The organism is Bradyrhizobium sp. SBR1B, assembly GCF_014198205.1.
Taxonomy (GTDB): Bacteria; Pseudomonadota; Alphaproteobacteria; order Rhizobiales; family Xanthobacteraceae; genus Bradyrhizobium.
Genome location: NZ_JACIHC010000015.1, coordinates 57,051 through 112,912, shown reverse-complemented (window position 1 = coordinate 112,912; position 55,862 = coordinate 57,051). Strand labels below are relative to the sequence as shown.

General features: G+C 64.6%; 52 protein-coding genes and 4 tRNA genes (1 of these 56 only partly in view). 36 read left to right on the top strand and 20 right to left on the bottom strand.

Going from position 1 to position 55,862, the window contains the following annotated elements; genetic code table 11:
• Positions 1 to 98: 98 nt before the first annotated feature.
• Positions 99 to 1,598, top strand: coding sequence for a bifunctional ADP-dependent NAD(P)H-hydrate dehydratase/NAD(P)H-hydrate epimerase (locus GGD61_RS29760; protein ID WP_018320111.1), 1,500 nt, complete (start codon positions 99 to 101; stop codon positions 1,596 to 1,598).
• A gap of 195 nt (positions 1,599 to 1,793) precedes the next feature.
• Here GGD61_RS29760 and GGD61_RS29755 read toward each other — a convergent pair whose 3' ends face one another.
• Positions 1,794 to 3,122 carry a multicopper oxidase family protein gene (locus tag GGD61_RS29755; protein ID WP_183231724.1) on the bottom strand — a complete coding sequence of 443 codons (1,329 nt, stop codon included), beginning with the start codon at positions 3,120 to 3,122 and terminating at the stop codon, positions 1,794 to 1,796.
• A 154-nt stretch (positions 3,123 to 3,276) separates the two neighbouring features.
• On the opposite strand from GGD61_RS29755, the gene GGD61_RS29750 reads away from it, so the two are divergent.
• From GGD61_RS29750 to GGD61_RS29740, 3 genes are all read left to right on the top strand, one after another.
• A tRNA-Leu gene (locus GGD61_RS29750) sits at positions 3,277 to 3,361 on the top strand.
• Positions 3,362 to 3,533: 172 nt separating this feature from the next.
• Positions 3,534 to 4,895, top strand: a complete 1,362-nt coding sequence (gene tig, locus GGD61_RS29745; protein ID WP_092257370.1) for a trigger factor — start codon at positions 3,534 to 3,536, stop codon at positions 4,893 to 4,895.
• 305 nt (positions 4,896 to 5,200) lie between these two features.
• On the top strand, positions 5,201 to 5,836 hold the full coding sequence (locus GGD61_RS29740; RefSeq protein WP_018320117.1) for an ATP-dependent Clp protease proteolytic subunit: 636 nt from the start codon (positions 5,201 to 5,203) through the stop codon (positions 5,834 to 5,836).
• 68 nt (positions 5,837 to 5,904) lie between these two features.
• Here the strand turns inward: GGD61_RS29740 and GGD61_RS29735 are convergent, their stop codons facing one another.
• Positions 5,905 to 6,126, bottom strand: coding sequence for a hypothetical protein (locus GGD61_RS29735; protein ID WP_143109056.1), 222 nt, complete (start codon positions 6,124 to 6,126; stop codon positions 5,905 to 5,907).
• Positions 6,127 to 6,304: 178 nt separating this feature from the next.
• Between GGD61_RS29735 and clpX the strand changes: the two genes are divergently transcribed.
• The 3 genes from clpX to GGD61_RS29720 all read left to right on the top strand — a co-directional run bounded on the left by clpX (position 6,305) and on the right by GGD61_RS29720 (position 10,803).
• Positions 6,305 to 7,576, top strand: a complete 1,272-nt coding sequence (gene clpX, locus GGD61_RS29730; RefSeq protein WP_018320118.1) for an ATP-dependent Clp protease ATP-binding subunit ClpX — start codon at positions 6,305 to 6,307, stop codon at positions 7,574 to 7,576.
• 326 nt (positions 7,577 to 7,902) lie between these two features.
• Positions 7,903 to 10,326, top strand: coding sequence for an endopeptidase La (gene lon / locus GGD61_RS29725; protein ID WP_018320119.1), 2,424 nt, complete (start codon positions 7,903 to 7,905; stop codon positions 10,324 to 10,326).
• A 72-nt stretch (positions 10,327 to 10,398) separates the two neighbouring features.
• A complete protein-coding gene (locus GGD61_RS29720) occupies positions 10,399 to 10,803 on the top strand; it encodes a GFA family protein (protein WP_092257367.1) in 405 nt (134 codons plus the stop codon).
• Positions 10,804 to 10,924: 121 nt separating this feature from the next.
• On the opposite strand, the gene GGD61_RS29715 is transcribed toward GGD61_RS29720, so the two are convergent.
• Positions 10,925 to 11,001 (bottom strand) — tRNA-Val (locus GGD61_RS29715).
• 118 nt (positions 11,002 to 11,119) lie between these two features.
• The gene (locus tag GGD61_RS29710; protein WP_092257364.1) at positions 11,120 to 11,482 is read right to left on the bottom strand and encodes a hypothetical protein; all 363 of its coding nucleotides are present in this window, start codon (positions 11,480 to 11,482) and stop codon (positions 11,120 to 11,122) included.
• 122 nt (positions 11,483 to 11,604) lie between these two features.
• Here GGD61_RS29710 and GGD61_RS29705 point away from each other — a divergent pair.
• Positions 11,605 to 11,684 (top strand) — tRNA-Val (locus GGD61_RS29705).
• Positions 11,685 to 12,048: 364 nt separating this feature from the next.
• Here the strand turns inward: GGD61_RS29705 and GGD61_RS29700 are convergent.
• Complete coding sequence (locus GGD61_RS29700; protein ID WP_183231723.1) at positions 12,049 to 13,890, bottom strand: caspase family protein; 1,842 nt, start codon at positions 13,888 to 13,890, stop codon at positions 12,049 to 12,051.
• 371 nt (positions 13,891 to 14,261) lie between these two features.
• On the opposite strand from GGD61_RS29700, the gene GGD61_RS29695 reads away from it, so the two are divergent.
• Entirely contained in the window at positions 14,262 to 15,122 is an 861-nt protein-coding gene (locus GGD61_RS29695) for a class I SAM-dependent methyltransferase (RefSeq protein ID WP_092257771.1), read from the top strand.
• A gap of 208 nt (positions 15,123 to 15,330) precedes the next feature.
• Here the strand turns inward: GGD61_RS29695 and GGD61_RS29690 are convergent, their stop codons facing one another.
• From GGD61_RS29690 to GGD61_RS29665, 6 genes are all read right to left on the bottom strand, one after another.
• A complete protein-coding gene (locus GGD61_RS29690) occupies positions 15,331 to 16,281 on the bottom strand; it encodes a cation diffusion facilitator family transporter (protein WP_183231722.1) in 951 nt (316 codons plus the stop codon).
• A 2-nt stretch (positions 16,282 to 16,283) separates the two neighbouring features.
• Complete coding sequence (locus GGD61_RS29685) at positions 16,284 to 19,502, bottom strand: efflux RND transporter permease subunit (RefSeq protein WP_183231721.1); 3,219 nt, start codon at positions 19,500 to 19,502, stop codon at positions 16,284 to 16,286.
• A complete protein-coding gene (gene ihpB / locus GGD61_RS29680; RefSeq protein ID WP_183231720.1) occupies positions 19,495 to 20,469 on the bottom strand; it encodes a divalent metal ion exporter adaptor subunit IhpB in 975 nt (324 codons plus the stop codon). The genes GGD61_RS29685 and ihpB overlap by 8 nt, the downstream gene beginning before the upstream one ends.
• Positions 20,466 to 21,740 carry a divalent metal ion exporter subunit IhpA gene (gene ihpA, locus GGD61_RS29675; RefSeq protein ID WP_092257350.1) on the bottom strand — a complete coding sequence of 425 codons (1,275 nt, stop codon included), beginning with the start codon at positions 21,738 to 21,740 and terminating at the stop codon, positions 20,466 to 20,468. Before ihpA ends, ihpB begins: the two co-directional genes overlap by 4 nt.
• 54 nt (positions 21,741 to 21,794) lie before the next feature.
• Positions 21,795 to 22,157 (bottom strand): hypothetical protein, encoded by a 363-nt coding sequence (locus GGD61_RS29670; RefSeq protein WP_183231719.1) that lies wholly within the window; start codon positions 22,155 to 22,157, stop codon positions 21,795 to 21,797.
• 121 nt (positions 22,158 to 22,278) lie between these two features.
• A complete protein-coding gene (locus GGD61_RS29665) occupies positions 22,279 to 22,500 on the bottom strand; it encodes a hypothetical protein (RefSeq protein WP_018320129.1) in 222 nt (73 codons plus the stop codon).
• A 350-nt stretch (positions 22,501 to 22,850) separates the two neighbouring features.
• Between GGD61_RS29665 and GGD61_RS29660 the strand changes: the two genes are divergently transcribed.
• Complete coding sequence (locus GGD61_RS29660) at positions 22,851 to 23,738, top strand: hypothetical protein (RefSeq protein WP_018320131.1); 888 nt, start codon at positions 22,851 to 22,853, stop codon at positions 23,736 to 23,738.
• Positions 23,739 to 23,799: 61 nt separating this feature from the next.
• Here GGD61_RS29660 and pepT read toward each other — a convergent pair whose 3' ends face one another.
• From pepT to GGD61_RS29630, 6 genes are all read right to left on the bottom strand, one after another.
• The gene (gene pepT, locus GGD61_RS29655; RefSeq protein WP_092257337.1) at positions 23,800 to 25,050 is read right to left on the bottom strand and encodes a peptidase T; all 1,251 of its coding nucleotides are present in this window, start codon (positions 25,048 to 25,050) and stop codon (positions 23,800 to 23,802) included.
• A gap of 102 nt (positions 25,051 to 25,152) precedes the next feature.
• Positions 25,153 to 25,482 carry an HU family DNA-binding protein gene (locus GGD61_RS29650; RefSeq protein ID WP_018320133.1) on the bottom strand — a complete coding sequence of 110 codons (330 nt, stop codon included), beginning with the start codon at positions 25,480 to 25,482 and terminating at the stop codon, positions 25,153 to 25,155.
• Positions 25,483 to 25,685: 203 nt separating this feature from the next.
• Positions 25,686 to 25,762: transfer RNA gene (locus tag GGD61_RS29645), tRNA-Asp, on the bottom strand.
• A 159-nt stretch (positions 25,763 to 25,921) separates the two neighbouring features.
• On the bottom strand, positions 25,922 to 26,125 hold the full coding sequence (locus tag GGD61_RS29640; RefSeq protein ID WP_183231718.1) for a hypothetical protein: 204 nt from the start codon (positions 26,123 to 26,125) through the stop codon (positions 25,922 to 25,924).
• 142 nt (positions 26,126 to 26,267) lie between these two features.
• Complete coding sequence (locus GGD61_RS29635) at positions 26,268 to 27,563, bottom strand: MFS transporter (protein WP_018320135.1); 1,296 nt, start codon at positions 27,561 to 27,563, stop codon at positions 26,268 to 26,270.
• A gap of 62 nt (positions 27,564 to 27,625) precedes the next feature.
• Complete coding sequence (locus GGD61_RS29630; protein WP_092257334.1) at positions 27,626 to 28,816, bottom strand: aromatic ring-hydroxylating dioxygenase subunit alpha; 1,191 nt, start codon at positions 28,814 to 28,816, stop codon at positions 27,626 to 27,628.
• Between the two features lie 230 nt (positions 28,817 to 29,046).
• Between GGD61_RS29630 and GGD61_RS29625 the strand changes: the two genes are divergently transcribed.
• From GGD61_RS29625 to GGD61_RS29515, 23 genes are all read left to right on the top strand, one after another.
• Positions 29,047 to 29,562, top strand: a complete 516-nt coding sequence (locus GGD61_RS29625; RefSeq protein ID WP_092257331.1) for a MarR family winged helix-turn-helix transcriptional regulator — start codon at positions 29,047 to 29,049, stop codon at positions 29,560 to 29,562.
• A gap of 177 nt (positions 29,563 to 29,739) precedes the next feature.
• A complete protein-coding gene (locus GGD61_RS29620) occupies positions 29,740 to 31,995 on the top strand; it encodes a TonB-dependent siderophore receptor (protein WP_177237144.1) in 2,256 nt (751 codons plus the stop codon).
• A gap of 568 nt (positions 31,996 to 32,563) precedes the next feature.
• Positions 32,564 to 32,929 carry an NADH-quinone oxidoreductase subunit A gene (locus GGD61_RS29615; protein WP_018320139.1) on the top strand — a complete coding sequence of 122 codons (366 nt, stop codon included), beginning with the start codon at positions 32,564 to 32,566 and terminating at the stop codon, positions 32,927 to 32,929.
• Positions 32,920 to 33,507, top strand: a complete 588-nt coding sequence (locus tag GGD61_RS29610) for an NADH-quinone oxidoreductase subunit B family protein (RefSeq protein ID WP_026202310.1) — start codon at positions 32,920 to 32,922, stop codon at positions 33,505 to 33,507. The genes GGD61_RS29615 and GGD61_RS29610 overlap by 10 nt, the downstream gene beginning before the upstream one ends.
• Before the next feature lie 11 nt (positions 33,508 to 33,518).
• Positions 33,519 to 34,133: an NADH-quinone oxidoreductase subunit C gene (locus tag GGD61_RS29605; protein ID WP_183231717.1), complete on the top strand. Its 615-nt coding sequence runs from the start codon at positions 33,519 to 33,521 to the stop codon at positions 34,131 to 34,133.
• Between the two features lie 2 nt (positions 34,134 to 34,135).
• On the top strand, positions 34,136 to 35,332 hold the full coding sequence (locus GGD61_RS29600) for an NADH-quinone oxidoreductase subunit D (RefSeq protein ID WP_018320142.1): 1,197 nt from the start codon (positions 34,136 to 34,138) through the stop codon (positions 35,330 to 35,332).
• A complete protein-coding gene (locus GGD61_RS29595) occupies positions 35,332 to 36,297 on the top strand; it encodes an FkbM family methyltransferase (RefSeq protein ID WP_092257325.1) in 966 nt (321 codons plus the stop codon). Before GGD61_RS29600 ends, GGD61_RS29595 begins: the two co-directional genes overlap by 1 nt.
• A gap of 12 nt (positions 36,298 to 36,309) precedes the next feature.
• Positions 36,310 to 36,921 carry an NADH-quinone oxidoreductase subunit NuoE gene (gene nuoE / locus GGD61_RS29590; protein ID WP_018320144.1) on the top strand — a complete coding sequence of 204 codons (612 nt, stop codon included), beginning with the start codon at positions 36,310 to 36,312 and terminating at the stop codon, positions 36,919 to 36,921.
• Positions 36,921 to 37,127 (top strand): hypothetical protein, encoded by a 207-nt coding sequence (locus GGD61_RS29585; RefSeq protein ID WP_092257322.1) that lies wholly within the window; start codon positions 36,921 to 36,923, stop codon positions 37,125 to 37,127. Before nuoE ends, GGD61_RS29585 begins: the two co-directional genes overlap by 1 nt.
• A gap of 15 nt (positions 37,128 to 37,142) precedes the next feature.
• Positions 37,143 to 38,468, top strand: coding sequence for an NADH-quinone oxidoreductase subunit NuoF (gene nuoF, locus GGD61_RS29580; RefSeq protein ID WP_018320146.1), 1,326 nt, complete (start codon positions 37,143 to 37,145; stop codon positions 38,466 to 38,468).
• A gap of 5 nt (positions 38,469 to 38,473) precedes the next feature.
• Positions 38,474 to 40,549, top strand: coding sequence for an NADH-quinone oxidoreductase subunit NuoG (nuoG, locus tag GGD61_RS29575; RefSeq protein WP_183231716.1), 2,076 nt, complete (start codon positions 38,474 to 38,476; stop codon positions 40,547 to 40,549).
• 10 nt (positions 40,550 to 40,559) lie between these two features.
• Entirely contained in the window at positions 40,560 to 41,627 is a 1,068-nt protein-coding gene (nuoH, locus tag GGD61_RS29570; protein WP_183231715.1) for an NADH-quinone oxidoreductase subunit NuoH, read from the top strand.
• An 8-nt stretch (positions 41,628 to 41,635) separates the two neighbouring features.
• Positions 41,636 to 42,130 carry an NADH-quinone oxidoreductase subunit NuoI gene (gene nuoI, locus GGD61_RS29565; protein ID WP_191093171.1) on the top strand — a complete coding sequence of 165 codons (495 nt, stop codon included), beginning with the start codon at positions 41,636 to 41,638 and terminating at the stop codon, positions 42,128 to 42,130.
• A 9-nt stretch (positions 42,131 to 42,139) separates the two neighbouring features.
• Complete coding sequence (locus GGD61_RS29560; protein WP_018320150.1) at positions 42,140 to 42,778, top strand: NADH-quinone oxidoreductase subunit J; 639 nt, start codon at positions 42,140 to 42,142, stop codon at positions 42,776 to 42,778.
• The gene (nuoK, locus tag GGD61_RS29555; RefSeq protein WP_008547737.1) at positions 42,775 to 43,083 is read left to right on the top strand and encodes an NADH-quinone oxidoreductase subunit NuoK; all 309 of its coding nucleotides are present in this window, start codon (positions 42,775 to 42,777) and stop codon (positions 43,081 to 43,083) included. Before GGD61_RS29560 ends, nuoK begins: the two co-directional genes overlap by 4 nt.
• 8 nt (positions 43,084 to 43,091) lie before the next feature.
• Positions 43,092 to 45,188, top strand: a complete 2,097-nt coding sequence (gene nuoL / locus GGD61_RS29550) for an NADH-quinone oxidoreductase subunit L (protein WP_183231714.1) — start codon at positions 43,092 to 43,094, stop codon at positions 45,186 to 45,188.
• Positions 45,189 to 46,697 (top strand): NADH-quinone oxidoreductase subunit M, encoded by a 1,509-nt coding sequence (locus GGD61_RS29545; protein WP_183231713.1) that lies wholly within the window; start codon positions 45,189 to 45,191, stop codon positions 46,695 to 46,697.
• 22 nt (positions 46,698 to 46,719) lie between these two features.
• On the top strand, positions 46,720 to 48,156 hold the full coding sequence (gene nuoN, locus GGD61_RS29540) for an NADH-quinone oxidoreductase subunit NuoN (RefSeq protein WP_092257304.1): 1,437 nt from the start codon (positions 46,720 to 46,722) through the stop codon (positions 48,154 to 48,156).
• Position 48,157: 1 nt separating this feature from the next.
• A complete protein-coding gene (locus GGD61_RS29535) occupies positions 48,158 to 48,964 on the top strand; it encodes a biotin--[acetyl-CoA-carboxylase] ligase (protein ID WP_092257301.1) in 807 nt (268 codons plus the stop codon).
• A complete protein-coding gene (locus GGD61_RS29530) occupies positions 48,964 to 50,634 on the top strand; it encodes a ribonuclease J (protein ID WP_018320155.1) in 1,671 nt (556 codons plus the stop codon). The genes GGD61_RS29535 and GGD61_RS29530 overlap by 1 nt, the downstream gene beginning before the upstream one ends.
• Before the next feature lie 13 nt (positions 50,635 to 50,647).
• Positions 50,648 to 51,052, top strand: a complete 405-nt coding sequence (mce, locus tag GGD61_RS29525; protein WP_018320156.1) for a methylmalonyl-CoA epimerase — start codon at positions 50,648 to 50,650, stop codon at positions 51,050 to 51,052.
• A 9-nt stretch (positions 51,053 to 51,061) separates the two neighbouring features.
• The gene (locus GGD61_RS29520) at positions 51,062 to 51,337 is read left to right on the top strand and encodes a DUF1467 family protein (RefSeq protein WP_018320157.1); all 276 of its coding nucleotides are present in this window, start codon (positions 51,062 to 51,064) and stop codon (positions 51,335 to 51,337) included.
• Between the two features lie 47 nt (positions 51,338 to 51,384).
• Positions 51,385 to 51,732: a hypothetical protein gene (locus GGD61_RS29515; RefSeq protein ID WP_028141470.1), complete on the top strand. Its 348-nt coding sequence runs from the start codon at positions 51,385 to 51,387 to the stop codon at positions 51,730 to 51,732.
• A 90-nt stretch (positions 51,733 to 51,822) separates the two neighbouring features.
• Here GGD61_RS29515 and GGD61_RS29510 read toward each other — a convergent pair whose 3' ends face one another.
• Positions 51,823 to 52,086: a GlsB/YeaQ/YmgE family stress response membrane protein gene (locus GGD61_RS29510; protein ID WP_183231712.1), complete on the bottom strand. Its 264-nt coding sequence runs from the start codon at positions 52,084 to 52,086 to the stop codon at positions 51,823 to 51,825.
• A 32-nt stretch (positions 52,087 to 52,118) separates the two neighbouring features.
• A complete protein-coding gene (locus GGD61_RS29505) occupies positions 52,119 to 52,568 on the bottom strand; it encodes a YidB family protein (protein ID WP_018320159.1) in 450 nt (149 codons plus the stop codon).
• Between GGD61_RS29505 and GGD61_RS29500 the strand changes: the two genes are divergently transcribed.
• Positions 52,546 to 52,803 carry a hypothetical protein gene (locus GGD61_RS29500; RefSeq protein ID WP_183231739.1) on the top strand — a complete coding sequence of 86 codons (258 nt, stop codon included), beginning with the start codon at positions 52,546 to 52,548 and terminating at the stop codon, positions 52,801 to 52,803. The genes GGD61_RS29505 and GGD61_RS29500 overlap by 23 nt on opposite strands.
• A gap of 35 nt (positions 52,804 to 52,838) precedes the next feature.
• Positions 52,839 to 54,128, top strand: coding sequence for an S-methyl-5-thioribose kinase (gene mtnK / locus GGD61_RS29495; RefSeq protein ID WP_183231711.1), 1,290 nt, complete (start codon positions 52,839 to 52,841; stop codon positions 54,126 to 54,128).
• Between the two features lie 223 nt (positions 54,129 to 54,351).
• Here the strand turns inward: mtnK and GGD61_RS29490 are convergent, their stop codons facing one another.
• Positions 54,352 to 55,230: a hypothetical protein gene (locus GGD61_RS29490; RefSeq protein WP_183231710.1), complete on the bottom strand. Its 879-nt coding sequence runs from the start codon at positions 55,228 to 55,230 to the stop codon at positions 54,352 to 54,354.
• Between the two features lie 281 nt (positions 55,231 to 55,511).
• Here GGD61_RS29490 and GGD61_RS29485 point away from each other — a divergent pair, with 281 nt between their 5' ends.
• Positions 55,512 to 55,862, top strand: partial view of an ABC transporter substrate-binding protein gene (locus tag GGD61_RS29485; RefSeq protein ID WP_179738782.1) — the beginning only. It continues 1,239 nt past the right edge of the window; the window shows 351 of its 1,590 coding nt (coding positions 1–351); its start codon is at positions 55,512 to 55,514; its stop codon lies beyond the right edge, outside the window.

Sequence of the window (55,862 nt, the reverse complement as noted above, 5' to 3'; positions counted from 1 at the left end):
ATAGGCAAACGGTTCAATATGTGTGCAGATCGATGTTCCCGAGGGTGGGGCGGCACGGAACGTGCCTGTTGAAAAGGCGTTTGGACCAGGGAAGTGGCATGGAAGTTCTGACCACCGCTGAAATGCAGCGCGCCGACCAGCTCACCATCGCGGCCGGCACGCCCGGTTTCAAGTTGATGCTGAGCGCGGGCCAGGCCGTCACCGATGCCGCCCAGGCGCTGGTGGAGGAGGGGCCGATCCTGATCGTGGCCGGCCCCGGCAACAATGGCGGTGATGGTTTTGTCGCAGCCGCCGAGCTCGCCGCGCAGGGGCGGGAGGTCTCAGTCATCCTGATGTGCGAGCGCGACCAGCTCCAGGGCGACGCGGCCTCCGCCGCGCGCGGCTGGAAGCACCCGGTACTTCCGTTCAATCCGCAGGCGATCGGACGGCCGGCGCTGATCATCGATGCGCTGTTCGGCGCGGGCCTCAGCCGTCCCGTCGATGGCGAGGCGCGCGCGATGATCGAGGCGATCAACGCCAACGGCGCCCCCGTGCTCGCGGTCGACCTGCCGAGCGGCATCAACGGCACCAGTGCGGCGGTGATGGGCGCGGCGGTGAACGCCACCGAGACCGTCACCTTCTTCCGCAAGAAGCCGGCGCATCTCTTGCTCCCCGGCCGGATGCATTGCGGCCGCGTGCGCGTCGCCGACATCGGCATCGACGCGCAGGTGCTCGACGAGATCGCGCCGCAGACGTTCGAGGACGATCCGGATGTCTGGGGCGCCGCTTTTCCGGTGCCGCGTATCGACGGCCACAAATACGCGCGGGGGCATGTGTTGGCGGTCTCCGGCGATGCGGCGGCGACCGGCGCTGCGCGGCTGGCCGCGCGCGGTGCACTGCGGGCAGGGGCGGGCCTGGTAACGCTGGCGAGCCCGCGCGATGCGCTCGCGATCAATGCGGCCGCGCTCACGGCCGTCATGGTTCGCCCCGTCGATACCGTCGTCGAGTTCGGCGAGCTGCTCGGCGACAAGCGCTACAACACCTGCATGATCGGCCCCGGCGCGGGCATCGGCGAGCGCACCTGCGATCTCGTTCACACCGCGCTCGGTGCGCAGCGTCGTCTGGTGCTCGATGCCGATGCCCTGACGAGCTTTGCCGCAACCCCCGAGCGCCTGTTCGAATCGATCAAGTCCTCGCAAGACATTGCGGTGGTGCTGACCCCGCACGAGGGCGAATTTCCGCGCCTGTTCTCCGACCTCAGCAACAAATTTCCGGGCCGCTCCAAGCTGGAGCGCGTGCGAGATGCCGCCGAGCGCTCCGGCGCCGTCGTGCTCCTGAAGGGACCCGACACCACGATCGCCGCCCCCGACGGCCGCGCGACCATCGCCGCCAACGCGCCGCCCTGGCTCGCCACCGCGGGCGCCGGCGACGTGCTCGCCGGCATCATCGCAGGGCTGCTGGCGCAAGGCGTGCCGGCGTTCGAGGCCGCCAGCATCGGCGTCTGGATGCATGGCGAGGCGGGACGCGAAGCCGGGCCAGGCCTGATCGCAGAGGACCTGACCGAGACGCTGCCGGCCGTGCACCGGCGGATTTATGATGCGCTGGGGGTGGAGTACTAAGCTGTTCGCTACGGCGGGTAGGATGGGTAGAGCGCAGCGAGACCGATCCTACAAGAGACTTACCACCGCAGCAGTCCCGTAGGGTGGGCAAAGCGAAGCGTGCCCACGTGCCTCCCGAAAAATTAAAAATGGTGGGCACGGCGCGAAGAGCGCCTTTGCCCACCCTACCGGAGCCGAGCGCTGAGCGCGCTTAGCTCACTCCACCCCATACCAGCGCACCAGCCGCGGCGCGGCCCAGTCCGTGACGACGGATTCGATCAGCCATTGTCCGGATGCGGTCGCCGCGAAGGCGATGCGCTGGGTCTGGCCGGGCTCGACCGCGAGCGTGTCGAGCCAGTAGGGCTTCCAGCCGTCGTCGAGCTTGTCGAGCAGGCGGAAGTGGTGGCCGTGCAGATGGAAGACGGTCGACATTGGGCCGGGGTTCTTGAGGGCCAGCACGACGGTGCGGCCGGGCTTAGCGCGGAAGGCCGGGGCGGAGGATCTGGAGAAGTCGGCACACCGTGCCCACCCAGCATCGGCCGCGCCGAGCGCGACATCGAACCGCAGGGCGCCTCTGAGATCGAGCTTGTCGGGCAGGTCGTTGGAAGGAAGCGGCTGCGGCGGCAACAGCGGCGCGCGGCGCTCCAGCCTGCCGGAGACGGCAAGCGAGCCGATCGGATGCGCCTCCTTGCCGTCATGGAGCAGAATCGGGGCCGAGCTGGCCGCATCCACGATGGCATCGGCACGCCCGCCCGGGGCCAGGACCAGAGCGCCATTGCGCGCCGGAAACGGTTCGGCTGGTTGTCCGTCCAGGGCCATCACCCGGACGTCGTGGTTTTCTAATCTGATCGCCAGAACAGTGCGTTGGGAGCCGTTGATAAAGCGCAGCCGCAAACGCTCGCCAGCTGCAGCTGAGAGTTCAAATGAAGTCTGCCCGTTAAGCGTATAGAGCGGCGTCGCGTCCTTTGGAGCGCGTCCCGGGGGGAGTGCCGTGCCGTCCGGCCGCAGCCGCCACTCCTCGATCAGCAGGACCTCGTCGCGATCGACGGCGCTAGCGTTTGCCTCCTGCGCGATGACCGGAAGCGGGCGCGCTGGCCGCGCCAGGACGTCCTCGAACAGGCGGAAGTCTGCCAGCAGGGTTCCCGCGTTTAGTACTGAAATAATTGAAGTTTCGGTCGTCCCCGGCGGGGCGGGCGCGCGCCCGCGCAGCGGGTCGGCCGCGGCTGGGCCATTGAGGCCGTACCAGGTTGGGGCAAGCGGGACAGGCAGGTCGTTGCGAAACACCACCTCGCAGCGATCGCCGCGCTTGAGACGGACGTTCCCGAGGTGGCTTACGGCGGCCAGCTCCCAGATTGGTGTAGCGGGCTGACCCGGCCTGAGAGCCAGGGTTTGCGGCCTTGCCTGAAGGGAAAGCTGGGCGGTCAGGGCCGGCGCGGCACTGCTGGCGACCAACCCGGCCGCCGAGGCGCCAAGCCCGGTGCCAAGCCCGGCGGCAAGGCCGGCCAAAAGCTCACGTCGGGTCGGGTCAAAGAACCGCGTTTTCATGGGCCGATCCGGACCACGCCACGCTGGATAAGTCCAGCCATCGTGCCTACGTAAAGCCTGCCTCCATCGGGCCATTTTTTTGCTGCGAACAGTCAGGCACATGTTATAAGCCCGGCCGCCCGCGGCATCGCGGCCGGTTTGGATGCAAATTCACGCGGGCGTGGCGGAACTGGTAGACGCGCTGGATTTAGGTTCCAGTGACGAAAGTTGTGGGGGTTCGAGTCCCTCCGCCCGCACCAAGCGCTTATCGCGTTTGCACGGATTACGAGACCTGCTTTCGCGCGGAGTTTGTCCGCCGGGAGCCGGTTCGATGAAGCACCGGCGTTGAGGCGTTTGCCTCGCGCCGGATCGATTGATGACAGCGTCCCGATGCATGCGCGCCGGGACCGAACGAGAAGAAGATTGGACGCCATGCAGGTCACAGAGACCCTCTCGGAAGGTTTGAAGCACGAGTTCAAGATCAGCGTTCCCGCGTCTGATCTCGACGCCAAGGCTGGTGCCAAGCTCGTTGACCTCAAGGACAAGGTCCGCATCAACGGCTTCCGTCCCGGCAAGGTGCCGGTTGCTCACCTGAAGAAGGTCTACGGCCGCTCGGTGATGGCCGAGACCATCGACCAGACCATCCGCGACACCAACACGCAGCTGTTCTCCGAGCGCGGCTTCCGCCTTGCGACCGAGCCCAAGATCACCATGCCGAGCGAGCAGGCCGAGGTCGAGGAGCTCCTGAGCGGCAAGACCGATCTCACCTACACGGTTGCGATCGAGGTGGTGCCGGCAATCGCGCTCGCCGACTTCAAGTCCTTCCAGGTCGAGAAGCCCGTCGCTGATGTCACCGACGCCGATGTCGACGAGGCGATCAAGCGCATCGCCGACACCAACCGCGGCTATGCCGCGAAGGCCGAGGGCGAAAAGGCCGCCTCCGGCGACCGCGTCACCATCAACTTCAAGGGCTCCATCAACGGCGAAGTCTTCGAGGGCGGCACCGGCGAAGGCATCCAGGTCGTGATCGGCTCCAACACCTTCATTCCCGGCTTCGAGGAGCAACTGATCGGCATCGGCGCGGGCGAGACCCGCACGCTGAAGGTGTCGTTCCCGAAGAACTACATGAACGACAAGCTCGCCGGCCAGCCGGCCGAGTTCGAGACCACCGCGACCTCGATCGAGGCGCCGCAGGACATCGCGATCGACGACGAGTTCGCCAAGACGCTTGGCCTGGAATCGCTGGACAAGCTCAAGGAAGCCGCGCGCGAGCGTCTGAACGTCGAGTTCGCCGGCGCGACGCGCCAGCGCGTCAAGCGCGCGCTGCTCGACCGCCTCGACGAAGCCCATCGCTTCGAGGCGCCGCCCTCGCTGGTCGACGAGGAGTTCAATCTGATGTGGAACTCGGTCAAGGCCGAGATGGACTCCGCCGGCAAGACCTTTGCCGACGAGGACACCACTGAAGACAAGGCCAAGGAGGAGTACCGCAAGATCGCCGACCGCCGCGTGCGGCTCGGTCTCGTGCTCTCCGAGATCGGCGAGAAGAACAAGATCACCGTGACCGACGACGAGGTCGGCCGCGCCGTGATCGAGCGCGCCCGCTCGATGCCCGGCCGCGAGAAGGAGGTCTGGGACTATTACCGCAGCAACGCCCAGGCGTTGGCCCAGCTCCGTGCACCGATCTATGAGGACAAGGTCGTCGACTTCATCCTCGAGCTCGCCAACGTGACCGAGAAGAAGGTCTCGCGCGAGGACCTCTACAAGGACGACGAAGCGGAAAAGACCGCGGCCTGAGGCCCGTTCCGATACCATCGGAATGGGGCTCTGAGGCAGCCATCCATTAAGGATGATCAGCGAAGAGGCCCAGCTAGCCAGATGGCCGGCTGGGCCTCTTTGTGCGAATCAGCTTCAACTGCCCGACGGATTAAGCCTTAATGCGCTCCGCACTTGTCAGGCGCGAATTGGGCTATATCTGTCGGTACGCCTTCTACCTCTACCAAGTTCCTGCATCACGGGACGTCCATCGGCCTTCAGCAGATCCAGCTCAAACTGGCAGTCAAGCCTGGCGATGTCCGCCTCTTAAAAACCCTAGGTGACTCATGCGCGATCCGGTTGAAACCTACATGAACCTCGTGCCCATGGTGGTCGAGCAGACCAACCGTGGCGAGCGCGCCTACGACATCTTCTCGCGCCTCTTGAAGGAGCGCATCATCTTCCTGACCGGTCCGGTCGAGGATGGCATGTCGACGCTGGTCGTCGCACAGCTGTTGTTCCTCGAGGCGGAAAATCCGAAGAAGGAAATCTCGATGTACATCAACTCGCCGGGCGGCGTGGTGACGTCGGGCCTTGCGATCTACGACACCATGCAGTTCATCCGCCCGCCGGTCTCGACGCTGTGCACGGGGCAGGCGGCCTCGATGGGTTCGCTGCTGCTCGCCGCCGGCGAGAAGGACATGCGCTTCTCCCTGCCGAACGCGCGCATCATGGTGCATCAACCCTCCGGCGGCTTCCAGGGCCAGGCCACCGACATCATGCTGCACGCGCAGGAAATCCTGAACCTGAAGAAGCGGCTCAACGAGATCTACGTGAAGCACACCGGCCAGACCTACAAGGCGATCGAGGACGCGCTGGAACGCGACAAGTTCCTGACCGCGAACGACGCCAAGGAGTTCGGCCTGGTCGACAAGGTCATCGACAAGCGTGCCGAGGAACCGGCGGCGGCGAAGACCCCGTAGCACTACTGGGGCTCTTCGGCGATCCCTTGTCAGGCCCTTGGGCAACTCCTTGGGATCGCCTCATACCGTCAGTTGGCGTTCACGCTATGGACGCGTGCGCGCGTCGCAAAACGGTATTTGCGCCCTGCGACAAGCAGAAAGTTCCGCTTTCGTGCTTGTTTTTCGTGGTAATCCAGCAACGCCGGGGTGATTTCGATCACTTCGCCCGTGCCAAGACCGGAAATCACGGTATTGTCACGGGTAGCCGGCGACCCCCGATTAGCGAATTCTTGATAGTCGGGTGACAGCATGGTTGGCTACGATTGATCGGCTATGATCGCGGAGAATCGAGTGACCGTGATTCGCACGGGATGTAACGCGTAGGGTCTTTTTTGGTACGGAATTTGCTCTACTTAAGCTTCATGCCGACCATCGTGTCGGAATGGAGCGATCGAGCGGAACGGGATCGAACCGCGGACGGAGACATGAATGAGTAAGGTCGGCACGAGCGACTCCAAGAACACGCTATATTGCTCGTTCTGCGGCAAGAGCCAGCACGAAGTCCGCAAACTGATCGCGGGTCCCACGGTCTTCATCTGCGACGAGTGCGTCGAGCTCTGCATGGACATCATCCGCGAGGAAAACAAATCCTCGCTGGTCAAGTCGCGCGACGGCATTCCGACGCCGAAGGAAATCTGCAAGGTCCTGGACGACTACGTGATCGGCCAGAGCCATGCGAAGAAGGTCCTGTCGGTCGCGGTGCACAACCACTACAAGCGCCTCAACCACCAGACCAAGCACAACGACGTCGAGCTCGCGAAGTCGAACATCCTGCTGATCGGTCCGACCGGCTCGGGCAAGACGCTGCTCGCGCAGACGCTCGCCCGCATCCTGGACGTGCCGTTCACCATGGCCGATGCGACGACGCTGACCGAGGCCGGCTATGTCGGCGAGGACGTCGAGAACATCATCCTGAAGCTGCTCCAGGCCGCCGACTACAACGTCGAGCGCGCCCAGCGCGGCATCGTCTACATCGACGAAATCGACAAGATCAGCCGCAAGTCCGACAACCCCTCGATCACGCGCGACGTGTCGGGTGAGGGCGTGCAGCAGGCGCTGCTCAAGATCATGGAAGGTACGGTGGCTTCGGTCCCGCCGCAGGGCGGCCGCAAGCATCCGCAGCAGGAATTCCTGCAGGTGGATACCACCAACATCCTGTTCATCTGCGGCGGTGCCTTCGCCGGCCTCGAGAAGATCATCTCGGCGCGCGGACGGTCGACCTCGATCGGCTTCGCAGCCCAGGTAATGGCGCCGGAAGACCGCCGGACTGGCGAGATCTTCCGCCACGTCGAGCCTGAGGATCTCCTGAAGTACGGCCTCATCCCCGAGTTCGTCGGGCGTCTGCCGGTCGTGGCGACGCTCGAGGACCTCGATGAGACCTCGCTGAAGAAGATCCTCACCGAGCCGAAGAACGCGCTGGTGAAACAGTACCAGCGGCTGTTCGAGATGGAGAACATCGAGCTGACCTTCGCCGACGAGGCGCTTGGCGCGGTTGCCCGCAAGGCGATCGAGCGCAAGACCGGTGCGCGGGGCCTTCGTTCGATCCTCGAGGCGATCCTGCTCGAGACCATGTTCGATCTGCCGGGCCTGGAAGGTGTGGAAGAGGTCGTGATTTCGCGCGAAGTCGTGGAAGGAACGGCGCGTCCGCTCTACATCTACGCCGATCGGTCCGATCGCGCCGTCGAGAACGCCAGCGCCTGATCTTTCGGCGCTGGAACGCTCCAATTGTATCCTCAAACTGGGCTGCGGAAATGTATCTCCGCAGCCGGTGTTGCGTCGCTTACCGCGTTGCGTAAGCGCCTGATGGCGCGCGTTTTTCAATGACTTGACACCCCCCGGGTCGATAGCCACCTAATGTCGGCGGCGAGCGAAAATTCTCTTCCAGATTCGCCTCAGTTCCGATCCGGCGAGCCGGTCCAACGCGATAAACGGACCGATCGGTTTTGCGGATCACCTCGGCACCTTGTGGCGGTTGCGCATGAGCATGGCGGGCTGCGTGCAAGGGGGCAAAGCAAAAGGAAAAGGCCATGACTAATCCAAAACCCAGGCCAACCATCGTTCATGGCGAAACGCACGCCTATCCCGTGCTGCCGCTGCGCGACATCGTCGTCTTCCCGCACATGATCGTTCCGCTCTTCGTCGGTCGCGAGAAGTCGATCCGCGCGCTCGAAGAGGTGATGAAGAACGACGCGCTGATCATGCTCGCGACGCAGAAGAACGCGTCCGACGATGATCCGGCGCCCGACGCCATTTACGAGACCGGTACGCTTGCCAGCGTGCTGCAGCTCTTGAAGCTTCCCGACGGCACCGTGAAGGTGCTGGTCGAAGGGCTCGAGCGTGCGCGCGTGCAGAAATACACCGATCGCGCCGACTATTACGAAGCGACCGCCATTGCGCTGGCCGATACCGATGCGAAGTCGGTCGAGGCGGAAGCGCTGGCGCGCTCGGTCGTGTCCGACTTCGAGAGCTATGTGAAGCTCAACAAGAAGATCTCGGCCGAGGTCGTCGGCGTCGTGCAGGCGATCACCGATTTCGCCAAGCTCGCCGACACCGTTGCCTCGCATCTCGCGGTCAAGATCGCCGATCGCCAGGGTATCCTGGAGACTCTGTCCGTCACCACGCGCCTGGAGAAGGTGCTGGGCCTGATGGAGAGCGAGATCTCGGTGCTGCAGGTCGAGAAGCGCATCCGCTCACGCGTCAAGCGCCAGATGGAGAAGACCCAGCGCGAGTATTATCTCAACGAGCAGATGAAGGCGATCCAGAAGGAACTCGGCGACGACGACGGTCGCGACGAGCTCGCCGATCTCGAAGAGAAGATCGCCAAGACCAAGCTCTCCAAGGAAGCGCGCGAGAAGGCGCAGCATGAATTGAAGAAGCTGCGCCAGATGTCGCCGATGTCCGCGGAAGCGACCGTCGTGCGCAACTATCTGGATTGGCTGCTGTCGATCCCGTGGAACAAGAAGTCCAAGGTGAAGAAGGATCTGGAAGCGGCGCAAGCCATACTGGACTCCGATCACTACGGGCTGGAGAAGGTCAAGGAACGTATCGTCGAGTACCTGGCGGTGCAGTCGCGCGCCAACAAGCTCACGGGCCCGATCCTGTGCCTCGTCGGTCCTCCCGGCGTCGGCAAGACCTCGCTCGGCAAGTCGATCGCGAAGGCGACGGGGCGTGAGTTCGTGCGCGTCTCGCTTGGCGGCGTGCGTGACGAGGCCGAGATCCGCGGTCACCGCCGCACCTATATCGGCTCGATGCCCGGCAAGATCATCCAGTCGATGCGCAAGGCGAAGTCGTCCAATCCGCTGTTCCTGCTGGACGAGATCGACAAGATGGGCGCCGATTTCCGCGGCGATCCGTCCTCGGCTCTGCTCGAGGTCCTCGACCCCGAGCAGAACGGGACCTTCAACGACCACTATCTCGAGGTCGACTACGATCTGTCCAACGTGATGTTCATCACGACCGCGAATACGCTCAATATTCCGGGCCCGCTGATGGACCGCATGGAGATCATCCGGATCGCCGGCTACACCGAAAACGAGAAGGTCGAGATCGCGCGCAAGCATCTGATCCCGAACGCCGTGTCCAAGCACGGCCTGGACTCCAAGGAGTTCTCGATCGACGACGACGCGCTGCTGCTTCTGATCCGCCGCTACACCCGCGAGGCGGGCGTGCGTAACCTGGAGCGTGAGCTCTCCACACTCGCCCGCAAGGCGGTGAAGGAGCTGATGATCTCCAAGAAGAAGTCGGTCAAGGTCACCGAGAAGACTCTGGAAGAGTTGCTCGGCGTGCCGAAGTACCGCTTCGGCGAGATCGAGAGCGAGCCGCAGGTCGGCATCGTCACCGGCCTTGCCTGGACCGATGTCGGCGGCGAGTTGCTGACCATCGAAGGCGTCATGATGCCCGGCAAGGGCAAGATGACGGTCACGGGCAATCTGCGTGACGTGATGAAGGAGTCGATCTCGGCGGCGGCGTCCTACGTCCGCTCGCGCGCGATCAACTACGGCATCGAGCCGCCGATGTTCGATCGCCGCGACATCCACGTGCACGTGCCGGAGGGCGCGACGCCGAAGGACGGTCCGTCCGCGGGCGTCGCCATGGCCACCGCGATCATCTCGGTCATGACCGGCATCCCGGTCCGCCACGATGTCGCGATGACCGGCGAGATCACGCTGCGCGGCCGGGTGCTGCCGATCGGCGGCCTCAAGGAGAAGCTGCTGGCTGCGGCCCGCGGCGGCATCAAGACGGTGCTGATCCCCGAGGACAACGCCAAGGATCTCACGGAGATTTCCGATGCGATCAAGGGCGGCATGGAGATCATCCCGGTCTCGCGCCTCGACGACGTCGTCGCCAAGGCGCTGGTGAAGAAGCCGGTGCCGATCGTCTGGGAAGAGGACACCAAGGTGACGGTGAAGCCGGACGGCGACGAAGCCGCCGGCGGCCTGACCGCTCACTGAGGCTCAGCGAAAAGATGATAGAACGGCGCCTTCGGGCGCCGTTTTTGTTTTGGGGGCAGGGGGAGGAGGCCGATGCAGGTCGACGGGCAATGCCATTGCGGGACGATCACCTTCGAGGCCGAGGTCGATCCGGAGGCCGTCTCGGTCTGTCACTGCACCGATTGCCAGACGCTGACCGGCTCGCCGTTCCGGGTGACCGCCGTCTGTGCCGGCGCTGATGTCCGCCTGACCGGCGGCACACCCAAGATCTACGGCAAGCGCGGCGACAACGGCCGGATGCGCTTCCAGCACTTCTGCGCCGATTGCGGTTCCCCGCTGTTCACCAGCGGCGAGGGCGACCAGGCTGATGATTGGGGCATCCGCTGGGGCTCTATCCGCCAGCGCGACAAATTGCGCCCCGTCCGGCAGATCTGGTGCCAGTCTGCGGCGGTGTGGATCGACGCGGTGCCGCTGCTGCCAGGGAGGCCGCAGGATTGAGGTTGGCTTGCGACAGGCCCGCCTTCGCCCGTTGGGCTTCAGCGCGGCAGCCTTCGCTCGCTTCGCGCCACGAGCACGAATGCCGGCCTGCCGAGCCGTAGCTCGCGAAGCGAGCGAAGGCTGGTGGGCGGTCACGGATTCGAACCGCGGACCCTCTCGGTGTAAACGAGATGCTCTAACCAGCTGAGCTAACCGCCCCACGGCGCCTCTTTAGCGCCTCGGCGGGTGTCGGAGCAAGGGCCGAGCGCGCCCGAGGAGGCGGCGATCGTGCTCGCCGCCGCTGCGCAACGCCTCGGCCTGGAACCCCGCCTGATTGTCAGGCTGTCTTGGTGAACATCGTCAGGACACCGTCGGCGATATTGATCGCGACGACTTGCGACGAGCTCAAGCCCTTGGCCTTGAGCACGGAGGCCGCCTGTGGTGTGGCGTCGATGGACTGCCGGAGCGACTGGATGTCCTTGTCGCTTGTGTGCGCCACGAGTTCATCGACCTTCGCGCGGACGGCCGGCTGCAATTCCTTGACGTCGACAACCTGGATGCTGCGGATCTCCGTGCTGGACTGAGTGGACGGCTGTTCCGCGCCGGGTTGCGACGATGCGCCCTGTGCCTGCACGAGAGCCGGTGTTCCGAGGGAGAGAGCCGCAACGATGACGGACGCGGTGAATCTGCGCATGGGCATGCCTTTTCCAGTTTGAGGAACGGCGAAAGCTATCGACGAAATCTGGTTGGCATCTGATTCCGATGTGGCCGTTCGGTGAAACCAATGCGGCCGTAATGCGCGCGGATGAGACCGGCTGCGCAGGCTTCGGTGATGTCTACGGCAAGGGGGTAGCATCTCGTTTACACCGAGAGGGTCCGCGGTTCGAATCCGTGACCGCCCACCCGCCTTTGCTCGAAAGCGAGGCAACACTTCAACGTCGACGCCAAAAGGTCGAACAGCAATCAAACCACTCGACGAGGACAGGTGTTCCAGTTTGCAAGACTCGCCTTCGCCGCGCTGCGCCCGCGGCGTTCACTTCGACAGGCACGATGCGACCGGGAGCGACGTGCACCGCAGGCATATCCACCTCCGCAACAGGCGGTGGCCCAATGAAATGCACGCGGGGGGCGGCCTTGAGCGAGATCGGCAACGATTAGAGAGGGAGCGGAATGCTGGCACCAGGAAAGTGAAGAACAGCCAACTCTGGGGCCGGACGGGCCGGCACCAAAATTCGACCCGGCTAAACTCCTGAAGCTGCCGAAGAGTTAGGGACACACTTCCCTGTATCCGACCGATCCCGCACCCGACGAGCTCCCACTCTCGACCCGGCATCCCGATTTGACCGGACGACAGCCTCCGTTGCCGCATATAAGCTGCCCGCTTGCCTGAGGCTTGGATGGTTTGGCTTCCGTTTGCTTGCGCTCAGTATCCCGCTTCTTGGCGTCCTCGCGCGTCGCAACCGGTTTCTTGTCCTGCACCTTCTCGCATTCATTGTCGTCATTGACGCGGTAGCCGGCGCGGCAGGCGATCTTGGTGCATGTGTCGCCGTCTGCCTTGAAGCCGCGATCGCAGATCAGCGGGCAGACGCGGCCGGGCTTGGCCTTGATCGCGTCCAGCGCATCGAAGCTCGCGAGCTTGGCATCGAATTTGGTGCCGGCATATTTGTTGAACAGCGCCAGCGAACGTTGTGACGAGGCATTCCAATCGCCGTCTGCGGAAGCTGTCAGACAGCCGACACGGCGGAGCTCCGACTGCACCAGCTTTGTCGTTTCCTGCGGCGACATCGCCGGCAGAGTCGAAGAGGGCGCAACCGCTGCCACTTTCTGCTCCGTGTTGGCGGAGGCCTGTTTCTCGGCGGCCTGCTTGGCGGCGAGCTCAGCTGCGGCCTTGTCGCTCGCGAGTTTCTCGGCCAGCGCCTTCTCGGCAGCCTGCTTCTCGGCCATTGCCTTCGCGACTGCCGCCTCGGCTTCTTTCCGGCGTTGCTCGGCTGCGGCCGCCTTGGCTTCCTCGACCTGCTTGGCCTTCTCGGCGGCGAGACGCTTGTCCTCGGCCGCCTTGGCCGCGGCCGCCGCCTTCTCCTGCTCGGTCTTGGTGGCGCGCTCGGCTGCGAGCCGGGCCTTCTCCTCTTCCGCCTGCCGGGCCTTGTCCGCCGTGGTCGCGCGGGTTTCCTCGGCGGCGATCTTGTTCAACTGGCCTTTGGCGAGATCGGTATAGAAGCCGCTCGGAAAGCGGTTGAGGAAGGCGGTCCATCCGTCGCGCGTCCCAAGCTGAAGCGCCAGTTCGTAGTCGCGCCGGATCTCACTGTCGGGGTTGGCCTGGGGGCCGGCGACGACCGGTTTCGTCGCAACCAGCGGCACGTCGTCGCCGCCCAGCGAGCCATAGACATAAGGCTCCTGCTTGTAGCCGGTGTTCTTGAGGATATCGTCGCGAACGAAACCGAAGGCCTTGCGCAGGTCGAGCCCCGGCGTCGGCAGCCGTTCGACCAGCGCTGCGGCAAACGGGCTGTTTTTGGAGTTGCCGTCTGAGGCCGTCGAGCCCGCCTTCGCCGCGAAGGCGACCATGGTGTTCGGGCTGGTCGGCTCGACCTTAGCGAGACCGCGGCCGATGGCGCGCGCGGCGATCGTGCGTTTCATGGTCTTGGCAAAGGGATTGTCGCGGCAGGCATCGAGGATGACGAGGCGGAGCTGCTTGGCCGGCTCGACCGCGAACAAAGCGCGGTCCAGCGGCAGCGTCTCGTCGAGGACGTCGCTGTCGGTCTCGAGCGTTGCGTCGGTGGGGATCAGATAGTTGGTGCCGTCAAGCTCGATGCCGTGGCCGGCATAATAGACGACGGCGACGTCGGCCTCACGCGCTTTGCCACCGAAGTCGCGCAGCGCCCGCCGCATCTCGGCGGCATTGAGATCGAGCTTGATGTCGACGAGGTCGAACCCGGCCTTCTTCAACATGCCGCCGACCGCCGAGGCGTCGTTCACCGGGTTGGTCAGCCGAGGCGCGCTCTTGTAGGCGGAATTGCCCATCACCAAGGCGACGCGCTTTTCAGCGTGCGCTGATCCGCAGCCCAGGCAGAATATCGTCAGAAAAAATAGAAAAATCCGAATCGCGCCCATTGCAGCCCCAAATCGCAATGTGATCAGAGTAGTCGCAGTGTGCCCTGGAGGCAAAGGCGCCTAATGTGACGAACATCACAGGCGCCCCTTCCGGCATCGGCCAATGTCCGCCCGCAAGTCACAACGGAGGGTTGGCCAATGTGTGCTCTGCTCGATCTCATCTACCGACATGTCTGCCGGGCTTGTCTGCGGCAAGCGCGACGCATCAGCCAGGACCGTTCGACCAGCGTAATCTCGTAGTTCCGGGCCCCGGAGCGCGACCAGCCTTAACTCCTTGAAGGGTGCGCCCGCCATCCCGACGTGGTATCGCCCCTGTGCGGTTGCAAAACCGCGACGGGTGGGCATCGCGAATGGGAATGACCGGGAACACCATGCAGCAGCCAAGCGGACACGAGCAAAACGCTGACCAGATCGCCTATTGGAACGGCCCGAGCGGCCAGCGCTGGGCCGATCGCCACACGGCCCAGGAGAGCCTGCTCGGACCGATTGCCGAGGCGCTGATCGACCGCGCCAAGCCAAGGCCCGGTGAGCGCGTTCTCGATGTCGGCTGCGGCTCCGGCGCGACGACGTTCGCGTTCGCCAAGGCGGTGGCGCCCGATGGGTTCGCGCTCGGCCTCGACGTGTCCGAGCCGATGCTGTCACAGGCGCGCGCGTTTGCGCCAAAGGGCCTGCCGCTCGATTTCGTGCTGGCCGACGCCACCGTGCATCCGTTCGAGCCGGCGAGCTTCGATCTCTTGGCCTCGCGCTTCGGCGTGATGTTCTTTGCCGATCCCATTGCCTCCTTCACCAATCTGCGGCGCGCGCTGAAGCCGACCGGGCGGCTCGCCTTCGTATGCTGGCGCGAGCCGAAGGAAAATCCGTGGATGATGGCGCCGCTGATGGCGGTCTACAAACACGTGCCGAAGATGCCGCCGGTCGGGCCGGAGGAGCCGGGCCCGTTCGCTTTCGCCTCGGAAGAGCGCGTGATGCGCATCCTGAAAGGAGCGGGTTTCGTCGACATGGCGATGGAGCCGCGCAATCTGGCGATGGATGTGGCGATCGGCGGCGGCCTCGATGCCGCGGTTGATGGCGCCTTGCAGATCGGCCCCGCCAGCCGCGCACTGCAGGGACATCCGCCGGAGACGTACGCGGCTGCAAAAGCCTCGATCCGTGAGATGCTGGCGCCGTTCCTGAAGGGGCAGAGCGTCGCGTTGCAGGGCGCGATCTGGATCGTGACCGCGAAGGCGGGGTAGGATTCGCTGCCTCGCGACGTAGTGTGCCGTACTGCCCCACACTCCGTGTCGTTCCCGCGCGCGCAGGGACCCATAACCACAGGGAGAACTTTGGCGCGAAGCTGGTCACTCCGAGTCTTCGCCAAACCACGCACTGTGGTTATGGATCCCGGATTGCGCTTCGTTTGTCCAGGACGACAGCGGAGACTGGAGCGGCTACGCACCCCTCTCACACCACATCATCCGGCGCCAGCGCGCAGCCATTGTCCGGATGGGTCTCGATCTGAAGCGTGGTGTGGCCGATGCGATGGGTCGCCTTCAGGAGCTGCGCCGTCTCCATCAGGAAGGCATCGCCGGCGCCAGTGGGCATGACGAGGTGGCAGGTCAGTGCCGTCTCGGTGGTCGAGATCGGCCAGACGTGGAGATCATGGATCGCCGACACGCCGGGACGCGCGAGCAGGAAGGCTCTGATCGCGGCGAGGTCGGTGCCTTTGGGCGCGGCCGCCATCGACATGTCGATGGAGCCGCGCAAGAGGCTGGTCGTGCTCCACAGGATGGTGGCGCAGATGACGAGGCTGGTGACGGGGTCGAGCCAGAGCCAGCCGGTCCAGATGATCAGCGCGGCCGAGACGACGACGCCGAGCGAGACCGCAGCGTCGGCGGCCATGTGCAGATAGGCGCCTTCGATGTTGATGTCGTCCTTGCGTCCGCTTGCGAACAGCAGGGCGGTGAAACCGTTGATGAGGATGCCGATGCCGGCGACCACCATCACGGTCACGCCCGCGACCGGCTGCGGCTCGCGCAGGCGCAGGATCGCCTCCCAGCCGATTGCGCCGCTCGCGACCAGCAGGAACACCGCGTTGGCCAGCGCCGCCAGGATGGTGGAGGCCCGAAAGCCGTAGGTGAAGCGGCCGCTCGGCGCGCGCCGTGCCGCGATCGAGGCGCCCCAGGCCACGACCAGACCGAGGACGTCGGACAGATTATGGCCGGCGTCCGCGAGCAGGGCGGTGGAGTTGCCGAGATAGCCGTAGACCGCCTCGGCCACGACCAGGGCGGTGTTAAGCGTGATACCGAGCGCGAACGCCTTGCCGAAATTGGCGGGGGCATGGACATGGTCGTGACCATGACCATGGTCGCCATGATCATGGTGGTGATGACCGTGATGGTCGTGGCTGCCCAATTCTAGCGCTCCCCGGACGTCGCCAAATCAGGCGCCATTGTAGGCGTTTCGTTTGCGGCGTCACGGCGGAACAGCACGTAGAGCGCGGGCAGCACCAGCAATGTCAGCACGGTCGAGGAGATGATGCCGCCGATCACCACGGTCGCCAGCGGCCGCTGCACCTCGGCGCCGGCACCGGTCGCAAGCGCCATCGGCACGAAGCCGAGCGAGGCGACCAGCGCCGTCATCAGCACCGGGCGCAGCCGCGTCAGCGCGCCTTCGCGCACGGCCTCCACGAGGGGTCGCCCCTCGCTGCGCAGCCGCTCGATGAAGGCGATGATGACGAGGCCGTTGAGGACGGCGACGCCCGACAGCGCGATGAAGCCGACACCGGCGCTGATGGACAGGGGAATGCCGCGCAGCAAGAGCGCGGCGACGCCGCCGGTCAGCGCCAGCGGCACGCCGGAAAACACCAGCGCCGCGTCCGCCGCCGATCCCATGCCCATGAACAGCAGCAGGAACACCAGCAGAAGCGCCACCGGCACCACGATCATCAGTCGTTTTGTCGCGGAGACCAATTGCTCGAATTGGCCGCCCCAGCCGATCCAGTAGCCCGGAGGTAGCTTGACCTTCTCGGCGACGGCCGTCTCGGCTTCGGTGACGAAGGAGCCGAGGTCGCGCGCGCGGACATTGGCGGTGACGACGATGCGCCGCTTGCCGTTCTCGCGGCTGATCTGGTTCGGGCCGGGCGTCGCATCGACGGTTGCGACCGACGACAGCGGCACATAGCGCATCTGGGTGAGCGGGGAGGCGGACAGCGCGGTGCGAACGGCCGTGCCGGTTGCTGCGTCCTCGCCGGGCGGCAGCGGGATCGGGATCGCCCGGATCGCCTCGAGATTGCCACGCAAATGCTCCGGCAGGCGAACCACGATGTCGAAGCGGCGATCGCCCTCGAACAGCTTGCCGGCCGATTTGCCGCCGACCGCGATCTCGACGATGCCCTGCACCTCACCGACGCTGAGGCCGTAGCGGGCGAGCGCCTGGCGATCGAGACGGACGGTGAGGATCGGAAGCCCTGCGACCTGCTCGATCTTGACGTCGCTGGCGCCCCGGATGCCGCGGATCGCGGCCTCGACCTGCTTGGCTGCGCCCTGCAGGATGTCGAGGTCGTCGCCGAAGATCTTGACGCCGACGTCGCTGCGCACTCCCGAGATCAGCTCGTTGACGCGGAACTGGATCGGCTGGGAGATCTCATAGGCGCTGCCGGGAATGTCGTCGGCGGCCTTGTCGATGGCTTCGATCACCTCCGATTTCGATTTCTCCGGGTCGGGCCATTCGCTGCGCGGCTTCAGCATGATGTAGCCGTCGGTCTGCGCCGGTGACATCGGGTCGGTGGCAATCTCGGCGGTGCCGATGCGGGTGAAGAACTCCTTCACCTCCGGAATCTGCGTGATGCGCTTTTCCAGCGCCTTCTGCAGGTCCAGCGATTGCGTCAGACTGGTGCCGGGAATCCGGATCGAGGCCAGCGCCACGTCGCCTTCGTCCAGGCTTGGAATGAACTCGCCGCCCATCCGCGAAGCGGCGATGCCGCTTGCCACCACGATGAATGCAGCCATGACGGCGACCGCGAGCCGGTTGTCGACGGCAAAGCGTAGCAGGGGGAGATAGGCGCGCTTGGCGATCCGCATGAACAGGTTTTCGTGCTCGGACACCTTGCCGGTGACGAAGATGGCTACGGCCGCCGGCACGAAGGTGATCGAGAACAGCACGGCTGCGCCCAGCGCCATCAGCACGGTCAACGCCATCGGCGTGAACATCTTGCCCTCGACGCCCGTCAGCGTCAGCACGGGCAGATAGACCACGGCGATGATCAGCGTTCCGAACAGGCTCGGCTTGATCACCTCGCTCGACCCGCGCAGGATCGCGCGCAGCCGCTCGGAGGTCGTGAGCAGGCCGCCTTTCTCGCGTTGGGCCGCGGCCAGCATGCGCAGGCAATTCTCGACGATGATCACGGCACCGTCGACGATGATGCCGAAGTCGATCGCCCCGAGGCTCATCAGGTTCGCGCTGACCTTTGTCTCGACCATGCCGGTGATCGTCATCGCCATGGACAGTGGAATGACGCAGGCTACCACGAGCGCGGCGCGGATGTTACCGAGGATCAGGAACAGCACGGCGACCACCAGCGCCGCGCCCTCGAGGAGGTTGTTCTTGACCGTGCGGATGGTGGCTTCGACCAGATCGGTGCGGTCGTAGACGGTTCGCGTCACGACGCCATCGGGCAGCGATTTGGCGATGTCCCCCAGACGGGCCGCGACGCGGCGGGCCACGGTGCGGCTGTTCTCGCCGATCAGCAGCATGGCGGTGCCGAGCACGGTCTCCTCGCCATCGCGCGTCGCGGCGCCCGTGCGCAGATCGCGGCCTTCCGTGACGGTCGCGACGTCCCTGATCCGGACGGGATTGCCGCCGCGCGAGCCGATGACGATGTCCTGAATTTCGCTGATATTGCCGACCTGGCCCGGCGAACGAACCAGATATTGCTCGCCGTTGCGCTCGATATAGCCGGCGCCGACATTGGCGTTATTTGCGGCGAGCGCCGTCATGACGTCGCGAAAGCCGAGCCGGTAGGCCATCAGCTTGCCCGGGTCCGGCAGCACGTGGAATTGCCGCTCGAAGCCGCCGATGGTGTTGACCTCGATCACTCCTGGCACGTTGCGAAGCTGCGGCTTGATGATCCAGTCCTGCACCGTGCGCAAATCGGTCAGCGAATAGTCGTGACCGCCTTGCGTCTTCGCGCCCGTCTTGGCTTCGACGGTGTACATGAAGATCTCGCCGAGCCCGGTCGAGACCGGACCCATCGCGACCTCGACGCCAGCGGGAAGCTGGTCCTTGACCTGCTGGATGCGTTCGCCGACGAGCTGGCGGGCGAAAAAGATGTCGGTGCCGTCCTTGAAGACGACCGTCACCTGGCTGAGGCCGTAGCGCGACAGCGAGCGGGTGTAGTCGAGCTTGGGCAGGCCGCCCATCGCGGTCTCGACCGGGAAGGTGATGCGCTGCTCGGTTTCGAGCGGCGAATAGCCGGGCGCGCGGGTGTTGATCTGGACCTGGACGTTGGTGATGTCAGGCACCGCGTCGATCGGGAGGCGCTGGAAATTCCAGGTCCCGAAAGCGATGGCGCCGAGCGCGAACAGCAGGATCAGCCAGCGCTGATGCAGCGAGACGGCGATCAGGCGCTCAATCATGTTCGGCCTCACCCTTGCCCATCTCCGCCTTCACGACGAAGCTGTTCTCGGCAACGTAGTGCTCGCCGGCCGACAGACCCGCCTTGATCTCGACATGGCGCGGATCGGAATCGCCTGTTTCGACCGGGCGTGCCTCGATCTTGTCGCCGTCCTCGCGAACGAACACGATGGTCCGGTTCTCCAGCGTCTGGATCGCGCTCCTGCGCACGGCGACCGCGACGTTGCGTGCGGCGAGGATCAGCCGCGCCGTGACGAACAGGCCGGGGCGCAAGCGGCCGTCCGGATTTTGCAGCACCACGCGTGCAAGCGCGGTCTGGGTCTCGCTGGAGCCGATCGGCGCCATGTAGGAGATCGTGCCCTTGATTTCGCCGCGGCCATCGTCGGGATCGATCAGCACCTCGTCGTTGAGGTGGACGCGCCGGAGGTCCTGCCGGTAGATCGACAGGTCGACCCAGATGGTGGAGAGGTCGGCGACGACGAAGGCCGGCTTCTGCTCGGAGGCGTATTCGCCGAGCGAGATCTGCCGCTCGATGATGGTTCCGGCTATAGGCGCCTTCAGCTCGTAGACGGTGAGGCTCTGGTTGCTCTCGATCGCGGCGAGCAGATCGTCCTTGCCGACCTTGTCGCCGATGCGCTTCTGGATCGATTTGGCGAGGCCCGGAAAGCGCGGCGTCACCTGCACCACGGCTTCCTGGTTGGCGCGCAGAATGCCGTTGAAGGCGAGCGTGTCGGTCAGGGTCGCGCTCGCGGCTTCGGCGAGCGTGACGCCCGCGGCTGCCAGCTTGACGTCGGAGATGCGGATGCGGTCGGCGCCGTGCTCATCCTGCTCGACATGGTCGTTCGGCTTCTTTTCGGAATGCTCAGTGTGCTCGGTATGCGCGGGCTTGGCCGGCGCGAGCACGGAATAGCCGTAAGCGCCGAGCGCGGCGGCAACGATGGCGACGAGAATGGTGGAGGACGTCTTCATCGTGCGCTCTCCCGCGCCAGCGTGAAGGGATTGCCGACGAGGCCTTCGATGGTCGCAACGCCTGCGTGGAAATTCTGAAGCGCCTCCTGCTCGCGCAGCCGCGCCTGGGTGACGCTCGCCTGCGCGTCGAGCACCTCGAGCAGGGTGAAGCGGCCCTGGCCGTAGCCTTGCGAGATCGCCTCGGACGCCTCGACGGCCTTGGGGATCGCGGTCTCGCGCAGCACCGCGAGCTCGCGCAGCGAGCCCTGGAGCGAGTCGTAGGCGCGGCCGGCAATCACGATCAGCGCGTTGCGGTTGGCCTCGCGCTCGGCCTTGGTCTTGGCGAGGCTTTCCTGCGCCGAGAGGATGTTGCCCTGGTTCTGGTCGAACACGGGGATCGGCACCGAGAGGGAGAGCCGCACCGCATCGTCATTGGTCTCGTTATAGTGACGCCATCCGGCCGCGATCCGCACGTCCGGATAGGGCTTGAGCCGTGCCAGCAAGAGCTCGGCATTGCGCTGGGCGAAGACCGCGGTCCAGCGCACCAGCTGCGGATTGGCGTCGATGGCGGCGACCACCGACTGGAACGTCGGCGGCTTGCCCATGGTGTCGAGCCGGCCGGAGACCTCGCCGAATTTCGCGGATGCCTCGCCCATCAGCACCGCAAGCTCGCGCCGGGCGCTGGCCAGCGTTGCCTTGAAGCGCTCGCGATCGGCCTTCACCAGGGCGGAGGCGACCTCGGCGCGGCCGGTCTCGGCCGGCGAGGAGGCGCCGGCCTCGACGCGGCGGCGCAAGAGCGGCGTCAAGCGGTCGATCGCGGCAATCTGCTCGTCGAGGATCTGGATGCGCCGCTGCGCGCCGAGCACGCTGAGGAAGGCGATCGCAGTCTCCGACAGCACCTCCAGCCTGACCGCCTTGCGCTGGATCGCGGCGACCTCGATACCGGCCGCGCCGGCGGCGATCCGCGCGTCGCGCTTGCCGAACAGCTCGAAGGCCTGGCTGATCTGGAGCGTGGTCTCGGCCGATCGCGTCCCGCGGTACTTGCCGGAACCGAATGAATCGTCCTGCTCGTAAGACAGCTCCGGATTGAACAGGGCGCCGGCCTGGATCCGTTGGCCCGTGGCGATGCCGACGTCGCGCTCCGCCGCCGTCAGCCGTGGGCTCGCGGCCAGCGCGCGCGACAGCGCGCTTCGCATCGTCAAAGTCTGGGCGTGCGACGGCGCAATCGCCGATCCGGCAATCAGACACGCCACCGCGCACGCCAGGCGCGCGGCCATTCTCCTGCGAAACATAAAACCGACCTGTGAAGGATGAACCTAATGGGCGCGGACGCCCGACCAATCCGTTCAGGCAATATGTTTGGGAGGCGGAGAATCGGTATCGGGGGTAATTCCGGCGAGCCGGGGCGCATGCTGCGGGCTCGATGCAGCTGCAAGCGCGACCGATGCGGCCGCAGGCGCCGGCTGTGTCACGGTCAGCGAGAAGCAGCCATGGCAATGATGTTCGCCGATCGCCTTGTGGTCACTATGGCCCGTGGGGCCATCAAGGACCGCGGCGATCTCCGAGCCGCCGCCGGGCGTGGTGACGTCGATGTCGTGCGAGCCATGCAGCGCGCCCGCGAGCAGATAGACGACCGCGATCAGCACAGACAGGAGCCCGCGCCAATTGCGCCGGCGGCAAGTTCCTGAGGGCTGGCGGTTCGCGGGCACGACGTCACTCTGGTTGCGGTCTGTGCCCGGCCTAGCATGGGGGCGGGAACAGTGTCGACCCGCAACATTGTTACGTCCCTTGAAGAATTGCCGCAGTGCTGGCCGCATATGCCAGCGCTTCTCATTGGCGTGTGATCAGGCCCAGTTGAGCGTCGGCTGCCGCTTCTGGAACATCGCCGGTGTCGCCGTCCTCGGCCGGGACGATTGCGCAACGGCCGGCTTCCATCGCCCGCTCCAGCCATTTGATGGCTTCATCGATCCATCTGTCGTGCTGTTCGGGATCGGCGATCGCCTTTTCCCGAAATGCATCTGCCTGATGAAGGCACGCCGTTCTGCGGTCCACGCGGCTCTCCCCGATCCGGAGGTTCCGCCCCGGTGGCATCCTTTATGATCGCAGAGCCGGCGTCGTTAACATAGGACAGGAAACGCAAAAGGAAGGCCCCAGCCCGGGGCTGACCGGCTGAGGCCTTCGTGCTCACAATCTTCATCCTTGGGACTTGAGCAGACAATGCGCATCGGGCCGGTTCGTTCCGCACTTCGATGCCGAATTAGGAACGTTCCTCATTCGTCCCGATTAGCGATCAGGAATGTTTGAGGAGGATGGGACTATGGACGGACTGATTTATCTGATCGGCCTGATCGTCGTGATCATGGCGATCCTGTCGTTCTTCGGCCTGCGCTGAGAGAACGGCAATGGAAACGCTCGTACGGGAAGACATGATGGAGGGCGGCGGGGCGGCGTCCGACAACCGCCGGACCATCCAGTGGAGTTCGGTGTTCGCAGGCGCTCTCGCCGCCGGTGCAATGTCGTTCATCCTGATCGGCTTTGGCGTCGCGGTCGGCCTGGGTGTCAGTTCAGCCTCGCCGACATGGCGCGATGCCTCGGCGGCGCTGGCGCTGCTGTCCGGGCTGTACCTGATCATCCAGGCGATCATCAGCTTCGGGTTCGGTGGCTACATCGCCGGCCGGACGACGCGACCGGCGCCCGCGCTGGCGACGATCGAAGACGATGGCGAACGACGGGACGGCCTGCACGGGCTGACCTCCTGGGCCCTGGCCGTGCTGGCTGGCGCGGCTCTGCTCGCGCTGCTCGGCGCTGCCGCGATCGACCGTTCGCCAATGCGCAGCTCGGCAAGCAATACGTCCGCGGCCGAGCCGCTGCTCAGCTATGAGCTCGACAAGCTGTTCCGCGCGCCGCGTCGCGCCCCAAACATCGATCTGAGGGAGGCACGCGCTGAGGCGGGACGGATTCTGATGACGTCGTCCAGCCATAGCGGAGTCAGCACCGACGACCGAGCCTATCTGGTGCAGCAGGTTGCTGGTCTGACGGGGCTGCAGGCTCCCGACGCCGAACGGCGGGTCGATGCGCTGATCGCGGACTCCAAGACCGCCATCAACCGTGCGCGGCGCAACTCGATCATCGTGGCGTTCTCGGTCGCGGCCGCGACCCTGATCGGTGCCGCGGTGGCGTGGGCGGCGGCGGTGGCCGGCGGACGACACCGCGATGGAGAACCATTGCCGAATTGGATGGCGAGCTCAAATCGCTTCCATCGCAATCCGCGCGCAATGCCGGTGCCGTAGCTCCAAAGCAATGGCCGAGCGGCAAGCCCGGCCATTTCGGCATGCATAACCATGGGGGGCGTCAGGCCTTCTCCTCCCAGATCATCGCCAGATGCACGATGGTCTGCACGGCCTTTTCCATGTCCTGCCGGCTGACCCATTCGAGCCGCGAATGAAACGCGTGCTCGCCGGCAAAGATGTTGGGGCAGGGCAGGCCCATGAAGGACAGGCGCGAGCCGTCGGTGCCGCCGCGGATCGCGGTGCGCATCGGGCGCAGGCCGGCGCGGCGGATCGCCTCGATGGCGTATTCGAGCACGTGCGGGTGACGGTCGATCACCTGCTTCATGTTGCGGTACTGCTCCCGCACCTCGAACGTGTAGGTCGAGCGCGGATAGTCTTTCATCACGTCCTTGACGATGGTCTCGAGCAGGACCTCCTTCTCCTTCAGTCCTTCCTCGGTGAAGTCGCGGACGATGAAAGAGAGTCTTGCCTGCTCCAGCGCGCCCTCGATGCCGATCGGATGCAAAAAGCCCTGCTTGCCCGAGGTCGTCTCCGGCGAGCAGCCTTCCTTCGGCAGCCGTTCGACGATGGCGGCCGCGATCTTGATCGCGTGCTCCATCTTGCCCTTGGCGTAGCCGGGATGGGCGCTGACGCCGTTGATGGTGATGGTGGCGCCGTCGGCCGAGAAGGTCTCGTCCTCGACGCAGCCGGCGCTTTCGCCGTCCATGGTGTAACCGAAATCGGCGCCGAGCTTCTTCAGATCGACATTGTCGACGCCGCGGCCGATCTCCTCGTCCGGCGTGAACAGGATCTTGATGGTGCCGTGCTTCACATCGGGGTTGTTGATGAAGAAGTGCGCGGCATCCATGATCTCGGCAACGCCCGCCTTGTTGTCGGCGCCTAGCAGCGTGGTGCCGTCGGTGGTGATGATGTCGTTGCCGATCTGGTTCTTCAGCGCAGGGTGCTCAGTGAAGCGGATCACCTGGCTGGCATCGCCTGGCAGGGTGATGTCACCGCCGCGATAGTTCTTCAGAACTTGCGGCTTGACGTCCTTGCCGGTGACGTCGGGCGAAGTGTCCATGTGCGAGCAGAAGCAGATCACCGGCACCTTCTTGTCCGTGGTGGCCGGGATCGTTCCGTAGACGTAGCCGTAATCGTCGAGATGCGCGTCGGCGACGCCCATGGCCTTGAGCTCGGCGGCGAGCACGCGGCCGAGATCCTTCTGCTTCTCGGTCGAGGGCGAGCGAGGGGATTCCGGATCGGACTGGGTGTCGATGGTGACGTAGCGCAGGAAGCGCTCGGTCACGGTATGCGAAAAGGTGAGGGAGGACATTTCTGGTCAAACCGCCGGGGTCAGGGAAGCAGCCGGTATACCAGAAAAGCGGGCCGCGTTGCGGCAGGAAGGAGGTGGGATCAGGCTTAACGAAGGGTAGCCTCAGATCGCCTCTTTCAGTTCCTTGACCGGACGGAAGGTAACCTTCTTGCTGGCCTTGATGTGGATCGGCTCGCCGGTGGCGGGATTGCGGCCGGTGCGGGCGGCGCGCTTGCGGACCTGGAGGATGCCGAGCCCGACGATGCGGACCCGGTCGCCCTTCCTAAGGTGCTTGGCGATCAAATCGACCATGTCGGTCAGGACCGCCTCGGCGCGCTTTTTCGACAGCTCCTGGCTCTCGGCGATATCGGCGGCGAGGTGCTTGAGCGTAATGGTGGCGGGAGCGGCTGCCTTCTTTGTCGAATCCTTCTTGGCCGGATCCTTCTTAGCCATGACTGGCCTCCTCGGTTGTCCAATGACAGGGTATCCCTGGAAAAGCCGAGAATGGGTGGGGATCCCTCTAAGTCCTTTGAGACGTAGACGATTCGGGCGCGGGCTGACTATGCCGAGAGTTCCCGCCAGCGGCAGGCAATCGCCGGCGCAGATGCGGCGGAAGTCGAGAAGTTCAAGCTAAGACTATGAAGGGATTGCCAAAATGGCGCGAGAGACGGGGCTCGAACCCGCGACCTCCGGCGTGACAGGCCGGCGCTCTAACCAACTGAGCTACTCCCGCGTGGTTCGCTCGATGCGCGCGGAACGAGGGGGGAATTAAAGGCGGGGCTGAGTGAAGTCAAGGACGTTGCGCTTCACCGGTGCAACTCGGCTAAGCATTGCTCTGGAAAACGAAAAAGGCCGCCCGGAGGCGGCCGTCGGTCAGCCGGAAGGGGACGTATCAGCGAATCTCGGACGTGCCCGCGCTCGTCACCACCACCGGCTTGCCGGCCTTGATGACGTGGGTGGACTGGGCGGTCTGGCTGAAATCGGCATTGGTGCGGGCTGCGATGCCAAAGGCCGCCACAGTGATGCCAGCCACCAGCGCCACCACCACGATCTTCAGGTGGGTCGCACGATCAGCAGAGTGAATTGAGTGGTTCATCTGAGCCTCCCGACGGGCTTTGCCGCCGTCTGTAGGCTCATGTCTTAAGGACCATCTGTTTCCGGATGGTTTCACGGGTTCCGCAAAATGGTTTCATCTCGCCGCCCGGCTGGTTTCGCCGGGCGGGCCCACCGGGTCGGTCTCAGGCCGCGGCCCGGCCGATGTCGTCCCGGATCGCGCGGGCGGCCCAGATGAACAAGAGGGCGCCGAGCGTGGTCGTGACCGCCGCCGAGAGCAGGGAATAGCGCACGGCCTCTGCGCCATAACTGCCCTTCAGCGCGTCATTGACCATGCCGACCGCGAGCGGGCCGACGCCCTGGCCGAAGCAGGTGGCGGTGAGCGCGATCAGCGCGGAAGCGAGCGCGCGCATGCTGGGCTTGGCCACCGTCTGCGCGATCGCGAAGATCGGGCCGAGATGGAAGCCGACCAGGAACGAGGTCAGCGCCAGCATGGCGACCATCATCGCGAAATCCTGCGTCAGCATGCACAGCGCGAACACGGGGCCGGCCAGCCCTGAGGTGATGGCGGGCGCCCACAGCTTCCAGCGGTCGTCGCGGCGGCTGACTTGCGCCACGACGAAGCCGCCGAGCAGGGTGCCGGCCATGCCGGCGAGGCCCTTGAAGGTACCGGCATAGGTGCCGATCTCCGCGCTCGACAGATGGTGCACGCGCGCCAGGAACGGCGGGATCCAGGCCGCGGTGGCGTAGTTCGTGTAGGTGGTGAGGCAGAAGCCGATCAGGACGATGATGAAGCTGCGCTGCGAGGCGAGGAAACGTAGCGTTGGCCCGAGCGGCTCGGGCACGAAGCTCTCCTGCATCGCGCCGCGCTTCGGCTCGGAGATCGTCAGCCACAGCACCAGTGCGAGCAGGATGCCGGGCAGGCCGGCGACATAGAAGGCCATCCGCCAGCCATAGTGCTGGTTGACGTAGCCGCCGACGAAATAGCCGAGGAAGACGCCGAGATAGGTGCCGATGGCGTAGATGCCGAGCGCGCGCGGGCGCTCGTTCTTGGCAAAGAGATCGGCGACGATCGACTGCGAGGCGGGAGAGCCGGCGGATTCGCCGATGCCGACGCCGATGCGCGCCAGTGCCAGCGAGGTTACGCTGGTGGCCGCGCCGCACAGCGCCGTCATCGCGCTCCAGAATGCAAAGGCGACGGCCACGATGTTGCGCCGGTTGAGCCGGTCGGCGACGCGCGCGATGGGAATGCCGAGCAGGGAATAGAACAGCGCAAAGCCGAAGCCCGCGAGCAGGCCCATCATGGTGTCGCTGAGCGCAAACTCCTTCTTGATCGGCTCGATCAGGACGTTGAAGATCGTGCGGTCGAGAAAGTTCAGCGCGTAGATGATGGTGAGCAGCCCCAGCACGTAATAGCGCCGCGCCGGGGGCTTTGCCGCGGCAGCCGTTTGCACCGACATCTGTGACGTCACATCGACCATCGCTTCCCCCAATTTGTGTTTATTGTCGTTAATGGTCCAGCCCGGAAGTAGCGGCTGGAAGGTCAGCCTTCGCGGATGTAATTCCCCGCTTCGAAGTCGACCGGCGGCGCGCTGGCATCGAACGAGACGCCGATCGGGTCGCGGCCTGCGGCGAGTGCGTCGAGCTGGTCGCTCAGCATGCGCCGGATCATGAGGATCCCGCGGTCGCTCTGGCCGAAATGTTCCTCGGAATGGATCGTCACCTCGCCCTGGCCGACCTGGGCCTCATAGTCGCCCGGAAATTGCTGGTGCTCTTGCTCGGTCATGTCCCACCAGAACTTGCCGTTGAACTTCGAGCGCATGCGGCTGATGTCGCCGGAGTTCTTGACGCGGCCGGCGACGTAGATCCGGAAGGAGCCATCGTCGATCGGAAGCACCCAGCCGATCGACTCGACGCGCGCGAACTGCGCGACGCGCGGGTTCGGCACGACGCGCAGCGTCGGCAGCGCAGCCTCGCTGACGCGATAGAACACCTTGCCGTCGTCCTGCTTGCGCTCGGAGCGCACGAGGACGCCGCGCGGCGATTTCTCGAACTTCACCTCAGGGATCGACGCCATCATGTTGGTGAATTGCGGTCCCGAGAACGAGCCGTGCAGCACCGGCACGTGATAGGGATCGACCACGTTCTCGAAATGCTGCAGCCAGTTGCAGGGGATGATGGCGGGGCCACCGCCGCCGATCGAGGAATCATCGGCCTCGACCAGCTCACCGTCGTCCATTGTCTCCAGGCATTCGTAAGCCGGCAGCACCGGGCGTTTCTCGGCCGGGCCCATATAGGCGAAGATCAGGCCGTAGCGTTCCTCGACCGGATACCAGGGCTGGCGCACCTTGTCCTTGAACTGGCCGCCGTCGGGCTCGCAGGGCTGCTCCAGGCAGTGGCCCTCGGTGTCGAACTTCCAGCCGTGATAGCAGCAACGGATGCCGTCCTCCTCGACCTTGCCATAGTAGAGCGTGGTGCCGCGGTGGCAGCATCGGGCGTGCAACAGGCCGGCGCGGCCATGCCTGTCGCGGAACAGCACCAGATCCTCGCCGAGCGCGCGCACCTTCTTAGGTGTGTCGGTGGCGTCACCGACGAGCCCGACCGGGTGCCAGTAACGGCGCAGCAGCTCGCCCATCGGCGTGCCGCGCGCGACCGAGGTGAGCTCAGTGCGGGTATGCGCCGGCTTCATCGCGTAGGCCGTGCCGAGGTCACGATCCCGCTGGGTGATGGTCATACCTGGTTCCTCCCGCTTTGGCCGTGATGGCCGGGCCTTTTCGGCACCTTGGATCCAGTGAAAGATAATTCGATGACAATGTCAACGATCTTCCAAATGCCTCTTAATCGCATTTGATGAAGCGTCCGGCCGGGCTTGGCAGGCTCGGACTTGGCAGGCTCGGACTTGGCAGGCCCGGACTTGGCAGCGTCGGGCTTGGCAGGCTTGGGCTTTCTTGGCAGAGGTGGATCATGAGCCAGACCGAGAGCAGGGGCGGGGCGACGTCGCCCGCAGCGGACGAGAGCGAACCGTCGGCCCCGATCACCGTGATGCTGTCGTCGCGACTGATGGTGCTTGCCAATCTGCTCAAGCGCGGCGCGATCCTGCGCTACAAGCGCCTCACCGGATTGTCCTCGGTCGAGTTCGGTCTCGTCGCCTCGCTTGGCCGCCGGCCGCCGATGAGCGTGGCGCGGCTCGCTGAAGCCGTCGGCCAGGACAAGGGACAGATCAGCCGCGCGCTGGCCAATCTGCTCTCGCGCAAGCTGATCGCAAAGACCGCGAATCCGAAAGATAGCCGCGAGGTGCTGATCTCGCTGACCCCAGCGGGGCTCGCCGCGCATGATGCGATCGTCGAGGGCGCGCAGGAGCGCAATCGGCGCCTGCTGGAACAGCTGAGCGAAGCCGAGTTCCACACGCTGCTGGGGCAGGTCGACCAGCTCACGGCGATCGCCGCCGAGATGCTCGAGAGCGAGAAGAACGCGCGCTGATCATCCAGCAATCTCTGAACATGTTGGATCGCTTCTAAGAGTCTTTCTAAGAAGCTTTCAATTAGGGAATTCTCGCGCGCTCCCATAAGCGTCACCTCCAAGCGCATGCCGTCCGGGGACAGGCGGCATGACGCATCGAACATGCAGCTTTGGGGTGGCGCGTTGAACAGTCTTGGAATGCTGCGGTCGGCCGTGCTGGCGACCGCATCCGCTTGGGTTTTGATGCCGCAGGCATCGCTTGCACAATCGTCCGCGCAGGGTGGCGCAGCGAGCCTGCCGCCGGTGACCGTCACCGCGCCGGAAGCGCGCCGCCGCGCGACCACGACCCCTCAGCGCCGTGCGCCGCGGTCGTCGGAGCAGATCGCCAACAGGAACAGGCCGCAGCCGCAGCGCAACGTCGGCTTCGTCGAGACGCCGCGCGGCCCAGTGAACGGCTACGTCGCGGGTCGCAGTTCGTCCGGCACCAAGACCAACACGCCGATCATCGAGACGCCGCAGTCAGTGTCCGTCATCGGCGCCGAGCAGATCCGCGACCAGAAGCCCAACAAGCTCGATGAGGTCCTGCGCTACACTGCCGGCGTGCGCGCAGGGACTTTCGGCACGGATACCCGCAACGACTGGTGGTTGATCCGCGGCTTCAAGTCCGAGGACATCGGACTGTTTCTCGACGGCATGCAGCTGTTCTACACGTCCTATGCCAGCTGGAAACTGCAGACCCCCAACATGGAGCGGGTCGAGGTATTGCGCGGTCCGTCGGCGGTGCTTTACGGGGGATCAAGCCCGAGCGGCATCGTCAACGTCATCAGCAAGATGCCGCCGGCCGAGCCGATCCGCTACATCGAGGCCGGCGTCAATAATTTCGGCAATGCCTATGTCAGTTTCGACATGGGCGGTCCGGTCGCGACGAGCCCCGAGAACGGCAAACTGTTCGCGCGCGTGGTCGGCCAGGTCCAGAACGGCGGCACGCAGGTCAACTTCACGCCGGACAACAACTACTTCATCGCACCGTCGTTCACGTGGAAGCCGGATGCCGACACGAGCTTCACGGTGCTTGCGTCTGCCTCGAAGCAGGACACCCGCGGCATCAACTTCCTGCCCTACCAGGGCACGGTGACGAACGCGCCGTTCGGCAAGATTCCCACGAGCTTCTTCGTCGGAGATCCAACCGTCGACAAATTCACGCGCGAGCAGGAGATGCTGGGCTATCAGTTCGAGCGCAATCTTACCGACGACCTGACGTTCCGCCAGAACGCCCGCTTTGCGCATGTCGACATCAGCTACCGCGGCTATGTCGGCAACGGTTGGGACAGCATCAACACCGCCACGATGGGACGATATAATTGGTACGCGAAGAACACCGCCAACCAGGCCAATCTCGATAATCAGCTCGAGTATCGCTTCAACACCGGTCCGGTCAGACACACAATGCTGTTCGGCGTCGATCTGAGAGGCTACCAGATCGACGATTATCAAGCCTTCGGATTCGGCGTACCCTCGATCAACGTTTTCAATCCGGCCTATGGGGGAGCCGAGGTTGCGTTGCCGAGCGCGCCGTTCCGTAACTTCCTCATCACACAGAAGCAGGCCGGCACCTATCTCCAGGACCAGATGAAGCTCGGCAACTTCACGCTGGTGCTGAGCGGCCGCAATGACTGGGTCGAAACGACGCAAGAAGCGCGGGACACCGGCGCAACCGTTGCCAGCCGTGACGACAGCAGGTTCAGCGGCCGCGCCGGACTGATCTACAATTTCGACAACGGCATCGCGCCCTACGTCTCGTATTCGACGAGCTACAATCCGATCATCGGCCTCAATGCGACGAACCAGCTGTTCCTGCCGGAGACCGGCAAGCAGGCCGAAATCGGCGTGAAGGTCGCGCCAAAAGGCTTCGATGGCTATTTCACGGTTTCGGCTTTCGATTTGGTCCGTCAAAACGTCGCGACGACATTACCGGGCAGCGTTCCGGTCTTGCAGAACCAGACCGGCGAGGTGACCTCGCGCGGCATCGAGCTGGAAGCGGTGGCCAATGCCACGAAGGAGCTGAAGTTCATCGGCGCCTTCACGTCCTATCATCTCTTCAACAGCAAAGACCTCGACCCGACCCTCGTCGGCAAGACGCCGACCAATACGCCCCAGCTTCTGGTATCGGGATGGGCCGACTACACCTTCAAGGATGGACCGTTGGAAGGGTTCGGCTTTGGCGGTGGCGTGCGTTACATCGGCCCGTCCTGGGCGGATGCTGCAAACACCCTCGAAGTTCCCGCAGTCGTGCTCGGCGATCTCGCGCTCCACTATGAATGGCAGAACTGGCGTACGGCGCTGAACGTGATCAACCTGACCGACAAGATCTATGTCGCGAGCTGCGCGTCGGCCACGTCGTGCTTCTACGGCGATCGCCGGCGTGTCACCGCCAGCGTCTCCTACAAATGGTGAGGGCGGGAAAAGGGCAGCGCCATCTGGCGCCGCCGCTCTTCCTCACGAGATAGATGAGCTCCCGGGCTATGCCCCCCAGCCCGAAGCTCATCCGAGCGCGGCGCGCGCGACGGCCCAGGATGTCGCCGTCGCCGCGCTCGCGGCTGGACCCCGGCCGGACTGCAATATATCGCCTGAGGCGGGGCTCGCCCCCCGCGCGATGCATGGCTCGTGCCTGCCTTGCCTGTGGATAGGCTGCTCGGAGCGGCTGCGGGCTTGGTGGGTGGGAATGCGGCCGACCAGCGGCAATCGTCGTTTTAATGTGTATTTTGCCGCGCCGCGGCCTACATAAAGTGGGCCTTCCCAAACAGCAGACGCCACGGCCGCGGGCCCGAACCGCCCTTGCTGGCCCTGACGATCTGCTCCATACCAACGCGGGGTGATTCCGGGATTTTCACCGTTCTGGGGGCGGCAAAGGGCCTGAAAAGAGCGTGTCTTGCGCCCATTGGTGCACTGCGCTAAGGCTCAGAATAATTCCAAATCGGACGAATCCGTGGCTGTCCCGAGGCTGCGGGAAAAAGGGCTCGCCATGAGCGGCATTCTGCAGAACTACCTTCCACTCGTCGTCTTTATAGGGGTAGCGGGCCTCATTGGCCTCGTGCTGCTGATCGCGCCCTTCGTCGTGGCGTTCCAGCAGCCGGACCCGGAAAAGCTGTCGGCGTATGAGTGCGGTTTCAACGCCTTCGACGACGCGCGCATGAAGTTCGACGTCCGCTTCTATCTGGTCGCCATTCTCTTCATCATCTTCGATCTCGAGGTGGCGTTCCTGTTTCCCTGGGCGGTGGCGTTCGGCAAGCTTGGCGCGACCGGCTTCTGGTCCATGGTGGTGTTCCTCGCCGTGCTGACGGTCGGGTTCGCCTATGAATGGAAGAAGGGAGCACTCGAATGGGATTGAACCCCGTGTCGTCCACAGGTCCGGCTATCGCGCCGGCCCCCAAGGGCATCCTGGATCCGTCGACCGGCCGGCCGGTCGGGGCCAATGATCCGTTCTTTCTCGAGGTCAATTCCGAGCTGTCCGACAAGGGCTTCTTCGTGGCTGCGACCGACGACCTCATCACCTGGGCCCGCACCGGCTCCTTGATGTGGATGACCTTCGGTCTCGCCTGTTGCGCGGTCGAGATGATGCAGGTGTCGATGCCGCGCTACGACGTCGAGCGCTTCGGCTTCGCGCCGCGTGCCTCGCCGCGCCAGTCCGACGTGATGATCGTCGCCGGCACGCTGACCAACAAGATGGCGCCTGCGCTGCGCAAGGTCTACGACCAGATGCCCGAGCCGCGCTACGTCATCTCGATGGGCTCCTGCGCCAACGGCGGCGGCTACTATCACTATTCCTACTCGGTCGTGCGCGGCTGCGACCGCATCGTGCCGATCGACATCTATGTGCCGGGCTGCCCGCCCACGGCGGAAGCGCTGCTTTACGGCGTGCTGCTGCTGCAGAAGAAGATCCGGCGCACCGGCACCATCGAACGCTAAGGTTTTACGTCATGGACGACGCCAAGCTCGACGCACTGGGGCAGACGATCGTTAGCGCGCTTCCGGGCGCCGCCATCGGTCATTCGGTGGCCTTCAACCAGCTCACGGTTGATGTCGAGGCCAGCAAGATCGTCGAGGTGGTCAAGTACCTCCGCGACGATCCGAACTGTCGCTTCGTCAACTTCACCGACATCACGGCCGCGGACTATCCCTCGCGCGAGAAGCGCTTCGACGTGATTTATCACTTCCTGTCACCGACCCTGAACGCGCGGATCCGCCTCAAGGCCCAGGCCGACGAGACCACCCAGGTGCCGTCGCTGATTGAATTGTTCCCCGGCGCCGACTGGTTCGAGCGCGAGGCCTACGACCTCTACGGCGTGTTCTTCGTCGGCCATCCCGACATGCGCCGCATCCTCACCGATTACGGGTTCGAGGGCCATCCGCTGCGCAAGGACTTCCCGACCACGGGTTTCGTCGAGGTCCGCTACGACGACCAGGAGAAGCGGGTGGTGTACGAGCCCGTCCGGCTCAACCAGGAATTCCGCAAGTTCGACTTTTTGTCTCCGTGGGAGGGGGCCGATTATCCGGTGCTTCCGGGGGATGAAAAAGCGGGACCGAAGGTCTGATCATGAACGAGCAACCTGAAAATCTCCGCAACTTCACCATCAATTTCGGTCCGCAACATCCGGCCGCGCACGGCGTGCTGCGTCTGGTGCTGGAGCTGGACGGCGAAGTCGTCGCGCGCGTCGATCCGCATATCGGCCTGCTTCACCGCGGCACCGAGAAGCTGATCGAGCAGAAGACCTACCTCCAGGCGATCCCGTATTTCGACCGGCTCGACTACGTCGCGCCGATGAACCAGGAACACGCCTTCTGCATGGCGGCCGAAAAGCTGCTCGGCATCGAGGTGCCGCGCCGCGGCCAGCTGATCCGCGTGCTCTATTGCGAGATCGGCCGCATCCTGTCGCATCTGCTCAACGTCACCACGCAGGCGATGGACGTCGGCGCGCTGACCCCGCCGCTGTGGGGCTTCGAAGAGCGCGAGAAGCTGATGGTGTTCTACGAGCGCGCCTCGGGCAGCCGCATGCATGCGGCTTACTTCCGCGTCGGTGGCGTGCATCAGGATTTGCCGCAGAAGCTGGTCGACGACATCGAGGCCTGGTGCGATCCGTTCCTGAAAGTCGTGGACGATCTCGACCGCCTGCTCACCGCCAACCGCATCTTCAAGCAGCGCAACGTCGACATCGGCGTGGTGCCGCTGAAGGAGGCCTGGGAGTGGGGCTTCTCGGGCGTGATGGTGCGCGGCTCGGGCGCGGCCTGGGACCTGCGCAAGTCGCAGCCCTATGAATGCTATGCCGAGATGGATTTCGACATTCCGATCGGCAAGAACGGCGACTGCTACGACCGTTATCTGATCCGCATGGAAGAGATGCGTCAGTCCATCCGCATCATGAAGCAGTGCATCCAGAAGCTGAACGCGCCCGACGGGAAGGGCCCCGTTGTCGTCGCCGACAACAAGGTTGCGCCGCCGCGCCGTGGCGAGATGAAGCGCTCGATGGAAGCGCTGATCCACCACTTCAAGCTCTACACCGAAGGCGTTCACGTGCCGGCCGGCGAAGTCTACGCCGCGGTCGAGGCGCCCAAGGGCGAGTTCGGCGTCTATCTGATCTCCGACGGCACCAACAAGCCGTACAAGTGCAAGATCCGCGCGCCGGGCTTTGCGCATCTGCAGGCGATGGATCACATCTGCCGCGGCCATCTGCTCGCCGACGTCTCGGCGATCCTCGGCTCGCTCGACATCGTGTTCGGAGAGGTCGATCGGTGATGGGGCAGCAGGCGCCAATCCAGTTTGACCGCGCCTCAGGGGCCCTTGAAGGGGCCAACCTGTGGGAGCGGACGGCTGCCTTGGCGCTGGTGACGGGATCGAAGATCTCCTCGCACTTCTCGCATATGGGCTACATCGCCTGCGCGAATTTGCTGCGGAAGACGCTGCCCGAGCGGAACATCGCGATCAGGCTCAATCCCGACGCCGTGTTCGAGTTCCCTTACGGCGACGGCTATTGGAGCAAGCTGCTCAACCGCTCCTACAACTACGAAGACGAGCTCGAGCTGCTGTTCGCCGATAGCGTCGACGTCGACTACACGTTGCTCGATTGCGGTGCCAATTACGGCTACTGGTCGGTGCTGGTGTCGAGCAAGCCGTTCGGCTCGCACAAGGCGATCGCGATCGAGCCGTCGGGGCAGAACTATCCGAAGCTCGCCAACAACGCCCGCGTCAACGGCAATCGCTTCGAGACCATGAAATGCGCGATCGGCGCCACCCGCGGCACCGCGCGTCTCTCAGGCACCAAGCACGAGGCCTTCAGCATCGCCGGCGATCCCTCCGCGGGCGGTGAGGACGTGCCGGTCATCGCTCTCGATAATCTGATCGAGGACGGCAAAGTCGCAAGCGCCGGCAAATACCTGATCAAGCTCGACGTCGAGGGCGTCGAGATCGAGGCGATCAAGGGCGGCGCGCGTCTGCTCCAGGCCGACAGCGTCATCATGTGCGAGGAGCACGGCAGCGACCGCTCTCATGCAGTGTCGCGCTTCATCCTCGAACAGACCCCGCTGAAGCTGATCGTGTTCGATCCGCGCAGCAACCGGATGGAGACCGTGACCGAGCTGTCGATCCTCGACCGCATCAAGGTCTCGACCCATGTCGGCTACAACGTTTTCGGCACCGCAAGCGCATTTTGGCAGGACAGGATCGAAGCCCTGAATGCGAAAACAGCGCGCCGCATGCAGTGAGAGATTGAAGAGATGTCCGTTCGCCGATTAGCACCGAAGGAAGTCCAGCCCGCGAGCTTTGCGTTCACGGAGGAGAACCTCGCATTCGCCAAGCAGCAGATCGCGAAATATCCGGCGGGACGTCAGGCCTCCGCCGTCATCGCCATCCTCTGGCGGGCCCAGGAGCAGCACGACGGCTGGGTCTCGGAAGCCGCGATCCGCGTCATCGCCGACATGCTCGACATGCCCTACATCCGCGTGCTGGAGGTGGCGACCTTCTACACGATGTTCCAGCTCGCCCCCGTCGGCAAGAAGGCCCACGTCCAGGTCTGCGGCACCACGCCGTGCCGGCTGCGCGGCGCCGAGGATCTGATCCACGTCTGCGAGCACCGCATCCATCACGAGCCCTTCCATCTCTCCAAGGACGGCAATTTCAGCTGGGAAGAGGTCGAGTGCCTGGGTGCCTGCGTGAACGCGCCGATGGTGTTGATCGGCAAGGACACCTATGAGGACCTGACCAAGGAAAGCTTCGGCAAGGTGCTCGACGGTTTCGCCTCGGGCAATCCGCCCAAGCCCGGTCCGCAGAACGGCCGCCAATTCTCGGCGCCGATCACCGGGCCGACCACGCTGAAGGAGAGCACCTGATGGGTGATCTCTCGCAGCCTTCCGTGCAGGAGAGCGATGCCATGAAAAAGTGGGGCTTCATCGCGTTGCACGCCGCCGTGGCGGCCGCTTTCATTTTCCTGCTGCAGCGTTTCGGCCTGAACGCGTCGCTGGAATCCAGTCTGCTCTGGGCGCTGACCTTCGCGGTCTGCGCCGCCGGACTTGCCTACAAGCAGACCATTCGTTGATCGGAAAGCACTGATATGCTCGAGGACAAGGACCGCATCTTCAAGAACCTCTACGGCCTCCACGATTGGGGGCTCGAGGGTGCGCGGCGCCGCGGCGCCTGGGATGGCACCAAGAACATCATCGACAAGGGCCGCGACTGGATCATCAATGAGATGAAGGCGTCAGGCCTGCGCGGCCGCGGCGGCGCCGGCTTCCCGACCGGTTTGAAATGGTCGTTCATGCCGAAGGAATCGACCGACGGCCGGCCGAGCTATCTCGTCGTCAACGCCGACGAGTCCGAGCCCGGCACCTGCAAGGATCGCGAGATCATGCGGCACGATCCGCATCTCCTGATCGAGGGTTGCCTGATCGCGAGCTGCGCGATGAACGCGCATGCCTGCTACATCTATGTCCGCGGCGAGTTCATCCGCGAGCGCGAGCACCTGCAGGCCGCGATCGACCAGGCCTATGAAGCCAAGCTGGTCGGCAAGGATAACGTCAACGGCTGGCCGTTCGACATCTACGTCGCCCACGGCGCCGGCGCCTATATCTGCGGCGAAGAGACCGCGCTGCTCGAAAGCCTCGAAGGCAAGAAGGGCCAGCCGCGCCTGAAGCCGCCGTTCCCGGCCAATGTCGGCCTGTTCGGCTGCCCGACCACCGTCAACAACGTCGAGTCCATCGCGGTCGCGCCGGACATCCTGCGCCGCGGCGCGGCCTGGTTCGCCGGCATCGGTCGTCCGAACAATGTCGGCACCAAGCTCTTCTGCATCTCCGGCCATGTCGAGCGGCCCTGCAACGTCGAAGAGGCCATGGGCATCCCGTTCCGTGAGCTGATCGACAAGCATTGCGGCGGCATCCGCGGCGGCTGGGACAACCTCAAGGCCGTGATCCCCGGCGGTTCGTCGGTGCGCATGGTGCCGGCCGAGCAGATCATCGACACGCCGATGGATTTCGACAGCCTGAGCAAGCTGCGCTCGGGCCTCGGCACCGCGGCCGTGATCGTGATGGACAAGTCCACCGACCTGATCCGCGCCATTGCCCGCATCTCCTATTTCTACAAGCACGAGAGCTGCGGCCAGTGCACGCCGTGCCGCGAGGGTACGGGCTGGATGTGGCGCGTGCTCACCCGCATGGCCGAAGGCCGCGCCCACAAGCGCGAGATCGACATGCTGCTCGAAGTCACCAAGCAGGTCGAAGGCCACACCATCTGCGCGCTCGGCGATGCCGCGGCATGGCCGATCCAGGGCCTGATCGCGCATTTCCGTCACGAGATCGAAGCGCGCATCGACCAGTATTCGCATAAGGCCGATGTCGACGATATCGGCGTCCGCGATCCCGTGAACATGGTCGCGGCGGAGTAAGAAGAATGACCAAGCTCATCATCGACGGCAAAGAGATCGATGTCCCCGCCGAGTACACGCTGCTTCAGGCGTGCGAGGCGGCCGGCGCCGAGATTCCGCGCTTCTGCTATCACGAGCGGCTGTCGATCGCCGGCAATTGCCGGATGTGCCTCGTCGAGGTGAAGGGCGGCCCGAAGCCGGTCGCGAGCTGCGCCTGGGGCGTGCGCGATTGCCGTCCGGGCCCCAAGGGCGAGCCGCCGGAGATCTCGACGCGTTCGCCGATGGTGAAGAAGGCACGCGAAGGCGTGATGGAGTTCCTTCTGATCAACCATCCGCTGGATTGCCCGATCTGCGACCAGGGCGGCGAGTGCGACCTGCAGGACCAGGCGATGGGCTATGGTGTCGACACCAGCCGCTTCGCCGAGAACAAGCGCGCGGTCGAGGACAAATATCTCGGTGCGCTGGTCAAGACCTCGATGAACCGCTGCATCCAGTGCACGCGCTGCGTCCGCTTCTCGGCGGAAGTCGCAGGCGCCCCCGAGATGGGCGCGACGGGGCGCGGCGAGGACATGGAGATCACGACCTACCTCGAGCACGCGCTGACCTCGGAGCTTCAAGGCAATCTCGTCGACATCTGCCCGGTCGGCGCGCTGACCTCGAAGCCTTATGCCTTTGCGGCGCGTCCCTGGGAGCTGGGCAAGACCCAGTCGATCGACGTGATGGACGGCGTGGGATCTGCGATCCGCGTCGACACCCGCGGCCGCGAAGTCATGCGCGTGCTGCCGCGCATCAACGAGGCCGTGAACGAGGAGTGGATCTCCGACAAGACCCGCCATGTCGTCGACGGCCTGCGCACCCAGCGCCTGGACCGGCCCTACATCCGCGAAGCCGGCAAGCTGCGCGCGGCGAGCTGGACCGAGGCGTTCGCCGCGATCGCTGCGAAAGCGGCCCGCACCGACGGCAAGCGCATCGGCGCGATTGCCGGCGATCTCGCCGGCGTCGAGGAGATGTTCGCGCTGAAGGACCTTCTCGCCAAATACGGCTCGGGCAATCTGGCGGTGCAGGGCGGCGACGCCTTCGACCCCGCGCTCGGCCGCGGCTCCTACATCTTCAACCCGACGCTGGCGGGTGTGGAGCAGGCGGATGCGCTGCTCATCATCGGCGCGAACCCGCGGAAAGAGGCGGCCGTATTCAACGCCCGCATCCGCAAGCGCTGGCGCGCCGGCGGCTTCAAGGTCGGTGTGATCGGCCCGAAGGTCGATCTGACCTACGACTACGATCACCTCGGCGCGGGCACCGAGACGCTCGGTGAGCTCGCGGCCGGCAAGCACTCGTTCATGGACGTGCTGAAGAACGCCAAGAATCCGATCATCCTGGTCGGCGCGGGCGCGGCCTCGCGTCACGACGGCGCCGCCATTCTCGCGGCCGCTGCCAAGCTCGCGCTCGATGTCGGTGCGGTCAAGGACGGCTGGAACGGCTTTGGCGTGCTGCACGAGAGCGCTTCGCGCGTCGGTGCTCTCGATATCGGCTTCTCCGCAACCGGCGGGGGCCTGAACGCCGCGCAGATGACGACGTTCGGCACGCTGGACTTGCTGTTCCTGCTCGGGGCCGACGAGATCAACGCGCCTGACGGTACCTTCGTCGTCTATATCGGCACCCATGGTGACCGCGGCGCGCATCGCGCCGACGTGATCCTGCCGGCGGCCGCCTATACCGAGAAGTCCGCGATCTACGTCAACACCGAGGGCCGCGTGCAGATGACGGGCCGCGCCGCGTTCCCGCCGGGCGAAGCTCGCGAGGACTGGGCGATCGTCCGCGCGCTGTCGGAGGCGCTCGGCAAGAAGCTCGGCTATGACTCGCTGGCCGCCTTGCGCCAGGCGATCTTCAAGGCCGTGCCGCATCTGATCCGTCTCGACCAGATCGAGGCCGGCTCGGCCGACCAGATCAAGAAGGTGGCGGGGAAGGGCGGTTCGCCCGAGAAGGCGCCGTTCAAGCCGCTGGTCGAGGACTTCTATTTGACCAACCCAATCGCGCGTGCGTCTGCCGTAATGGCGGAATGCTCGCGCCTCGCCTCCGGGCACATGCTGACCGCAGCGGAGTGAGCGTGATCTGATGGAATTCTTCGAAAGCGCATTCTGGACTGGGTTCCTCTGGCCGCTGATCATCATGGTCGCGCAGAGCGTCCTGGTGCTCGTCGTCCTGCTCGTGGCGATCGCCTACATCCTGCTCGCCGACCGCAAGATCTGGGCGGCGGTGCAGATCCGGCGCGGCCCGAACGTGGTCGGCCCCTGGGGCCTGCTGCAATCCTTCGCCGACCTTCTGAAGTTCGTGCTGAAGGAGCCGATCATTCCGGCCGGCGCCAACAAGGGCGTGTTTCTCCTTGCGCCGCTGGTCTCATGCGTGCTCGCGCTCGCGGCCTGGGCGGTGATTCCGACCAGCCTCGGCTGGGTGATCTCCGACATCAATGTCGGCATCCTCTTCATCTTCGCGATCTCGTCGCTGTCGATCTACGGCATCATCATGGCCGGCTGGTCGTCGAACTCGAAATACCCGTTCCTGGCCGCGCTGCGCTCGGCGGCGCAGATGGTGTCTTATGAAGTCTCGATCGGCTTCGTCATCATCACGGTGCTGCTTTGCGCCGGTACGCTGAACCTGTCGGCCGTGGTCGAGGCCCAGCACGTCCGGGGGCTCGCCAGCCTGATCGGACTGCCGCAGCTCACCATCCTGAACTGGTACGTCTGGCCGCTGTTCCCGATGTTCGTGGTGTTCTACGTCTCGGCGCTGGCGGAGACCAACCGCCCGCCGTTCGACCTCGTGGAAGCCGAATCCGAGCTCGTCGCCGGCTTCATGGTCGAGTACGGCTCGACGCCGTATCTGCTGTTCATGCTCGGCGAGTATGTCGCGATCGTCACGATGTGCGCGATGGCGACGATCCTGTTCCTCGGAGGCTGGCTGCCGCCGGTCGACCTGCCGCCCTTCAACTGGGTGCCGGGGATCATCTGGTTCTCGCTCAAAGTCTTCTTCATGTTCTTCCTGTTCGCGATGGCAAAGGCGATCGTGCCGCGCTACCGCTACGATCAATTGATGCGCCTCGGCTGGAAAGTGTTCCTGCCGCTGTCGCTGGCGATGGTGATCGTGGTGGCCGGCGTGCTGCATTTCGCCGGCATCGCGCCGAAGTGAGGGCCGTCATGGGTATCAACGTCAACGCCACTGCACGCTCGCTTCTGCTGTCGGAATTCGTCTCGGCGTTCTTCCTCGCCATGCGCTATTTCTTCCAGCCGAAGCCGACCTTGAACTATCCGTTCGAGAAGGGCCCGATCTCGCCGCGCTTCCGCGGCGAGCATGCGCTGCGCCGCTATCCGAACGGCGAAGAGCGCTGCATCGCCTGCAAGCTGTGCGAAGCCGTCTGCCCGGCACAGGCCATCACCATCGAGGCCGGCCCGCGCCGCAACGACGGCACCCGCCGCACCGTGCGCTACGACATCGACATGGTGAAGTGCATCTATTGCGGCCTCTGCCAGGAGGCCTGCCCGGTCGACGCCATCGTCGAAGGTCCGAACTTCGAGTTCGCGACCGAGACCCGCGAGGAACTGTTCTATGACAAGGCCAAGCTGCTCGCCAACGGCGACCGCTGGGAACGCGAGATCGCGAAAGCGATCGAGCTCGACGCGCCGTACCGGTGAGGTGAGGGCATGATCCTTCCCGCGCTGTTCTTCTATCTCTTCGCCGGCGTCTGTGTCGCCTCGGCCGTGATGGTGATTGTCTCGCGCAATCCCGTGCACTCCGTGCTGTACCTGATCCTGGCCTTCGTCAACGCCTCCGGCCTGTTCGTGCTGATGGGCGCCGAATTCCTGGCGATGATCCTGATCGTCGTCTATGTCGGCGCCGTCGCGGTGCTGTTCCTGTTCGTGATCATGATGCTCGACGTGGACTTCACCGAGCTGCGCGAGGGCTTCATCGAGTACCTGCCGGTCGGCCTGGTGATCGGCGGCATCTTCCTGTTCGAGCTGCTGCTCACCGTCGGCTTCTGGGTCATCAACCCCGGCGTCGCCAAGACGATCACGGCGGCGATCCCGGCCAACGTATCGAACACCGAGGCGCTCGGGCTGGTGCTCTATACGAAGTACATCCACTACTTCCAGCTCTCGGGCATGGTGCTGCTGGTCGCCATGATCGGCGCCATCGTGCTGACGCTGCGGCACAAGGCGAGCGTGAAGCGGCAGGACATCAACGTTCAGAACGCGCGCACGCCCGATATGGCGATGGCGATGCGCAAGGTGGCGCCGGGGCAGGGGCTCCAGGACTCTGACGCGGCGGAGTGGGTGAAATGACGATCGGGCTCGGACACTATCTGGCGGTCGGCGCGATCCTGTTCACGCTCGGCATCCTCGGCATCTTCCTGAACCGCAAGAACATCATCGTCATCCTGATGTCGATCGAGCTGATCCTGCTCTCGGTCAACATCAACCTCGTCGCGTTCTCGACCTTCCTCGGCGACATCGTCGGCCAGGTCTTCGCGCTTCTGGTGCTCACCGTCGCTGCCGCTGAAGCCGCGATCGGTCTCGCCATCCTGGTGGTCTATTTCCGCAACCGCGGCTCGATCGCGGTTGAGGACGTCAATCTGATGAAGGGCTGAGCTCAGTCATGGTTCAGGCAATTGTCTTTCTGCCTCTGCTGGGCGCCATTCTGGCTGGCCTGATCGCGCTGTTCGGCGCGCATGCCCGCAACCCGTCGGGCGACGAGGTCGAGCATCATGGCGACCACGGCCACGCGCACGCCCATGCGTCCGATACGATCAACGAGGATGCGTCCGTCATCCACGAGAGCCATCACGACGACGCCCACGATGATCACGGCCACGGCCCGGTCGAGCCGGCGGCGGCAGGCTCGCGCGGTGCCGAGCTGATCACCACCGCGTTGCTGTTCGTCTCGGCCGCGCTGTCCTGGATGACGCTGGTCGATGTCGGCTTCATGCACCACGACATCAGGGTCCAGCTGCTGCCCTGGATCTTCTCCGGCGATCTTCAGGTCTGGTGGACCTTGCGGGTCGACACGCTCACGGCCGTGATGCTGGTGGTGGTGACCACCGTGTCCTCGCTCGTGCACCTCTATTCCATCGGCTACATGGACGAGGACCCGAACCGGCCGCGCTTCTTCGGCTATCTCAGCCTGTTCACCTTCGCCATGCTGATGCTGGTGACGGCGGACAACCTTGTGCAACTGTTCTTCGGCTGGGAAGGCGTGGGTCTGGCGAGCTATCTGCTGATCGGATTCTGGTACCAGAAGCCGTCGGCGAATGCGGCCGCGATCAAGGCCTTCGTGGTCAACCGCGTCGGCGACTTTGGTTTCGCGCTCGGCATCTTCGCGATCTTCATGCTGACCAGCTCGACCGATTTCGAGACGATCTTCCATGCCGCGCCCGGCCTCACCGGCAAGACCATCAACTTCCTCGGCTGGCACGCCGATGCGCTGACCCTGACCTGCCTGTTGCTGTTCATGGGCGCGATGGGCAAGTCGGCGCAGTTCCTGCTGCACACCTGGTTGCCGGACGCGATGGAGGGCCCGACGCCTGTGTCGGCGCTGATCCACGCCGCGACCATGGTCACCGCCGGCGTCTTCATGGTGGCGCGCCTGTCGCCGCTGTTCGAACTCGCCCCGAATGCGCAAGCCGTCGTGATGTTCTTCGGCGCGACCACAGCGTTCTTCGCCGCGACCATCGGCCTCGTCCAGAACGACATCAAGCGCATCGTCGCTTACTCGACCTGTTCGCAGCTCGGCTACATGTTCGTGGCGATGGGAGCAGGGGCCTATTCGGTCGGCATGTTCCATCTGTTCACGCACGCCTTCTTCAAGGCGCTGCTGTTCTTGGGCTCCGGCTCGGTGATCTACGCGATGCACCACGAGCAGGACATCCGCAACATGGGCGGGCTCTGGAAGAAGATCCCCTACACCTATGCGGTGATGGTGGTCGGCACGCTGGCGCTCACCGGATTCCCGCTCACCGCCGGCTACTTCTCCAAGGACGCGATCATCGAGTCCGCCTACGCCTCGCACATTCCGTTTGCGATGTACGGCTTCCTGATGACGGTCGTCGCCGCCGGCCTGACCTCGTTCTACTCCTGGCGCCTGATCTTCAAGACCTTCCATGGCGAGCCGCATGACGAGCATCACTATGAGGCCGCGCATGAGGCTCCGATCTGGATGCTGATCCCGATCGGCGTGCTCGCAGTCGGCTCCATCGTCGCCGGTTTCCCGTTCAAGGAGCTGTTCGCCGGTCACGGCATCGAGGAGTTCTTCCGCGAATCCGTGAAGATGAACCCGCACATCATCGAGGAGATGCACCACATCCCCGAGACCATCGCCTTCCTGCCGACGGTGATGATGGTGCTGGGCTTCCTCGTCTCGTACCTGTTCTACATCCGCCGGCCGTACATCCCTGTGCAGCTCGCTAAAGAGCAGCCGATGCTGTACCAGTTCCTGCTCAACAAATGGTACTTCGACGAGCTCTACGACATCATCTTCGTCCGTCCGGCGAAGTGGATCGGCTATCAGCTCTGGAAGAAGGGCGACGGCTTCATCATCGACGGCCTCGGTCCCGACGGCGTCTCGGCTCGCGTCCTGGACGTCACCCGCAACGTCGTGAAGATCCAGACCGGCTATCTCTATCACTACGCATTCGCCATGCTGATCGGCGCCGCCGGCCTGATCACCTGGTTCATGTTCGGCTTTGGAGGCCAGTAAATGACAACCTGGCCCATCCTATCGGTCACGACGTTCCTGCCGCTGGTCGGCGCGCTGATCGTCTATCTCAGCCGCGGCGATGACGAGGCGGCCAAGCGCAACTCGCGCTGGATCGCGCTCTGGACCACGCTGATCACCTTCGCGGTGTCGGTGATCCTGGTCATGCGGTTCGACCCGGCCAATCCCGACTTCCAGTTCATCGAGAAGGCGAACTGGCTCGCCACCGGCATCACCTACCACATGGGCGTCGACGGCATCTCACTGCCGCTGGTGATCCTCACCACCGCCGTGATGCCGTTCTGCATCATCGCGAGCTGGAAGGCGATCACCAACCGCGTCCGCGAATACATGATGGCGTTCCTGATCCTGGAAACGCTGATGGTCGGCACCTTCTCGGCGCTCGATCTCGTGCTGTTCTACCTGTTCTTCGAAGGCGGCCTGATACCGATGTTCCTGATCATCGGCGTCTGGGGCGGTCCGCGTCGGGTCTACGCATCGTTCAAGTTCTTCCTCTACACGCTGCTCGGCTCGGTCCTGATGCTGCTCGCCATCATGGCGCTGTACTGGAATGGTGGCACCACCGACATTCCGACGCTGATGCACACTGCCGTGCCGCGGTCGCTGCAGACCTGGGCCTGGCTCGCCTTCTTCGCTTCCTTCGCGGTGAAGATGCCGATGTGGCCGGTGCACACCTGGCTCCCCGACGCGCACGTCGAAGCGCCGACGGCGGGCTCCGTGGTCCTCGCCGCGATCCTGCTGAAGATGGGCGGCTATGGCTTCCTGCGCTTCTCGCTGCCGATGTTCCCGCTGGCCTCGCATGACTTCGCGCCGCTGATCTTCACACTCTCGGCCATCGCCATCATCTACACCTCGCTGGTGGCCCTGATGCAGGAGGACATGAAGAAGCTGATCGCGTACTCCTCGGTCGCGCATATGGGCTTCGTCACCATGGGCATCTTCGCCGGCACCATGCAGGGCGTCGCCGGCGGCATGTTCCAGATGATCTCGCACGGCATCGTCTCCGGGGCGCTGTTCCTCTGCGTCGGCGTCGTCTACGACCGCCTGCACACCCGCGAGATCGCGGCCTATGGCGGCCTCGTCAACCGGATGCCGCTCTACGCGCTGACCTTCATGGTCTTCACCATGGCCAATGTCGGTCTGCCCGGCACATCAGGCTTCGTCGGCGAGTTCATGACGTTGCTCGGCACCTTCAAGGTCTCGATCCCGACCGCGTTCTTCGCCACTTTCGGCGTGATCCTCTCGGCCGGCTACGCGCTGTGGCTCTACCGCAAGGTCGTGTTCGGGGCGCTGGTCAAGCCATCGCTGGCGAGCATGAAGGATCTCACCTTCCGGGAGTGCCTGACGCTGTTCCCGATGATCGCGCTGACGATCCTGTTCGGCGTCTATCCGAAGCCGGTGCTCGACATGTCGGCCGCCTCGGTCCAGCAACTCGTCAACAACTACAACACCGCTGTGACGGCCGTGAAGGCCGCCGCACTGCTCCAGTGATCGGGCAGTTCAGGATATCGCCATGAGCTTTGAGACTGCAGGTTATCAACTGGCGCCGGTGCTGCCCGAGATCGTGCTCGCGGTCGGCGCCATGGCTCTGCTGATGCTGGGCGCCTATCGCGGGCAGGGGACGACCGGTGCCGTCACCTCGCTGGCGGTCGTGCTCCTGGTCGTGGTCGGCGTGCTCGAATACATGCTGCCCGCGGGCAAGCAGGTGACCTTCGGCGGCAGCTTCATCGTCGACGACTTCGCCCGCTTCATGAAGATCCTGGCCCTGATCGGCTCGGCGGTGACGCTGGTGCTGTCGACCGAATTCCTGTCCGACCCCTCGCGCCGGATCTTCGAATACGCCATCCTGGTGCTGCTCTCGACGCTCGGCATGATGGTGCTGATCTCGGCCGGCGACCTGATCTCGCTCTATCTCGGCCTCGAACTGATGTCGCTGGCGCTCTATGTCGTCGCGGCCTCGAACCGCGACAACGCCAAGTCGACCGAAGCCGGCCTGAAGTATTTCGTGCTCGGCGCACTGTCCTCGGGCATGCTGCTGTACGGCGCCTCGCTGATCTACGGCTTCACCGGCACGGTCAGCTTCACCGGCATCGCGGCGGCCGCGACGATCTCGAATGTTGGCCTCGTCTTCGGTCTGGTCTTCCTGCTCGTCGGCCTCTGCTTCAAGGTTTCGGCCGTGCCGTTCCACATGTGGACGCCTGACGTGTACGAGGGCGCGCCGACCCCGGTCACCGCCTTCTTCGCATCGGCGCCCAAGGTCGCTGCGCTCGCCGTGTTCACCCGCGTCACGCTCACCGCTTTCCCGGGCATCGTCTCGCAGTGGCAGCAGATCCTGGTGTTCGTGGCGATCGCCTCGATGGCGCTCGGCTCCTTCGCCGCGATCGGCCAGAGCAACATCAAGCGCCTGATGGCCTATTCCTCGATCGGCCACATGGGCTTCGCGCTGGTCGGCCTTGCCTCCGGCACCGTCGAGGGCGCGCAGGGCGTCCTGATGTACATCGTGATCTATGTCGCGATGACGCTGGGCTCGTTCTCGATCATCCTCGCAATGCGCCGCAACGGCCAGGCGGTCGAGCAGATCAGCGATTTCGCCGGCCTGTCGCGCACCAATCCGCTGCTCGCCTTCATGTTCGCGATGCTGCTGTTCTCGCTGGCGGGCATTCCGCCGCTCGCCGGCTTCTTCGCCAAATGGTACGTCTTCGTCGCCGCCATCAAGGCGAACCTGTTCACGCTCGCCGTCGTCGGCGTGCTGACCAGCGTGGTCGGCGCCTACTACTACCTCGCGATTGTCAAGACGATGTATTTCGACGAGCCGGCCGGCCAGGTCGATCCGGTGCGCGTCGAGGTGAAGACGGTGCTGGCGGTTTTCGGCCTGTTCAACATCCTGTTCGCGCTGTTCGCAGGTCCCGTGGTGAGCGTCGCCTCCGCCGCGGCAAAGTCGCTGTTCTAGGATGAATTTCGCGCTCGGTCCTCGCGCATCGTCCGCGGGCTACAGGCTCGCGGCGTTCGAGCGGACCGGCTCGACCAATACCGAGGCGATCGAACGTGCGAGGGCCGGAGAGCTCGGCCCGATGTGGTTCGTCACGTCAGAGCAGACCGCCGGCCGCGGCCGCCGTCAACGCGCCTGGATCGCGCCGCGCGGCAACCTCGCCGCCAGCATCCTCGAAGTCATGGACGTCGCGCCGGCCGTCGCCGCCACCCTCGGCTTTGCCGCCGGGCTAGCCGAGGAGGCCGCGCTGGAGAAGGTCAGCCTCGAGGCCGCAATCCGCCTCGGCCCTGATCGTCCGCGCTACGCCCTGAAATGGCCGAACGACGTCTTGGCCGGGGGCAAGAAGCTCGTCGGCATCGGCCTCGAAGCCGAAGCCATCGGCGACCGCCTTGCCGTCGTCGTCGGCATCGGCACCAATGTCGTTGCAGCGCCCGAGGGCGTGCCGACGCCCGCGGTGTCGTTGGCGGCGCTCGGGGTGCAGATCAGTGCCGAGGAGCTGTTCTCGGCACTATCCGACGCCTGGGTCGAGTTCCGCGGCATCTGGGACAATGGAAGCGGCTTTGCCGAGATCCGCAAGCTGTGGCTGGAGCGCGCCGCCGGCCTCGGCGAGCGGGTCGCAATCCACACGGGGACGATGACGCTGGAAGGCATTTTTGACACCATCGACGACACCGGCTGCCTGATCGTCCGCACCGCGGAGGGCCGCCGGGTACCGGTCGCCGCGGGTGAGGTGTTCTTCGGCTCGGCCGCCTCCGTGGGAGCTGCGTGATGGCCAAGCCCGACGAACTGGTGTTTGCGCCGCTCGGCGGTGTCGGCGAGATCGGCATGAACCTGTCGATCTACGGCCTCGGCAACCGCCAGCAGCGCGCCTGGATGGCGGTCGATCTCGGCGTCTCCTTCGGAGACGAAGAGCATCTGCCGGGCATCGACCTGATCATGCCCGACATCAGCTTCCTGGAGAAGGAGCGCAAGAACTTGATGGGCCTGGTGCTGACCCACGCCCATGAGGACCATTTCGGCGCCATCATCGATCTCTGGCCGAAGCTGAAATGCCCGATCTATGCGACGCAGTTCAGTGCTGCGCTGTTCGAGGCCAAATGTGCCGCCGAGCGCAACGCGCCGAAGATTCCGGTGACGGTTGTGCCGTCCGGCGGCCGCGTCGACGTCGGCCCGTTCAACGTCGAGTTCATTCCCGTCGCGCATTCGATTCCGGAGGCGCATGCGCTGGCGATCCACACCGAAGCCGGCACGGTGCTGCACACCGGCGACTGGAAGATCGACCCCACCCCGACGCTTGGCGCGCCCACCGACGAGAAGCGGCTGCGCGAGCTCGGTGAGGAGGGCGTGCTCGCCCTCATCGGCGATTCCACCAACGCAGTGCGCGACGGCCGTTCACCCTCGGAAGCCGAGGTCGCCCGCACCATCATCGACCTGGTAAAATCAGCCAAGGGCCGCGTTGCGGTCACGACCTTCGCCTCCAACGTCGCGCGCATCAAGGCCGTCGCTGCTGCTGCCAGGGCCGCCGACCGCGAGGTCGTCGTGGTTGGTCGCGCCATGGAGCGCGTGGTGCAGGTCGCGCGCGAATGCGGCTATCTCGATGGCGTGCAGAATTTCCGCTCGCCCGAGGTTTACGGCCATCTGCCGCAGGACAAGGTGCTGGCGCTGTGCACCGGCAGCCAGGGCGAGCCGCGCGCGGCGCTGGCGCGCATCGCTAATGACGACCATCCCGAGATCACGCTCAACCGCGGCGACAGCGTCATCTTTTCCTCGCGGACAATCCCGGGCAACGAGAAGGCCGTCGGCTCGATCATCAACAACCTCGTGCTGCAGGGCGTCGAGATCATCACCGACCGCGACCATCTGGTCCACGTCTCCGGCCATCCCCGCCGCGACGAATTGCGCGACATGATTGGCTGGGTAAAGCCGCAGCTCCTGATCCCCGTCCACGGCGAGGCGCTGCACCTGAACGAGCACGCCAAGCTCGCGCGCGCCGCCGGCGTGCCGCGCGTGCTGGTGGTCCGCAACGGCGACCTGATCAAGCTCGGCCCGGGCGATCCCGGCATCATTGGCGAAGTGCCTTCCGGCCGCCTCTACAAGGACGGCACGATCCTCGAGGACTCCAAGTCCCGCGCCGTGGTCGAGCGGCGGCGCATGGCGTTTTCCGGCTGTGCTTTCGTCGCCATTGCCATGACCGAGCAGGGCGAGCTGGCCGACGATCCCGAGGTCGATCTGGTCGGCATCCCCGAGAAGAACAGGGCAGGCGAGCCCTTCGACGACCTCGTCTTCGATGCCGTGGTCTCCACCATCGAGGGCCTGCCGAAGGCGCGCCGCCGCGACCCCGACGCATTGGGCGAGTCGGTGCGACGTGCTGTCCGGGCCGTGATCAACGAACATTGGGGCAAAAAGCCCCCCTGTCTGGTACACGTACTGACAGTGTAAGGGGAGAAGACACATGCTGGGCCGGCTCAACCATGTCGCGATCGCGACCAAGGACGCCGTCAAGGCCGCCAGGATCTATGGCGCCGCGTTCGGCGCTCAGATCTCGGAAGCCGTGCCGCTGCCCGAGCACGGCGTCATCACCGTGTTCGCGACGCTGCCCAACACCAAGATCGAATTCATCGAACCGCTCGGCGAGGCCTCGCCGATCGCAAAATTCGTCGAGCGTAACCCCGACGGCGGCATCCACCATGTCTGCTACGAGGTCGTCGACATCATCGCCTCGCGCGATACGCTGGTGAAGGAGGGCGCGCGGGTGCTCGGCGACGGCGTGCCGAAGATCGGCGCCCATGGCAAGCCGGTGCTGTTCCTGCACCCGAAGGATTTTTCCGGCGCGCTGGTCGAGATCGAGCAGGCATAAGGCCGAACCATGGCCATCCAGATCTCAACCGCGATCGCAATCTACTTCGTCATCTGGTGGGTCGCGCTGTTCCTGACGCTGCCGTTCGGCGTACGCAGCCAGCACGAGGATGGCGTCGGTGCGCCCGGCACCGACCCTGGTGCGCCGATCCTGACGCGGATGGGCCGCAAGCTGATCTGGACCACCATCATCTCGGCGATCATCTACGGCCTCGGCATGGTCGCCTATCACGCCGGCTATCTCTCGATCGAGCGCCTGTCGAAATTGATGGGAATGCCTTTCTAGACGTTCTTGCTAGACGTTTTTGCTGACGACATTGTTTGGGGGACCGAATGACTTTTCAGAGGATCGTCATTGCACTTCTGGTGCTGATCGTCGCCGGCATCGGTGCCATCGGCTATTTCGAATGGCGGATGGCCGCGCAGGTGCGCACCCTGAAGGCGTTCGTCGAGGGCTATGTCTTCAACGAGGCGGTGATGGCCTGCGAGCAGGCCAAAAGCTCGACGCCGTTCAAATGGAACGGAGGCAAGAGCACCTCGGTGATCGGCTTGAACTCGGCCAAGCTCGACAAATACACGGTCAGCGCCAGCTACACGCTGGTGGCGGACAGCGTCTATTGCGATTACGATCCGATCAAAAGAAAGGCCGAGATCGGGTCGAGCTTCCTGGAGCGGGAGTAACGATCCTTCGCTGGCAGGCATGAGCGCGCCGCCGCCTGCTCGATGCGGCGCGAGTTCGCGCACGCCCGATCAGCCGCTCACGCAGGCGGGCTAGATCGCTCGGCGTTGTCGGCCGGCGAAGAGCCCGTAGACGAACAGCACGATGATCGCGCCGACGACCGCACCGATCAGTCCGGCACCTTCTTCGGCACGATACCATCCGAGCGCCTGCCCGAGGTAAGTCGCAACGAAGGCGCCGACGATCCCCAAGATGGTCGTCAGGATGAAGCCGGACGGCTCGTTGTCGCCAGGCATGATGAACTTGGCGATCACGCCGGCGACGAAGCCGATGATGATTGTCCAGAGAATACCCATTTCCACACCTCTTCCAGATTAAGCGGTAACAGCTATGCCTCAGGCAGACGTCCGTCCGGCGTGTACTTGTCGACCGCCGAGGGCAATTCCCGCGATAGCCTTGTGAGAATCTCGTCTTGCGAGAGCCCCGTCTGCTGTTCGAGCTTCTCCAGAACGTCGGAGCCGATCGCATTCCTCAGCTCAGGCGACGAGATCTCCTTGTTGGGTCCGGGCTTCACCCATGAATCGGCGACCTCGCCCTGGCCGTTCTGGTTGAACCGCTCCAGGAGCTCGCCAATGCCGCCGTTGAGCAAGCCCCCGATCCCGCCTGCGCCGAGCATGCCGCCGAGATTACCAAGCACTCCCCCAGGCGGCTGCTGACCGCCCGCGGATGAGCCGCCGGTCGCACCTTTCAGCAGCTCTGCCAACTTGTCGCGGTTCTGATAGCCGGCCATGGCCAGCATCGCCAGAAGGGCAGTCATGGAGGGCATTCCGCGGCTCATCGCTAACTCCTTCAAAATCTCAGACATGCAAAACTGCCTCAGCCCGCTTGTGTTCCAAAAATCGGCAAATGGTGGGCTCGCGACCCCCGGCTTGGTCGTCCGACACGAAGAACTTTCGGTGCAACTGGTCCCGGGGTGCGCCGGCGATACACGGGTGGCGGACCGCTTTGATTGCGATTACGATCCGACCAAAAGAATGGCCGGGATCGCCCAAGCTTGCCAGAAGCGGGAGTAACGACCAGGCCATGCCAAGCATGGGGTGGGATCGTCATGACCGGGGACCGGGCGGGGGACTATCGAATTCTGCATGAAGCGGCGCTGCGGGATTATCTCGCAGGCCTTCCCGATATCGCCGCACTCCTCGGCGGCGAGCCGGCCTCATGGGAGATCACCGAGGTCGGTGACGGCAATCTCAATCTCGTCTTCATCATGAAGGGCGGGCGCGGCGGCGTCGCCGTCAAGCAGGCGCTGCCTTATGTCCGCCTCGTCGGCGAAAGCTGGCCGCTGCCGCTGTCGCGGGCCCATTACGAATATCTGGCTCTGTCCCGGCAGGCCGAGCTCGCGCCCGGCCTCGTGCCGGCTTTGCTGCATCACAACGAGGCCCTGGCGCTGACGGTGATGGAGCTGCTCGAGCCTCACATCATCATGCGCAAGGGGCTGGTTGCGGGAACGCATTATCCGGGCTTCGTCGGTGACATCACCACCTTCATGGCGCGAACGCTGTTCTTCACCTCCGACCTCGCGCTGTCCGCGGCCGAGAAGAAGGAGGGCATTGCGGCCTTCGCCGGCAATCATGCGCTCTGCAAGATCACCGAGGATCTGATCTTCACCGATCCCTACCGCATCGCCGAGCAAAACCGCTGGACTGCGCCGTATCTCGATGCGCTCGCTGCAAGCCTGCGCGATGACATGGAGCTGCATGTCGCGATCTCCCGGCTGAAGCTGAAGTTCATGGCAAGCCCCGAGGCGCTGCTCCACGGCGACCTCCACACCGGCTCGATCATGGTGACGAACAACCAGACGCGGGTGATCGATCCGGAATTCGCATTCTATGGCCCGATGGGGTTCGACGTCGGCGCCGTGCTGGCCAACCTTGTGATGGCCTATTTTGCCTCCGCCGGGCACGAGCGCGCACCGGGCGAGCGGGCCGCGTTCGAGGCCTGGGTGCTGGAGACGATCGAACAGGTCTGGAACGAGTTCGCCGGCAAATTCCTCGACCTCTGGCGAGCGAATGGCACTGGCGATGCCTATCCGGTCTCACTCTTTGCCGGCGCGCAGGGCGCTGCGCGCCTGGAGGCCGAGCGGCAGGTCTACATGCAACGCCTGTTCGCCGACAGCGTCGGCTTCGCGGCCGCAAAGATCATCCGCCGCATCTTCGGCCTCGCCCACAACATCGATTTCGAGTTGATCGAGGATCCGAAAAAGCGCGCCGTCAGCGAAGCCCGCGCGGTGCGGCTCGCACGGGCGATGATGGTGGAGACAGGGACGTTTCGGACGATCGCCGACGTTACGGGTGCTGCGCGAAAACTGCGGGACTGGATGTCGGAGCTATCGGGTTGAGAGAGTTCATGGCGAGGAGCGCGCCTCCGCGCTCGCAATGACAAAGCGGTGCAACAGGCGCCAACGTTTCATCGTCACCCTGAGGTGCCGGAGCGTAGCGAAGGCCTCGAAGGGCGACAGCCCGGCTGCATCGCGGCCGTTCATCCTTCGAGGCTCAGCACGCGCTGCGTTCGCATCGCATGCTTCGCACCTCAGGATGACGGTCCAACACGCCAGCGCGCGCTCAATACATTCGCATCGGCAGCGGCGCGCCTTCGGGGCCGACCAGCAGACCCCAGGTCTCGTTGACCGCGACCTCGAACTCACGCGTCTGGGCCGCGCTGCCCTTGAGCTTCAGGGTGACCTTGTACTGGCCCGGCGGCAGATCAATTTTCTGGCTATCAGGCAACTCATCCGCAGCGGCGTCAAAATCGATCAGTTCTTCCCCGGCGTGAGCCGCCAGTCTGATGGTTCGCTCATTGACGGTGATGTCGGCCGCTTCATCCGTCTTGTTGCCGAGCAACAACCTCGCTAGTCCCGGCGCCGGCCGGATTTTGGCCGTGGCGGCCAACGGCTTGCGCAGCGCAAGGTCGGCGATCGTTGTGTTGTCTTGACGGACGAGCCGGAGCAGCGCCGGCCCGTCCGACGTCGTGAAGACGACGACGGCCCTGTCGGGCGCGACGACGGCACCGTCGTTCTCGGTCCAGCCGCGCTTTTCGAGTGCAGCGCGATAGAAGCCGAGCACGGCCTCGAGACCGAGCGGCGTCTCGACGTGAGCCGACCTCATGAAAGGCGAATTCTTCGCGGTCATCAGGGTCCAACGGTCGACCAGCGGCAGGCCCATGTCGTCGGACATCTTGGTCTCGAATGTCCGGCTCGTGGCTTGTGTCAGAAGCCCGACAGTGTCGCAGAGCAGGCGCTCGCCAAGATAGTCCGGGGCGCAACGGCCCCTGAGTGCCCACCATGTATCGTCGACAAACCCGTTTGACCGCTTGGTGTGGGACCAATTGATTTGAATGTTTTTCGTCGGGCCGTCGCGGGCAGGGTCCGGCGTGACGGGGATCGCCATCGCCGCTGTCGCGGCGACCAGACTGCCGGCGAGCAGGATACCTAGGCGATTCATTGTTTCCGCGATCCTTGTTTTCCGCGATCCCTGGGGCTCAGATAACGGTCCTGAGTTTGGTCGCGCCGATCGCGAGAAATGTTCACTATTCCCGTTGCTCGATGACGCACCGCGTCAATCGAGGGCTTGCATCGCCGGGCGGATGCAACCGGCCCCGAAGGCATCGCCGAACGGCCGCCGTCCGGAACTGACATTGGTCTCCATCAAAAACGAAGCTTGCATTCGACGGGCTACGAATGATCAAATCCCTGATCGGAATACCTGCGCTGGTGGGGACACACATGATGTTCAGGATGATGGCGATCGTCGCGGGCTTGGGACTGGCGCTCGCCGGATCTGCGGAGGCCCAGACGCCGCGCAAGGGCGGAACCATCCGCATGACGGCGCCCTATGGCTCGAGTTTCACCAGCCTCGACATTCACACTACGCAGCGCGCCCAGGACGAGATCTACGCCAAGGCGCTGCACCGCTCGCTGTACATCTGGAATTCCGCGGAAGGAAAGCCGGTCCTGGAGCTTGCCAAGGAGGATGTGGTCTCGGGCGGCGGACTCGTTCACACCTTCAAGCTCCGCGATGACGCCTATTTCCACAATGGTCGCAAGATGACGGCCGACGATATCATCTGGTCCTAC

What these genes read in the sequence shown, in the direction of transcription:
- GGD61_RS29515 (WP_028141470.1), top strand. Translation starts at nt 51,385, where the DNA reads ATGACTTTTCAGAGGATCGTCATTGCACTTCTGGTGCTGATCGTCGCC.
- GGD61_RS29625 (WP_092257331.1), top strand. Translation starts at nt 29,047, where the DNA reads ATGAGCCAGACCGAGAGCAGGGGCGGGGCGACGTCGCCCGCAGCGGAC.
- GGD61_RS29520 (WP_018320157.1), top strand. Translation starts at nt 51,062, where the DNA reads ATGGCCATCCAGATCTCAACCGCGATCGCAATCTACTTCGTCATCTGG.
- GGD61_RS29510 (WP_183231712.1), bottom strand. Translation starts at nt 52,086, where the DNA reads ATGGGTATTCTCTGGACAATCATCATCGGCTTCGTCGCCGGCGTGATC.
- GGD61_RS29760 (WP_018320111.1), top strand. Translation starts at nt 99, where the DNA reads ATGGAAGTTCTGACCACCGCTGAAATGCAGCGCGCCGACCAGCTCACC.
- GGD61_RS29630 (WP_092257334.1), bottom strand. Translation starts at nt 28,816, where the DNA reads ATGACCATCACCCAGCGGGATCGTGACCTCGGCACGGCCTACGCGATG.
- mtnK (WP_183231711.1), top strand. Translation starts at nt 52,839, where the DNA reads ATGACCGGGGACCGGGCGGGGGACTATCGAATTCTGCATGAAGCGGCG.
- GGD61_RS29615 (WP_018320139.1), top strand. Translation starts at nt 32,564, where the DNA reads ATGAGCGGCATTCTGCAGAACTACCTTCCACTCGTCGTCTTTATAGGG.
- tig (WP_092257370.1), top strand. Translation starts at nt 3,534, where the DNA reads ATGCAGGTCACAGAGACCCTCTCGGAAGGTTTGAAGCACGAGTTCAAG.
- nuoI (WP_191093171.1), top strand. Translation starts at nt 41,636, where the DNA reads ATGGGTATCAACGTCAACGCCACTGCACGCTCGCTTCTGCTGTCGGAA.
- ihpA (WP_092257350.1), bottom strand. Translation starts at nt 21,740, where the DNA reads ATGTTTCGCAGGAGAATGGCCGCGCGCCTGGCGTGCGCGGTGGCGTGT.
- lon (WP_018320119.1), top strand. Translation starts at nt 7,903, where the DNA reads ATGACTAATCCAAAACCCAGGCCAACCATCGTTCATGGCGAAACGCAC.
- GGD61_RS29735 (WP_143109056.1), bottom strand. Translation starts at nt 6,126, where the DNA reads ATGCTGTCACCCGACTATCAAGAATTCGCTAATCGGGGGTCGCCGGCT.
- GGD61_RS29585 (WP_092257322.1), top strand. Translation starts at nt 36,921, where the DNA reads ATGGGTGATCTCTCGCAGCCTTCCGTGCAGGAGAGCGATGCCATGAAA.
- GGD61_RS29695 (WP_092257771.1), top strand. Translation starts at nt 14,262, where the DNA reads ATGCAGCAGCCAAGCGGACACGAGCAAAACGCTGACCAGATCGCCTAT.
- nuoG (WP_183231716.1), top strand. Translation starts at nt 38,474, where the DNA reads ATGACCAAGCTCATCATCGACGGCAAAGAGATCGATGTCCCCGCCGAG.
- GGD61_RS29560 (WP_018320150.1), top strand. Translation starts at nt 42,140, where the DNA reads ATGATCCTTCCCGCGCTGTTCTTCTATCTCTTCGCCGGCGTCTGTGTC.
- GGD61_RS29610 (WP_026202310.1), top strand. Translation starts at nt 32,920, where the DNA reads ATGGGATTGAACCCCGTGTCGTCCACAGGTCCGGCTATCGCGCCGGCC.
- GGD61_RS29755 (WP_183231724.1), bottom strand. Translation starts at nt 3,122, where the DNA reads ATGAAAACGCGGTTCTTTGACCCGACCCGACGTGAGCTTTTGGCCGGC.
- GGD61_RS29700 (WP_183231723.1), bottom strand. Translation starts at nt 13,890, where the DNA reads ATGGGCGCGATTCGGATTTTTCTATTTTTTCTGACGATATTCTGCCTG.
- nuoF (WP_018320146.1), top strand. Translation starts at nt 37,143, where the DNA reads ATGCTCGAGGACAAGGACCGCATCTTCAAGAACCTCTACGGCCTCCAC.
- GGD61_RS29650 (WP_018320133.1), bottom strand. Translation starts at nt 25,482, where the DNA reads ATGGCTAAGAAGGATCCGGCCAAGAAGGATTCGACAAAGAAGGCAGCC.
- nuoK (WP_008547737.1), top strand. Translation starts at nt 42,775, where the DNA reads ATGACGATCGGGCTCGGACACTATCTGGCGGTCGGCGCGATCCTGTTC.
- nuoL (WP_183231714.1), top strand. Translation starts at nt 43,092, where the DNA reads ATGGTTCAGGCAATTGTCTTTCTGCCTCTGCTGGGCGCCATTCTGGCT.
- GGD61_RS29595 (WP_092257325.1), top strand. Translation starts at nt 35,332, where the DNA reads ATGGGGCAGCAGGCGCCAATCCAGTTTGACCGCGCCTCAGGGGCCCTT.
- clpX (WP_018320118.1), top strand. Translation starts at nt 6,305, where the DNA reads ATGAGTAAGGTCGGCACGAGCGACTCCAAGAACACGCTATATTGCTCG.
- ihpB (WP_183231720.1), bottom strand. Translation starts at nt 20,469, where the DNA reads ATGAAGACGTCCTCCACCATTCTCGTCGCCATCGTTGCCGCCGCGCTC.
- GGD61_RS29640 (WP_183231718.1), bottom strand. Translation starts at nt 26,125, where the DNA reads ATGAACCACTCAATTCACTCTGCTGATCGTGCGACCCACCTGAAGATC.
- nuoE (WP_018320144.1), top strand. Translation starts at nt 36,310, where the DNA reads ATGTCCGTTCGCCGATTAGCACCGAAGGAAGTCCAGCCCGCGAGCTTT.
- GGD61_RS29685 (WP_183231721.1), bottom strand. Translation starts at nt 19,502, where the DNA reads ATGATTGAGCGCCTGATCGCCGTCTCGCTGCATCAGCGCTGGCTGATC.
- GGD61_RS29635 (WP_018320135.1), bottom strand. Translation starts at nt 27,563, where the DNA reads ATGGTCGATGTGACGTCACAGATGTCGGTGCAAACGGCTGCCGCGGCA.
- GGD61_RS29660 (WP_018320131.1), top strand. Translation starts at nt 22,851, where the DNA reads ATGGAAACGCTCGTACGGGAAGACATGATGGAGGGCGGCGGGGCGGCG.
- GGD61_RS29505 (WP_018320159.1), bottom strand. Translation starts at nt 52,568, where the DNA reads ATGAGCCGCGGAATGCCCTCCATGACTGCCCTTCTGGCGATGCTGGCC.
- nuoN (WP_092257304.1), top strand. Translation starts at nt 46,720, where the DNA reads ATGAGCTTTGAGACTGCAGGTTATCAACTGGCGCCGGTGCTGCCCGAG.
- GGD61_RS29605 (WP_183231717.1), top strand. Translation starts at nt 33,519, where the DNA reads ATGGACGACGCCAAGCTCGACGCACTGGGGCAGACGATCGTTAGCGCG.
- GGD61_RS29545 (WP_183231713.1), top strand. Translation starts at nt 45,189, where the DNA reads ATGACAACCTGGCCCATCCTATCGGTCACGACGTTCCTGCCGCTGGTC.
- mce (WP_018320156.1), top strand. Translation starts at nt 50,648, where the DNA reads ATGCTGGGCCGGCTCAACCATGTCGCGATCGCGACCAAGGACGCCGTC.
- GGD61_RS29710 (WP_092257364.1), bottom strand. Translation starts at nt 11,482, where the DNA reads ATGCCCATGCGCAGATTCACCGCGTCCGTCATCGTTGCGGCTCTCTCC.
- GGD61_RS29600 (WP_018320142.1), top strand. Translation starts at nt 34,136, where the DNA reads ATGAACGAGCAACCTGAAAATCTCCGCAACTTCACCATCAATTTCGGT.
- GGD61_RS29740 (WP_018320117.1), top strand. Translation starts at nt 5,201, where the DNA reads ATGCGCGATCCGGTTGAAACCTACATGAACCTCGTGCCCATGGTGGTC.
- GGD61_RS29720 (WP_092257367.1), top strand. Translation starts at nt 10,399, where the DNA reads ATGCAGGTCGACGGGCAATGCCATTGCGGGACGATCACCTTCGAGGCC.
- GGD61_RS29535 (WP_092257301.1), top strand. Translation starts at nt 48,158, where the DNA reads ATGAATTTCGCGCTCGGTCCTCGCGCATCGTCCGCGGGCTACAGGCTC.
- nuoH (WP_183231715.1), top strand. Translation starts at nt 40,560, where the DNA reads ATGGAATTCTTCGAAAGCGCATTCTGGACTGGGTTCCTCTGGCCGCTG.
- GGD61_RS29530 (WP_018320155.1), top strand. Translation starts at nt 48,964, where the DNA reads ATGGCCAAGCCCGACGAACTGGTGTTTGCGCCGCTCGGCGGTGTCGGC.
- pepT (WP_092257337.1), bottom strand. Translation starts at nt 25,050, where the DNA reads ATGTCCTCCCTCACCTTTTCGCATACCGTGACCGAGCGCTTCCTGCGC.
- GGD61_RS29490 (WP_183231710.1), bottom strand. Translation starts at nt 55,230, where the DNA reads ATGAATCGCCTAGGTATCCTGCTCGCCGGCAGTCTGGTCGCCGCGACA.
- GGD61_RS29620 (WP_177237144.1), top strand. Translation starts at nt 29,740, where the DNA reads ATGCTGCGGTCGGCCGTGCTGGCGACCGCATCCGCTTGGGTTTTGATG.
- GGD61_RS29500 (WP_183231739.1), top strand. Translation starts at nt 52,546, where the DNA reads ATGGAGGGCATTCCGCGGCTCATCGCTAACTCCTTCAAAATCTCAGAC.